At 65.1% G+C, this 56,936-nt stretch carries 54 protein-coding genes (1 of these 54 cut by a window edge); 33 read left to right on the forward strand and 21 right to left on the reverse strand.

Features of this window, described 5'->3' with window-relative positions; genetic code table 11:
- Both carB and greA read left to right on the forward strand, forming a co-directional pair.
- On the forward strand, positions 1–3,161 hold the 3' portion of the coding sequence (carB, locus tag V3328_RS11605) for a carbamoyl-phosphate synthase large subunit (protein ID WP_340329819.1). Its footprint begins 193 nt before the window's first position; 3,161 of the gene's 3,354 nt are visible here — the last part of the coding sequence; its start codon lies beyond the left edge, outside the window; it ends in the stop codon at positions 3,159–3,161.
- Positions 3,162–3,287: 126 nt separating this feature from the next.
- The gene (greA, locus tag V3328_RS11610; protein WP_340329820.1) at positions 3,288–3,758 is read left to right on the forward strand and encodes a transcription elongation factor GreA; all 471 of its coding nucleotides are present in this window, start codon (positions 3,288–3,290) and stop codon (positions 3,756–3,758) included.
- A 21-nt stretch (positions 3,759–3,779) separates the two neighbouring features.
- On the opposite strand, the gene murA is transcribed toward greA, so the two are convergent.
- Both murA and V3328_RS11620 read right to left on the reverse strand, forming a co-directional pair.
- The gene (murA, locus tag V3328_RS11615; protein WP_340329821.1) at positions 3,780–5,066 is read right to left on the reverse strand and encodes a UDP-N-acetylglucosamine 1-carboxyvinyltransferase; all 1,287 of its coding nucleotides are present in this window, start codon (positions 5,064–5,066) and stop codon (positions 3,780–3,782) included.
- 55 nt (positions 5,067–5,121) lie between these two features.
- Entirely contained in the window at positions 5,122–5,592 is a 471-nt protein-coding gene (locus V3328_RS11620) for an Lrp/AsnC family transcriptional regulator (protein ID WP_340329822.1), read from the reverse strand.
- A 167-nt stretch (positions 5,593–5,759) separates the two neighbouring features.
- Here V3328_RS11620 and V3328_RS11625 point away from each other — a divergent pair, with 167 nt between their 5' ends.
- The 5 genes from V3328_RS11625 to V3328_RS11645 all read left to right on the forward strand — a co-directional run bounded on the left by V3328_RS11625 (position 5,760) and on the right by V3328_RS11645 (position 10,373).
- Entirely contained in the window at positions 5,760–6,683 is a 924-nt protein-coding gene (locus V3328_RS11625) for a bifunctional helix-turn-helix transcriptional regulator/GNAT family N-acetyltransferase (protein WP_340329823.1), read from the forward strand.
- 88 nt (positions 6,684–6,771) lie between these two features.
- A complete protein-coding gene (locus V3328_RS11630) occupies positions 6,772–7,755 on the forward strand; it encodes a mitochondrial fission ELM1 family protein (RefSeq protein ID WP_340329824.1) in 984 nt (327 codons plus the stop codon).
- Positions 7,756–7,778: 23 nt separating this feature from the next.
- A complete protein-coding gene (locus tag V3328_RS11635) occupies positions 7,779–8,417 on the forward strand; it encodes a 2OG-Fe(II) oxygenase (protein ID WP_340329825.1) in 639 nt (212 codons plus the stop codon).
- Between the two features lie 49 nt (positions 8,418–8,466).
- Entirely contained in the window at positions 8,467–9,426 is a 960-nt protein-coding gene (gene trxB, locus V3328_RS11640) for a thioredoxin-disulfide reductase (protein ID WP_340329826.1), read from the forward strand.
- A 56-nt stretch (positions 9,427–9,482) separates the two neighbouring features.
- Entirely contained in the window at positions 9,483–10,373 is an 891-nt protein-coding gene (locus V3328_RS11645; RefSeq protein WP_340329827.1) for a LysR family transcriptional regulator, read from the forward strand.
- 298 nt (positions 10,374–10,671) lie between these two features.
- On the opposite strand, the gene V3328_RS11650 is transcribed toward V3328_RS11645, so the two are convergent.
- Positions 10,672–11,559, reverse strand: a complete 888-nt coding sequence (locus tag V3328_RS11650; RefSeq protein ID WP_340329828.1) for a LysR substrate-binding domain-containing protein — start codon at positions 11,557–11,559, stop codon at positions 10,672–10,674.
- 109 nt (positions 11,560–11,668) lie between these two features.
- Here V3328_RS11650 and V3328_RS11655 point away from each other — a divergent pair, with 109 nt between their 5' ends.
- Positions 11,669–12,640, forward strand: a complete 972-nt coding sequence (locus tag V3328_RS11655) for a permease (RefSeq protein ID WP_340329829.1) — start codon at positions 11,669–11,671, stop codon at positions 12,638–12,640.
- Positions 12,641–12,649: 9 nt separating this feature from the next.
- Here V3328_RS11655 and msrP read toward each other — a convergent pair whose 3' ends face one another.
- The 3 genes from msrP to V3328_RS11670 form a co-directional block, all read right to left on the reverse strand.
- Complete coding sequence (gene msrP, locus V3328_RS11660; protein WP_340329830.1) at positions 12,650–13,609, reverse strand: protein-methionine-sulfoxide reductase catalytic subunit MsrP; 960 nt, start codon at positions 13,607–13,609, stop codon at positions 12,650–12,652.
- Between the two features lie 125 nt (positions 13,610–13,734).
- Positions 13,735–15,801: an elongation factor G gene (locus V3328_RS11665; RefSeq protein WP_340329831.1), complete on the reverse strand. Its 2,067-nt coding sequence runs from the start codon at positions 15,799–15,801 to the stop codon at positions 13,735–13,737.
- A 395-nt stretch (positions 15,802–16,196) separates the two neighbouring features.
- Entirely contained in the window at positions 16,197–17,069 is an 873-nt protein-coding gene (locus tag V3328_RS11670; protein ID WP_340329832.1) for a DMT family transporter, read from the reverse strand.
- A gap of 91 nt (positions 17,070–17,160) precedes the next feature.
- On the opposite strand from V3328_RS11670, the gene V3328_RS11675 reads away from it, so the two are divergent.
- Positions 17,161–18,036, forward strand: coding sequence for a class I SAM-dependent methyltransferase (locus tag V3328_RS11675; protein WP_340329833.1), 876 nt, complete (start codon positions 17,161–17,163; stop codon positions 18,034–18,036).
- A 116-nt stretch (positions 18,037–18,152) separates the two neighbouring features.
- A complete protein-coding gene (locus tag V3328_RS11680) occupies positions 18,153–18,713 on the forward strand; it encodes a tetratricopeptide repeat protein (RefSeq protein ID WP_340329834.1) in 561 nt (186 codons plus the stop codon).
- A gap of 138 nt (positions 18,714–18,851) precedes the next feature.
- Here the strand turns inward: V3328_RS11680 and V3328_RS11685 are convergent, their stop codons facing one another.
- Both V3328_RS11685 and V3328_RS11690 read right to left on the reverse strand, forming a co-directional pair.
- The gene (locus V3328_RS11685; RefSeq protein ID WP_340329835.1) at positions 18,852–19,292 is read right to left on the reverse strand and encodes a hypothetical protein; all 441 of its coding nucleotides are present in this window, start codon (positions 19,290–19,292) and stop codon (positions 18,852–18,854) included.
- A 5-nt stretch (positions 19,293–19,297) separates the two neighbouring features.
- A complete protein-coding gene (locus V3328_RS11690) occupies positions 19,298–20,914 on the reverse strand; it encodes a GMC family oxidoreductase (RefSeq protein WP_340329836.1) in 1,617 nt (538 codons plus the stop codon).
- 236 nt (positions 20,915–21,150) lie between these two features.
- Here V3328_RS11690 and V3328_RS11695 point away from each other — a divergent pair, with 236 nt between their 5' ends.
- The 3 genes from V3328_RS11695 to V3328_RS11705 all read left to right on the forward strand — a co-directional run bounded on the left by V3328_RS11695 (position 21,151) and on the right by V3328_RS11705 (position 24,643).
- A complete protein-coding gene (locus V3328_RS11695) occupies positions 21,151–22,620 on the forward strand; it encodes an MATE family efflux transporter (protein ID WP_340329837.1) in 1,470 nt (489 codons plus the stop codon).
- A 120-nt stretch (positions 22,621–22,740) separates the two neighbouring features.
- Positions 22,741–23,346 (forward strand): glutathione S-transferase family protein, encoded by a 606-nt coding sequence (locus V3328_RS11700; RefSeq protein ID WP_340329838.1) that lies wholly within the window; start codon positions 22,741–22,743, stop codon positions 23,344–23,346.
- Between the two features lie 58 nt (positions 23,347–23,404).
- Entirely contained in the window at positions 23,405–24,643 is a 1,239-nt protein-coding gene (locus tag V3328_RS11705) for an MFS transporter (protein ID WP_340329839.1), read from the forward strand.
- Between the two features lie 310 nt (positions 24,644–24,953).
- On the opposite strand, the gene V3328_RS11710 is transcribed toward V3328_RS11705, so the two are convergent.
- Positions 24,954–26,429, reverse strand: a complete 1,476-nt coding sequence (locus tag V3328_RS11710; RefSeq protein ID WP_340329840.1) for a porin — start codon at positions 26,427–26,429, stop codon at positions 24,954–24,956.
- 341 nt (positions 26,430–26,770) lie between these two features.
- Between V3328_RS11710 and V3328_RS11715 the strand changes: the two genes are divergently transcribed.
- Positions 26,771–27,307, forward strand: a complete 537-nt coding sequence (locus tag V3328_RS11715; protein ID WP_340329841.1) for a helix-turn-helix domain-containing protein — start codon at positions 26,771–26,773, stop codon at positions 27,305–27,307.
- 138 nt (positions 27,308–27,445) lie between these two features.
- The gene (locus tag V3328_RS11720) at positions 27,446–28,120 is read left to right on the forward strand and encodes a potassium channel family protein (RefSeq protein WP_340329842.1); all 675 of its coding nucleotides are present in this window, start codon (positions 27,446–27,448) and stop codon (positions 28,118–28,120) included.
- Positions 28,121–28,136: 16 nt separating this feature from the next.
- On the opposite strand, the gene V3328_RS11725 is transcribed toward V3328_RS11720, so the two are convergent.
- Positions 28,137–29,279, reverse strand: a complete 1,143-nt coding sequence (locus V3328_RS11725; protein WP_340329843.1) for a PQQ-dependent sugar dehydrogenase — start codon at positions 29,277–29,279, stop codon at positions 28,137–28,139.
- 130 nt (positions 29,280–29,409) lie between these two features.
- Between V3328_RS11725 and V3328_RS11730 the strand changes: the two genes are divergently transcribed.
- A complete protein-coding gene (locus V3328_RS11730; RefSeq protein WP_340329844.1) occupies positions 29,410–29,964 on the forward strand; it encodes an SRPBCC family protein in 555 nt (184 codons plus the stop codon).
- Here the strand turns inward: V3328_RS11730 and V3328_RS11735 are convergent.
- The 6 genes from V3328_RS11735 to V3328_RS11760 form a co-directional block, all read right to left on the reverse strand.
- Complete coding sequence (locus V3328_RS11735) at positions 29,958–30,527, reverse strand: hypothetical protein (RefSeq protein ID WP_340329845.1); 570 nt, start codon at positions 30,525–30,527, stop codon at positions 29,958–29,960. The two genes, V3328_RS11730 and V3328_RS11735, sit on opposite strands and share 7 nt — an antisense overlap.
- A gap of 129 nt (positions 30,528–30,656) precedes the next feature.
- Positions 30,657–30,869 carry a hypothetical protein gene (locus V3328_RS11740; protein WP_340329846.1) on the reverse strand — a complete coding sequence of 71 codons (213 nt, stop codon included), beginning with the start codon at positions 30,867–30,869 and terminating at the stop codon, positions 30,657–30,659.
- A complete protein-coding gene (locus V3328_RS11745; protein WP_340329847.1) occupies positions 30,869–31,111 on the reverse strand; it encodes a hypothetical protein in 243 nt (80 codons plus the stop codon). The genes V3328_RS11740 and V3328_RS11745 overlap by 1 nt, the downstream gene beginning before the upstream one ends.
- A gap of 318 nt (positions 31,112–31,429) precedes the next feature.
- Positions 31,430–32,728: an NAD(P)H-dependent oxidoreductase gene (locus tag V3328_RS11750; protein WP_340329848.1), complete on the reverse strand. Its 1,299-nt coding sequence runs from the start codon at positions 32,726–32,728 to the stop codon at positions 31,430–31,432.
- 177 nt (positions 32,729–32,905) lie between these two features.
- Positions 32,906–33,214, reverse strand: a complete 309-nt coding sequence (locus tag V3328_RS11755; RefSeq protein ID WP_340329849.1) for a hypothetical protein — start codon at positions 33,212–33,214, stop codon at positions 32,906–32,908.
- A 65-nt stretch (positions 33,215–33,279) separates the two neighbouring features.
- Positions 33,280–33,696: a BA14K family protein gene (locus V3328_RS11760; protein ID WP_340329850.1), complete on the reverse strand. Its 417-nt coding sequence runs from the start codon at positions 33,694–33,696 to the stop codon at positions 33,280–33,282.
- Between the two features lie 246 nt (positions 33,697–33,942).
- Between V3328_RS11760 and V3328_RS11765 the strand changes: the two genes are divergently transcribed.
- The 3 genes from V3328_RS11765 (at position 33,943) to V3328_RS11775 (ending at position 37,762) form a co-directional block, all read left to right on the forward strand.
- On the forward strand, positions 33,943–35,145 hold the full coding sequence (locus V3328_RS11765; RefSeq protein ID WP_340329851.1) for a pyridoxal phosphate-dependent aminotransferase: 1,203 nt from the start codon (positions 33,943–33,945) through the stop codon (positions 35,143–35,145).
- A gap of 209 nt (positions 35,146–35,354) precedes the next feature.
- Positions 35,355–36,560: a trypsin-like serine peptidase gene (locus V3328_RS11770; protein WP_340329852.1), complete on the forward strand. Its 1,206-nt coding sequence runs from the start codon at positions 35,355–35,357 to the stop codon at positions 36,558–36,560.
- A 185-nt stretch (positions 36,561–36,745) separates the two neighbouring features.
- On the forward strand, positions 36,746–37,762 hold the full coding sequence (locus V3328_RS11775; protein WP_340329853.1) for an LLM class flavin-dependent oxidoreductase: 1,017 nt from the start codon (positions 36,746–36,748) through the stop codon (positions 37,760–37,762).
- A 27-nt stretch (positions 37,763–37,789) separates the two neighbouring features.
- On the opposite strand, the gene V3328_RS11780 is transcribed toward V3328_RS11775, so the two are convergent.
- Entirely contained in the window at positions 37,790–38,083 is a 294-nt protein-coding gene (locus tag V3328_RS11780; protein ID WP_340329854.1) for a DUF2218 domain-containing protein, read from the reverse strand.
- Between the two features lie 243 nt (positions 38,084–38,326).
- On the opposite strand from V3328_RS11780, the gene speB reads away from it, so the two are divergent.
- Complete coding sequence (speB, locus tag V3328_RS11785) at positions 38,327–39,289, forward strand: agmatinase (RefSeq protein WP_340329855.1); 963 nt, start codon at positions 38,327–38,329, stop codon at positions 39,287–39,289.
- Here speB and V3328_RS11790 read toward each other — a convergent pair.
- The gene (locus tag V3328_RS11790; RefSeq protein WP_378759340.1) at positions 39,286–39,870 is read right to left on the reverse strand and encodes an LOG family protein; all 585 of its coding nucleotides are present in this window, start codon (positions 39,868–39,870) and stop codon (positions 39,286–39,288) included. The genes speB and V3328_RS11790 overlap by 4 nt on opposite strands.
- A 131-nt stretch (positions 39,871–40,001) precedes the next feature.
- Between V3328_RS11790 and V3328_RS11795 the strand changes: the two genes are divergently transcribed.
- The 5 genes from V3328_RS11795 (at position 40,002) to V3328_RS11815 (ending at position 45,866) form a co-directional block, all read left to right on the forward strand.
- The gene (locus tag V3328_RS11795) at positions 40,002–40,892 is read left to right on the forward strand and encodes a crotonase/enoyl-CoA hydratase family protein (RefSeq protein ID WP_340329856.1); all 891 of its coding nucleotides are present in this window, start codon (positions 40,002–40,004) and stop codon (positions 40,890–40,892) included.
- 200 nt (positions 40,893–41,092) lie between these two features.
- Positions 41,093–41,563 (forward strand): DUF992 domain-containing protein, encoded by a 471-nt coding sequence (locus tag V3328_RS11800; RefSeq protein WP_340329857.1) that lies wholly within the window; start codon positions 41,093–41,095, stop codon positions 41,561–41,563.
- A gap of 206 nt (positions 41,564–41,769) precedes the next feature.
- Positions 41,770–43,101: a M12 family metallo-peptidase gene (locus tag V3328_RS11805; RefSeq protein ID WP_340329858.1), complete on the forward strand. Its 1,332-nt coding sequence runs from the start codon at positions 41,770–41,772 to the stop codon at positions 43,099–43,101.
- Positions 43,102–43,287: 186 nt separating this feature from the next.
- Positions 43,288–45,156, forward strand: coding sequence for an ABC transporter ATP-binding protein (locus tag V3328_RS11810; protein WP_340329859.1), 1,869 nt, complete (start codon positions 43,288–43,290; stop codon positions 45,154–45,156).
- A gap of 179 nt (positions 45,157–45,335) precedes the next feature.
- Positions 45,336–45,866 (forward strand): SH3 domain-containing protein, encoded by a 531-nt coding sequence (locus V3328_RS11815; protein ID WP_340329860.1) that lies wholly within the window; start codon positions 45,336–45,338, stop codon positions 45,864–45,866.
- A gap of 162 nt (positions 45,867–46,028) precedes the next feature.
- Here the strand turns inward: V3328_RS11815 and V3328_RS11820 are convergent, their stop codons facing one another.
- Positions 46,029–46,778, reverse strand: coding sequence for an outer membrane protein (locus tag V3328_RS11820; RefSeq protein WP_340329861.1), 750 nt, complete (start codon positions 46,776–46,778; stop codon positions 46,029–46,031).
- Positions 46,779–47,307: 529 nt separating this feature from the next.
- On the opposite strand from V3328_RS11820, the gene V3328_RS11825 reads away from it, so the two are divergent.
- The 6 genes from V3328_RS11825 (at position 47,308) to V3328_RS11850 (ending at position 52,520) form a co-directional block, all read left to right on the forward strand.
- On the forward strand, positions 47,308–48,141 hold the full coding sequence (locus tag V3328_RS11825) for a lytic murein transglycosylase (RefSeq protein WP_378759366.1): 834 nt from the start codon (positions 47,308–47,310) through the stop codon (positions 48,139–48,141).
- A gap of 200 nt (positions 48,142–48,341) precedes the next feature.
- A complete protein-coding gene (locus V3328_RS11830; RefSeq protein WP_340329863.1) occupies positions 48,342–48,518 on the forward strand; it encodes a hypothetical protein in 177 nt (58 codons plus the stop codon).
- 501 nt (positions 48,519–49,019) lie between these two features.
- Positions 49,020–49,349 carry a hypothetical protein gene (locus tag V3328_RS11835; RefSeq protein WP_340329864.1) on the forward strand — a complete coding sequence of 110 codons (330 nt, stop codon included), beginning with the start codon at positions 49,020–49,022 and terminating at the stop codon, positions 49,347–49,349.
- A gap of 13 nt (positions 49,350–49,362) precedes the next feature.
- Positions 49,363–49,788 carry a hypothetical protein gene (locus tag V3328_RS11840; RefSeq protein ID WP_340329865.1) on the forward strand — a complete coding sequence of 142 codons (426 nt, stop codon included), beginning with the start codon at positions 49,363–49,365 and terminating at the stop codon, positions 49,786–49,788.
- Positions 49,785–50,759 carry a DNA/RNA non-specific endonuclease gene (locus V3328_RS11845; protein ID WP_340329866.1) on the forward strand — a complete coding sequence of 325 codons (975 nt, stop codon included), beginning with the start codon at positions 49,785–49,787 and terminating at the stop codon, positions 50,757–50,759. The genes V3328_RS11840 and V3328_RS11845 overlap by 4 nt, the downstream gene beginning before the upstream one ends.
- Positions 50,760–50,948: 189 nt before the next feature.
- Positions 50,949–52,520, forward strand: coding sequence for a choice-of-anchor I family protein (locus V3328_RS11850; RefSeq protein ID WP_340329867.1), 1,572 nt, complete (start codon positions 50,949–50,951; stop codon positions 52,518–52,520).
- Positions 52,521–52,582: 62 nt separating this feature from the next.
- Here the strand turns inward: V3328_RS11850 and V3328_RS11855 are convergent, their stop codons facing one another.
- Both V3328_RS11855 and V3328_RS11860 read right to left on the reverse strand, forming a co-directional pair.
- Positions 52,583–52,915, reverse strand: a complete 333-nt coding sequence (locus V3328_RS11855; RefSeq protein ID WP_340329868.1) for a hypothetical protein — start codon at positions 52,913–52,915, stop codon at positions 52,583–52,585.
- A gap of 11 nt (positions 52,916–52,926) precedes the next feature.
- Positions 52,927–53,379 (reverse strand): hypothetical protein, encoded by a 453-nt coding sequence (locus V3328_RS11860; protein ID WP_340329869.1) that lies wholly within the window; start codon positions 53,377–53,379, stop codon positions 52,927–52,929.
- Between the two features lie 241 nt (positions 53,380–53,620).
- Between V3328_RS11860 and uvrB the strand changes: the two genes are divergently transcribed.
- Positions 53,621–56,479 carry an excinuclease ABC subunit UvrB gene (gene uvrB / locus V3328_RS11865; protein WP_340329870.1) on the forward strand — a complete coding sequence of 953 codons (2,859 nt, stop codon included), beginning with the start codon at positions 53,621–53,623 and terminating at the stop codon, positions 56,477–56,479.
- A 190-nt stretch (positions 56,480–56,669) separates the two neighbouring features.
- Positions 56,670–56,912, forward strand: a complete 243-nt coding sequence (locus V3328_RS11870) for a hypothetical protein (RefSeq protein ID WP_340329871.1) — start codon at positions 56,670–56,672, stop codon at positions 56,910–56,912.
- Positions 56,913–56,936 lie beyond the last annotated feature (24 nt).

A 56,936-nucleotide genomic window follows, 5' to 3' on the forward strand; every position in this document is an offset into this window, starting at 1 on the left:
ACATCGAGCCGATCACGCCGGAAGTCGTGGCCCGGATCATCGAGAAGGAGCGCCCGGACGCCCTGCTGCCCACCATGGGCGGCCAGACAGCGCTCAACACGGCGCTCTCCCTCAACCGCGACGGCGTCCTGGAGAAATACGGTGTGGAGATGATCGGCGCGCGCGCCGACGTGATCGACAAGGCCGAGGACCGCGAACTGTTCCGCGAGGCGATGAAGGGGATCGGCCTGGAGACGCCTCGCTCCCTGCTCGCCCATTCGCTGGTCGAAGCGCTTCCCGCGCTCGACGAGATCGGCCTGCCGCTGATCATCCGCCCCTCCTTCACCCTCGGCGGACAGGGCGGCGGCATCGCCTACAACCGGGAAGAGTTCCTGGAGATCATCGAACGCGGCGTCGATGCCTCGCCGACCAACGAGGTGCTGATCGAGGAATCGGTGCTCGGCTGGAAGGAATACGAGATGGAGGTCGTCCGCGACAGGGACGACAACTGCATCATCATCTGCTCGATCGAGAACATCGATCCGATGGGCATCCACACCGGGGATTCGATCACTGTCGCGCCGGCGCTGACGCTGACCGACAAGGAATACCAGATGATGCGCAACGCCTCGATCGCGGTGTTGCGGGAGATCGGCGTCGAGACGGGCGGGTCGAACGTGCAGTTCGCTCTGAACCCGGAAGACGGGCGGCTGGTCGTCATCGAGATGAACCCGCGGGTGTCGCGCTCATCCGCGCTCGCATCCAAGGCGACCGGCTTCCCGATCGCCAAGGTCGCGGCCAAGCTCGCCGTCGGCTACACGCTCGACGAGCTCGAGAATGACATCACCGGCGGAGCGACGCCGGCCTCCTTCGAGCCGACGATCGACTATGTCGTCACGAAGATCCCCCGGTTCGCCTTCGAGAAGTTCCCCGGCGCCGAGCCCGTGCTGACCACCTCGATGAAGTCGGTGGGCGAAGTGATGGCGATCGGCCGCACGTTCGCCGAATCCCTCCAGAAGGCCCTGCGCGGCCTGGAGACGGGACTGACCGGTCTCAACGACATCGAGATACCGGGACTCGGCGAGGGCGACGACAAGAACGCCCTGCGCGCGGCACTCGGCGCGCCGACCCCGGATCGCATCCTGAAGATCGCCCAGGCGCTGCGGGTCGGCGCCTCCGAGGAGCTGATCCACGGTTCGTGCAAGTACGATCCTTGGTTCATCGCCCGGATCCGCGAGATCGTCGAGATGGAGGAAAAGGTCCGCAGGCTGGGACTGCCGCAGACCACCGGTTCGCTGCGCCGCCTCAAGTCGATGGGCTTTTCCGACGCGCGCCTTGCCGAGCTGGCAGGCACCGACGAACAGAGCGTCGCCTCGCTGCGTGAGCGTCTCGGTGTTCATCCGGTCTACAAGCGCATCGATACCTGCGCGGCGGAGTTCGCCTCGCCGACCGCCTACATGTACTCCACCTACGAGGGTCCCTTCGTAGGCGAGCCGGTCGATGAATCGGACCCCAGCGAGGCCGGCAAGGTCATCATCCTCGGCGGCGGCCCGAACCGGATCGGCCAGGGCATCGAGTTCGACTACTGCTGCTGCCATGCCGCCTTCGCGCTGGAGGAGATCGGCATCGAGTCGATCATGGTCAACTGCAATCCGGAGACCGTGTCGACGGACTACGACACGTCGGACCGGCTCTATTTCGAGCCGTTGACAGCCGAGGACGTCCTCGAGATCGTTCGCATCGAGCAGTCGAAGGGGACGCTGTTGGGCGTCATCGTCCAGTTCGGCGGTCAGACGCCGCTGAAACTCGCCCAGGCACTGCAGGAAGCGGAGGTTCCGATCCTCGGCACCTCCCCCGACATGATCGATCTTGCCGAGGACAGGGACAGGTTCAAGCGGCTCCTCGACAAGCTGCGGCTGCGCCAGCCCAAGAACGGCATCGCCTACTCGATCGAACAGAGCCGTCTCGTTACCGCCGAGCTCGGGTTCCCGCTGGTCGTCCGGCCGTCCTACGTGCTCGGCGGCCGCGCCATGGCGATCATCCACAACGAGGACATGTTCGACGCATATCTGCTCGGCACCCTGCCGGCGCTGGTGCCCGAGGACGTCAAGGCGCGCTACCCCAACGACAAGACCGGACAGATCAACACGGTCCTCGGCAAGAACCCGCTGCTGTTCGACAGCTACCTGTCGTCTGCCATCGAGGTTGATGTCGACGCGCTGAGCGACGGCAGGGACGTCTTCATCTGCGGCGTGATGGAGCACATCGAGGAGGCGGGGATCCATTCGGGCGACTCGGCCTGCGTCCTGCCCCCACATTCCCTGTCGGACGAGACGATCGCCGAACTGGAACGCCAGACCAGGGCGATGGCGCTCGCCCTGGAGGTCGGCGGTCTGATGAACGTCCAGTATGCGATCCAGAACGGCGACATCTACGTGCTCGAGGTCAACCCGCGGGCCAGCCGGACCGTCCCGTTCGTGGCCAAGACCATCGGCGTTCCGATCGCCAAGGTCGCTGCCAAGGTGATGGCCGGCAAGCCGCTGTCGGGCTTCGGCCTGCTCAACAAGCCACTCGGGCACATAGCGGTAAAGGAAGCGGTGTTCCCGTTCGCGCGCTTCCCCGGCGTCGACACGGTGCTCGGCCCGGAGATGCGGTCGACGGGCGAGGTCATGGGACTTGCCCGCAACTATCCGCTTGCATTCGCGAAATCGCAGCTCGGGGGTGGCACGCGGGTGCCGGTTGAGGGAACGGTCTTCGTCTCGGTTCGCGACGACGACAAGCCCGGCATCCTGAAGGCGGTACGAATCCTCGCCGATACCGGTCTGAAGATTGTCGCGACCGGGGGGACCCAGCGATACCTGGAGGCCCAGGGGATTGCCTGCAGCAAGATCAACAAGGTCCTGGAAGGCCGTCCCCACATCGTCGACGCCATCAAGAACGGCGAGGTGCAGCTCGTCTTCAATACCACCGACGGCGCCCGCGCATTGTCGGACTCACGTTCTCTGAGGCGTACGGCGCTGCTTCATCGTGTGCCATACTATACCACCGTCGCCGGCGCCGTGGCGGCGGCCGAAGGCATCCGCGCGATGGCAACCGGCACCCTTGAAGTCGAGCCCCTTCAGGCCTATGTGGGCGCCGGTCCGGGGAAATCCGAACCGGAAGCGGCCGACGCAGCCCGCTAGAGGCACGCGGGTTAGCCCCCGGAAAAGAGGGCATTGCGCTTTCGCCGCGCATATCCGAACATTTCGGGATTGTCTCGGCGCCGGGCGTACCGGTCAGCGGGCGATGATTTGGAGTGACCACGTTCGATGAACAAGATACCGATGACTTCCGAGGGGTATGCGGCTCTCGATGCGGAACTGAAGCGACTGAAGCAGGTCGAGCGCCCGCGAATCATTCAGGCGATCGCGGAAGCGCGCGCCCACGGCGACCTTTCGGAAAATGCGGAATATCATGCCGCCAAGGAAGCCCAGGGCATGAATGAGGCGCGCGTGGCTGAACTCGAGGACAAGCTCGGCCGCGCCGACGTGATCGACATTTCCAAGCTTGCCGGCGACACCATCACCTTCGGGGCGACGGTCAAGATCGTCGACGAGGACACCGATGAAGAGAAGGTCTACCGGATCGTCGGCGATATGGAAGCCGACGTGAAATCGGGAAAGATCTCGATTTCCTCCCCGATCGCGCGCGCCCTGATCGGCAAGAAGGCCGGCGATTCCGTGGAAGTCGCCGCTCCGGGCGGAGCCCGCGGTTACGAGATTCTCGAAATCCGCTTCTGACCCCAGTTCCCTTCGAGGTGTCTAGACGCCCTCGCGCCGGATCGACGCGCCGAGGGCGTTCAGGCGTTCGTCGATCCGCTCGTAACCGCGCTCGATCTGGTCGGCGTTGTGGATGACGCTGGTGCCGTCGGCGCACATGGCGGCGATCAGGAGGGCCATGCCGGCGCGGATGTCCGGCGAGGTCAGATTGGCGGCACGGAGCTTGCTCGGGCCGGAGACCAGGACCCGGTGCGGATCGCACAGGACGATCCGGGCGCCCATGCTGATCAGCTTGTCCACGAAGAACAGGCGCGACTCGAACATCTTCTCGAAGATCAGGATGACGCCTTCGCACCGCGTCGCGGTCACCACGGCGATCGACATCAGGTCCGCCGGGAACGCCGGCCACGGCTGATCCTCGATCTTGGGGATATGGCCGCCGAGGTCGGACTGTATGCGCATTTCCTGGGCCGCGCCGACCAGAACATCATCGCCGTCGAACTCGCAGCGGACGCCGAGCCGCTCGAAGTTCATTCGGATCGCCCGGAGGTGCGCGACACCGGCGTCCTTGATCCGCAGTTGGGAGCCTGTCACCGCCGCGAGTCCGATCAGCGACCCGACCTCGATGTGGTCGGGCCCAATCGCGTGCTCGGCACCCGACAGGCTGGACGCGCCGTGAACCGTCATCGTGTTGGTGCCGATACCCTCGATCCGCGCGCCCAGGGCGGAGAGGAACTCCGCGAGATCCTGGACGTGCGGCTCTGAAGCCGCGTTGCGGAGCACCGTGGTTCCCTCCGCATGAACGGCCGCCATCAGGGCGTTCTCCGTTCCGGTGACGCTCGGCTCGTCCAGGAACACGTCCGTTCCCTTGAGCCGCGAGGCGCGGAAGCGGTAGTTCCGCGAACTGTCGACCTCGGCCCCAAGCTGCTGGAGGGCGAGGAAGTGCGTATCGACGCGCCGCCGGCCGATCACGTCGCCGCCAGGCGGCGGCAGCGTCACCTCGCCGCAGCGCGCCAGCAGGGGCCCGGCCAGCAGGATGGAGGCCCTGATACGGGCGCACGCTTCCGCGTCGAGATCGACCGACCGCACCTCCCGCGCGTGTATGCGCAGCGACTGGCGGCCACTCCACTCCGCCTCCGCGCCCAGCGAGCGGATCAGCTCCACAAGCGTCTCCACGTCGCGAATGCGGGGCACATTCGTCAGCGTCACCGGCTGGTCGGTCAGCAGCGTCGCGGCGATGATCGGCAGGGCGGCATTCTTGTTGCCGGCCGGCGTGATCGTGCCGGACAGGCTCCTACCGCCTTCGACCACATATCGGATGCCACTCATGCTTGGTTCCCGTCGGTTGGGGTTGTTCTCGCCGGGGCGGGCAGCTCTGCCTGCCTCAGAGCGCGTCGAGGGGCACGGCAGGCTCGTACTTGGATTGCCGGATCGTCAGGGTCGTCTTGACGCTTCTCACGTTGGTCGCCCCGGTCAGCTCGATGATGAAGGTCTGAAAGGCGCGCAGATCCTTCGCCGCGCATTTCAGCAGGAAGTCCACTTCGCCCGACAGCATGTAGCATTCGCGAACGATCGGCCAATCCGCCGCTCGTTCCTCGAAGGCGATGAGGTCGGCTTCGGCCTGACTGGCAAGGCTCACGTAAGCAAAGGCGGAAACGTCGAACCCGAGGCTCTTTTCGTCGAGCAGGGTGCGGTATCCCCTGATGATTCCCGCCTCCTCCAGCGCCCGCACCCGTCTCAGGCACGGCGGGGCGGAAATGCCGACGCGCTTGGCCAGTTCGACATTGGTGATGCGCCCGTCGACCTGCAGTTCCCGCAGGATCTTCCAGTCGATCTGATCCAGACGTGCCTTCAAGTGGGTTCTCGGGTGTGCGGCGGTTCAGAAGATAGCGCCACTGGAATAATCATTGCGCGCTCGCGACACAATATGTCGCGGATTCCTTCGATTCGGTGACGCAACCGAATTTATTTGACTCTGGCAATTAATTATTTGACTATATCAATCAAATGAGGTTCGCCAGCATGCCCGCTTCCGATCACGACATATCCGCCCTGCGCCGGTTCACCCGCTTCTATACGCGACAGATCGGCCTGCTGGACGATTTCCTGCTGAAGACGCAGTTCTCCGTTTCGGAGTCGCGGGTGGTCTACGAAATCGCCAACGGGGCCAGTCTGACCGCCAGCGACCTTACCCGGGATCTCGGCATCGATCCCGGCTATCTGAGCCGCATGCTGCGCGGCCTGGAAGAGAGGGGCCTGCTGGTGCGCCAGCCGTCGGAAACGGACGGCCGCCGGCAGATCCTGACCCTTACCGAAGCCGGCCGCCAGGCCTTTGCCGGGCTCGACGAGGCTTCCGCGAAACAGGTCGGAAACCTGTTGGACGCCATGTCCGAGCCGGACCGCAAACGCCTCCTGCAGGCGATGGCGACGGTGCAGGAACTGCTCGGCGGCGAACCGCAATCCGCCGCGCCGATCGTCCTGCGGCCGCACCGACCCGGCGACATGGGCTGGGTCGTTCACCGCCATGGTGTTCTCTATGCGCAGGAATACGGATGGGACGAGACCTTCGAGCCGATGGTCGCCGACATCGTCGCATCCTTCATCCGCAACCTCGATCCCGGACGCGAACGGTGCTGGATCGCCGAGCGCGACGGGCGCATCCTGGGCTCGGTCTTCCTGGTTCGCGAAAGCGACGAAGTCGCCAGGCTGCGATTGCTCTATGTCGAGCCGGAGGCACGCGGCACCGGCCTCGGCCGGCGCCTCGTCTCCGAATGCCTCCGGTTCGCCCGGGCCAGCGGATACCGGTCCGTCACCCTGTGGACCAATGACATCCTCCACGCCGCCCGGAAGATCTACGAAAGCGAGGGGTTCCGCCTCGTGGAAGAGGAAAGGCATCGCAGTTTCGGCCACGACCTGGTCGGCCAGAACTGGGTACTCGAACTCTAGCCCCTGTCGGCATCGACGACGCCGCGCAGATGACAGCCACGCGGTAAAGGTCTATGTCCGCCGCGACACGACATCAGGCCGGACATACATGTTGACCCGCACAGACGACCCCCTCGACTACCTGACCGGCTGGGCGCTGACCGCCGGAGGGTCGGGCCACGAGGTGCAGTGCGTGGGAATCCTCGAGGCGCTCGGCATCTCACCCGAGATCAAGCGGGTGGCGCCGGGCAGGATCTTCCGCAGCCTCGCGCCGTGGGGTCCGGCTGCGCCGGACGGCTCGATCGCCCCGCCGTGGCCGGACGTGCTGGTGGTGTCGGGACGCCAGTCGATCCCCTATGCCCGGATGATCCGCCGCCGGTCGGGCGGCAGGACGGTCGTCGTCGCGCTGCAGAGCCCGGGCGCACCGGCGAACTGGTTCGACCTCGTCTGGGTGCCGGAGCACGACCGGCTTCGCGGCGACAATGTCATCGCCACCCTCACCTCGCCGCACCGCCTGACCCGGCAACGGCTCGCAGCCGAAGCCGCGGCCCACGCAGACGGGGTCGCCCACCTGCCCCGCCCGCTGGTCACCGTCCTCGTCGGCGGCGCGAGCGGCGCCTACACGTTTCACAGCAAAGAAGCGCGAAGGCTTGCCGATGACCTTGCGACGTATGCGCGAAGACACGGTTGCGGCATGCTGGTGACACCGTCACGACGCACCGGGCACGGCAAGGTCGCCATCCTGAAGGAGCGCCTGGCCGGAACTCCGGCCGTGGTGTGGGACCTGGCTGGCGAAAATCCGTACTTCGCCTATATGGGATTGGCCGACGCATTCATCGTGACATGCGATTCGGTGAACATGCTCGGCGAGGCCGCGTTCACGGGAAAGCCCATCTATGCGTACCGGCTTCCCGGCGGTACCTCGAAATTCGCGCAATTCCAGGAGGACTTGGTCGAATATGGTGCGGTACGCTGGTTCGACGGCGGGTTTGATCGCTGGACCTATGCACCATTAGATGCCACAACACGGGTCGCCGACGCGGTCCGCCAGTTGTTAGCCAGTCGCCTTCGGCACCCCCAGATTGCAGAGTAGACTTCCAGATACGGTGTGATCCGATGTCCCTGCTCGACTACGAAGCGCTCAAGCGCACAGATCTTCAGACCGAGCCCTACGAATGGCTGATCGTGCCTGATTTCGTCCGCGCGGAGGTCTTCGACGAGATCCTTGCCGACTATCCGGATGTGCCCGGGCCCGGCTCCCATCCGCCGAGCGAACTTACCATCGCGGGGCGCTTCGCCGACCTGATGAAGGAACTCGACGGACCAGTATTCCAGGGGCTCGTCGAGGAGAAGTTCGCCGTCGACCTTTCAGACAAGCCTACGATGTACACCGTGCGCGGTTTCTGCCGGAAGTCCGACGGCAAGATCCATACCGATTCCGAGACCAAGATCATCACCGTACTTCTCTACATGAACCAGCGCTGGGATGCCGACGGCGGCCGCCTGCGCATCCTGAAGAACGGCACCGACCTGAACGACTACGTCGCGGAAGTGCCGCCGCACGGCGGGACCCTGTTGATCTTCAAGCGGTCGCAGAATTCGTGGCACGGTCACGAGCCGTTCGAGGGCCAGCGGCGCGCCGTCCAGATGAACTGGGTGACGACCGCCGGTGTGGTTGCCTACGAACAACGCCGGCACCGTCTTTCCTCGACGCTGAAGAAGCTGAATCCAAAGAACTGGGTCGCCTCCGCCTGAGGCGCCCCCTCACTCCGTACGGAACGAGACAGTACGCAACGGACGCGCCATGCCTCATCACAGCTCCAAAGTCATCATCATCGGCTCGGGACCGGCCGGATATACCGCTGCGATCTATGCGGCGCGCGCCATGCTCGAGCCGATCCTGATCCAGGGTCTCGAGCCCGGCGGGCAGCTCACGATCACGACAGACGTGGAGAACTACCCGGGATTTGCCGACGTCATACAGGGACCGTGGCTGATGGAGCAGATGGAGAGGCAGGCCTCTCACGTCGGCACCACGCTGATCCGCGACCATATCGTCGATGTCGACTTTACCCGCCGGCCGTTCCGGCTCACAGGCGATTCCGGTGACGAGTACGTGGCGGGCGCGATCATCATAGCGACCGGTGCCCAGGCCAAGTGGCTTGGCCTGCCGTCCGAGCAGAAGTTCAAGGGGTTCGGCGTCTCCGCCTGCGCCACCTGCGACGGTTTCTTTTACCGAGGCAAGGAAGTGCTCGTGGTCGGCGGCGGCAACACCGCAGTCGAAGAGGCGCTCTTCCTGACAAATTTCGCCTCCAAGGTCACCATTGCACATCGCCGCGACAGTTTCCGCGCCGAGAAGATCCTGCAGGATCGACTGTTCAAGCACGAAAAGGTCGAGGTGATCTGGGACACCGTGGTGGAGGAGATCGTCGGTACCGATACTCCCCCGGGCGTCACGGGCGTGCGGTTGAAGAACGTCCACACCGGTTCGACCAGTGACCGCAACTTCGATGGTGTCTTCGTCGCGATCGGCCATGCCCCGGCCACGGAAGTGTTCAGGGGCAAGGTCGATATGCGGGCGAACGGCTATATCATCACCGAGCCCGGCACGACGAATACGAGCATACCGGGCGTGTTCGCCGCCGGCGACGTGACAGACGAAACCTACCGGCAGGCCGTAACCGCGGCGGGCATGGGCTGCATGGCGGCGCTCGACGCGGAGCGCTACCTTGCGGAAGTGCAGGAACGCGCTGCCGCGGAATAAGACGAATCCGTGTAGCTTGTAGTAGAATTCCTGCCTGATGGGGGGAGTGCCTTGAGATGGACTGGGACAAGCTGCGCATTTTCCATGCCGCGGCGGACGCTGGCAGCTTCACGCATGCCGGCGAAGCGCTTGGATTGAGTCAGTCGGCGGTCAGCCGCCAGGTCAGCGCGCTCGAGCACGAGTTGAAGGCGCCGCTGTTTCACCGCCACGCGCGTGGCCTGATCCTCACCGAACAGGGCGAGCTCCTCTACCGCACGGCGCACGACGTGTTCATGCAGCTCGAATCGGTGCGCACGCGGCTGACCGACTCCCGCGAGAAGCCGCGCGGCGACCTGAAGGTGACGACCACGCTGGCCCTGGGTACGACGTGGCTGACGCCGCGTCTGCGCGAATTCGTCGAGCTCTACCCCGATATTCATCTGCAGATGATCCTCGACGACAGCGAGCTCGACCTGTCGATGCGTCAGGCCGACGTGGCGATTCGGCTGCGCCAGCCCGTGCAGCCCGACCTGATCATGCGTCGCCTGTTCACGGTCCACTTCCACGTCTACGCCTCACCCGAGTATCTCAAGCGCTACGGCACGCCCCGCACGGTCGCCGACCTGGACAAGCACCGGATCATCACCTTCGGCGACCCCTCGCCCTCTTACTTCAGGGATATCAATTGGCTGGAGACGATCGGACGTCCGGAAGGCGAGCCGCGTACGCCGGCACTACGGGTAAACACCACCCACGGGATTCGGCGCGCGGTCGACGCGGGAATCGGCATTGCCGTGTTGCCGGACTACCTCATCGACCAGGGTTCGAGCCTCGTCCTGTTGCTGCCGGAGGAGGAGATCCCCTGCTTCGACACCTATCTCGTCTATCCGGAGGAACTGAAGGATACGGCGCGGATCAACGTGTTCAGGGATTTTCTGCTGGCCAAGGCGCGCGGCTGGAAGTTCTGATCGCTTGCAGCAAAGCCATGAGCATCGATCATGGCTGACATGCGCCGCGCCCCGTTGTGCGATGCCGAATATCACGCCATATGTCTGATCAAGCTGTAGGCAGCAAGGTGCGGCGCTACCTCCTCCCGGCGCCAAACCTCGATGCGGTCAGCTGTTCCCCTCTGGAAGGCGATTTTCTCGCGAATCCCCCCTTGCGAGATAATCGACTAAATAGCCGGATCGCTTCTGCGATCCGGCTTTTTTTTCGCTGCGATGAAATATCGTGCAGCGCAATAGCCAGCGGTCGGGCATCGCCTCCTCAGCCCTTCAAGCCGACGAAGCCGTCCCGTATGGCCGTTTCCATCGCCGTCACCGCATCGCTGTCGGCGCCGCTGCTGCGGCCGAGCACGAGCGACGAGGAGGGAAGCCCGGGGAAGCTCATCCTTCCGTCCAGGACGCGCATTCCGGGCTCCAGCGCCGTCTCCGCGATCATTGCGACGGCAAGCCCGGTGCGGATGGCCGCCTTGACGCCTGCGACGCTCTCGCTCGTCACGGCAACCCGGTAGCTGATGCCCGCCTCCGACAGCGCCGTCATCGCTGCATCCCGCCACCAGCAGGCCTGATCGAAGAGGGCGAGAGGCACCGGGTGGCCCCGTGGCAGTGTCCAGTCGTCCCGGGCCGCCCATACCGTCTGCTCGAGGAACAGGCGATTTCGGTCGTCGGCCCTCCCTTCCGCCGCGTAGACGGCGAGATCCAAGTCTCCGCGAGCCAGGGCGTCGGGATACGCGCTGCTGTTACCAAATCGCATCGAGACTTCGACCCGCTCGTGGCGGGTCGTAAAGCCTGCCAGGATCCGTTCCAGCACGTCGGTACCGTAGTCATCCGGAATGCCGATCCTGATCCGACCCGCCAACGGCTCGGCGAACAGGTCGCGGATACCGTCGATTTCTGCGATCGCCCGCCGCGCCGCCGGCAGCAGGAGCGTGCCGGAATCGGTCAGCGCAACGCCTCGCGCCTGCCTTTCGAACAGGCGGACCTGCAGGGCCTCTTCGAGCTTGCGCACCTGTACGCTGACCGCCGACTGGGTTCTGCCGATCTGCCGGCTTGCCCTGGACACGCTCTGTTGGTCCGCGACGGCGAGGAACGTGCGCAGAAGGTCGCTGTCGACTCCACCGATCGAGCGTTCGCTTTTCTTCATATGTGTCATGATAACTATTCGTTTGATCGATCGCCACACCTGCTCGATCTTACCGGTGATGGCAAATCAACCCGTCCTTTCATCGCTGCCGAGACCGCGAGCCGGATTGAGACCTTTGGTGCTCTCGATCGCCGGCCTCCTTGTCGGTCTGGGAGTGCTGCAGTCCCCGCGGACATGGCTGGATGCGGCCGCGTTCGCCGCAACGAACCTCGTGGCGATTTCCCCGGTCATCCTCATCGGAGCCGTGCTCGTCGCATATGCCAACGCCACCGGCGCCGCCAACCTGATCGCGACCGCGTTTGCCGGGCGGCCGGTTCGGATGATCGTGCTCGCATCGGGGATCGGGGCTCTCACGCCTGTCTGCGGCATCACCGTGCTGCCGCTGGTCGCGGGACTACTCGGTGCCGGCGTGCCGCTGGCGCCGATCATGGCCTTCTGGCTGTCCTCTCCCATTACGGACCCGGGCATGCTGGCCATTACCGCGGCTACGCTCGGCATTCCGTTTGCGATTGCGAAAACCGTGGCGGCTTTCGCCATTGGACTCTTTGGCGGAGGGATCACTTACGGTGTCGTCGCAGCCGGCGGACTGCGCAATCCCGTCAAACCGAACGCGGTCACGTCCGGCGCCTGCGGCGCCGGCGCTGGTACGGACGTGCATTGGCGGTTCTGGACAATGGCGGCCCGACGGACCGAATTCCGCACCAGTGCGATCGGCGCGGTGAAACTGATGCTGCCGTGGCTTGCCGCAGCCTTCGTCGCGGAATTCTTCATGAAGGCCTGGCTGCCGGACGACGTCGTGGCGGGACTCGTCGGATCTGGAGAGCGCTGGGCCGTGCCGCTGGCGACGATCGTCGGCGCCCCGATCTATCTCGACGGATACGCTGCGCTGCCCCTCGTGCGCGGCCTGATCGACTCCGGCATGGATCCGGCGGCCGCCCTGTCCTTCCTCATCGCCGGCGGAATCACCAGCGCCTGGGCGATCGTGCCGGTCTTTGCTCTGGTGCGCCTGCCGGTGGTCTGCCTTTACGCAACCCTGGCGGTGCTGGGCGCCATGCTGGCAGGATGGGCGGCAACTCCCCTCCTGGGCTAGGCTCGCCCATCACATGTATAGCTTCTCGCCTTCATAGCCGGTGTAGAGGCCCGCGACGTAGTCGCCGTATCCGTTGAAGAGCATGGTCGGCACCCGTTCTCCGGTGCCGAGCACTTCTTCGGTGGCCTGGCTCCAGCGCGGGTGCGGCACGTCCGGATTGACGTTCGCCCAGAAGCCGTACTCGCTCTCCTGAAGCGCTTCCCACATGCCCCTTGGCCGGTCTTCGGTGAAGGTGAACCGGACGATCGACTTGATCGACTTGAAGCCGTACTTCCACGGCGTCGCCAGTCTCAGCGGCGCTCCCATCTGCTTTGCGACGGGCTTGCCGTAGGCTCCCGTGACGAGGAAGGTCAGGTCGTTGGTGGCCTCCTCGATGGTCAGCCCTTCGACATAGGGCCACGGATACCACGCCTGCCGCTGCCCGGGCGCCATCTGCGGATCCATGAAAGTTTCCATCCGCACGTATCTGCCCCTGGATAGCGGCTTCGCGAAGTCGACGAGACTGCGCATGGGAAAACCCGTCCAGGGCACGGCCATCGACCATGCCTCGACGCAGCGGTGCCGGTAGAGGCGCTCTTCGAGCGGCATCCTGCGGATCAGATCATCGATCCCCACCGTCAACTCGGATTCCACATCCCCGTCGATTCTCACCTCCCAGGGACGGATTTCGAGCTTCTGGGCAGCGCCGGCGATTTGCTTGTGGGATCCGAACTCGTAGAAATTGTTGAAGTTGAGGTTGTACTTCTCCGGCGTAACCTCCCGCTCGAGCTCGAAGCTCTCGTTGTGCGGGGCCGGATAGAGATCCGCTGTCGGGTCCGCATCGTCCGCGCGTGCGATACCCGCCGGCACCAGCGCGCCGGCGATGCTGACGCCGCTGGCGGCCATGAAGGCGCGCCGGTTCAGGAACACGTCCTCAGGCGTCGCCGCCGCCTCAGGCATCCACCAGCCGGGCTTGCTCTTGGTAAGCATGTACATCGTCCTCCGAATTCTTTGCCCATTCGGGACTACGCCGCACCTGCCACGACGGCAAGTCACGCCTGCGCGACGGACGTGTGACACGCCGGCATGCGACAGACCTGGCGGATGGCGGCTGCCTATGCCGCTTCCTGCCGATGGCTCTCGATGACCTGATCGGCGAGCTTGCCGGTCAGCTCGGCCAGGTGATCGAACCGGCACACGTAGCTGCCGACGCCGGCCGTCGCCGACCTCAGTTCGACGATCAGGTCGCGCATCTCCGCTTCCGGCATCTGCGCCTGCACCACGTCCCATCCGGGCCAGCCCGGCCGCGCGTCGAAGCCCAGGATCTGGCCGCGCCGCTGCGAGACGATGGTGTTCACCTTCGCGGTCGCCTCCGACGGCACCATCACCTCGACATGCATGATCGGCTCCAGCAGCACCGGCGAGCATTGCGGCATCCCCTCGTTCATGCCGATGCGGCCTGCCGTGCGGAAGGCCATGTCGGAGGAATCCACGGTGTGATAGGAGCCGTCCGACAGGTTGACGGCGACGTCGACGACCGGAAAGCCGAGCGGCCCCGACCCGAGGTAGTCGCGCACGCCCGACTCCACGGATGGTATGTACTGCTTCGGCACGACCCCGCCGGTGATCGTGTCGGTGAACTCGAATCCGGCTCCGCGCGGCAGCGGCCGGATCTCGAGCACCACGTCGCCGAACTGGCCGTGACCGCCGGACTGCTTCTTGTGCCGGCCGCGCTGCGTCGCCGGCTTGCGGATCGTCTCCTTGTAGCCGATCCGCGGCTCGTGCGTCTGGACGTCGATGGCGAACTTGCCCGTCAGCCGCTCCAGCGCGACGCGCAGGTGCATCTCCCCCTGCCCGAGCAGCACCATCTCGCCGGCATCCTGGTTGTGCCGCAGTGACAGGGAGGGATCCTCGTCGATGATCTTGTGGATCGCCGAGGTCAGCTTGACCTCGTCCTTGCGCTCCTTTGCCTCGACCGCCTTGCCGAGCACGGGCTGGGGCGGCTCGACGGCAACGAGCTGCTCGACCCCCTTGTCCGTAGAGACGGTTTCGCCGGTGGCGATGCCCTCCAGCCGGCCCAGGCCGACCGTATCGCCGGCGACGGCCCTGGCCGCCTTGGTCGTGTCCTGTCCCTTCAGCGTGAACACCCCTCCGATCCGCTCCTCCCCGCCCCTGGCGCCGAAGACCGTATCGCCGTCGGCCAGCGCGCCGCGCAGGAGCCGCGCCACGGACAGCTTGCCACCATGGGTGGTGTGGAAGGTCTTGAGGATCTGGGCGACGGCGCCGGATCCGGCGGCGAGGCCAAGCCGCTCGGCGGTCTCGACCACCGACGGCGCCTCGTGGCGGAGCGCCTTCATCAGCCGCAGGATCCCGTTGGCGCGTTCTGCGGACCCCATCAGAACCGGGACGATCAGTCCCTGCCGCAGTTCGCTCGTCAGGTCGTCGAACACCCTGTCGCGCGGCGGTTCGACGTCGCTGAGCAGTTGCTCCATCAGGTCGTCGTCGTAGTCGGCGAGCTTCTCCAGCATCGAGAAGCGCGCATCGACCTCTTCGGCCCTGGCGTCGTCGCTCATCTCCACGACCTTGCTTTCGGCGTGCTCGCGATAGACGAAGGCGCGCTCCAGGGCCAGGTCGATGAAGCCGGTGACGATATCGTTCTCCCACAGCGGCAGCTGGCGCATGACCAGCGGCCGGGTGGAGGCGGGCTGCAGCCATTCCAGCGCGTCGCGGGGATTGCCCTCCGCCCTGTCGACCTTGTTGAGGAAGATCAGTCGCGGGATGCCGGCGTCCTCGAGCTCCTTGAGGATGAGTTGCAGCGCCGGCGCCTTCTTCTCGTCAAGCTCGGCGACGACCACGGCCATGTCGACGGCCGGAATGACGTTGCGGGCCTCGTGCAGGAATTCGATCGAGCCGGGGCAGTCGACGAACGTGTAGCTGTCGCCCATGAACTCGGTGGTGGCGACGTTGACCTCGACGCTCATCCCGTGAGCCCGGGCCTCCGGCGAGGCGTCGCCCACGGTGTTGCCGTCGCCGACCTTGCCCTGTCGGGTGATCGCCCCGGTTCGCGCCAGGATGCTTTCCAGAAGTGTCGTCTTGCCGCTCAGATACGGGCCCACCAGCGCGATACACCGGGCGGCCCCGCCTGATCTGCCGCCGCCTGCGCTTCCGTTGGTATCGGACATACAGCAACCCTCCCTTCGCCGGGCGGACCGCCGTTATGTTTGCTGGAAGGGCCAGGCCCGCCCATGACCTCGCCTGAGGATATGGTCCCAGCGAAACGCGGGAGGCGTCAAGTGGGGAGATATTAAGGAAGGCGTGATCGACAGATTGCGTGGTACAGTAATGATCGATATCCGCGGCGCGTCATTCAAAAATGGCTCTGACTGCACCGCATATAATATTTATCAGTCAATTTTCCTCAAACGAAATAACTTCTTTAGAAAAGCATATATTTAAATATTGTCTTATTTTATAAATCTTTCCAAGAAAAAATAACTATACATTCCGTCGTAATAAAATTATTCACTCAGGATAACAGACAAGATTCATCTTCTTTCATTTTAATCTCTAACCATCTTTATGACCTTCCTCGCCCCGGCCACAGCTGCACCAGCAGGATCGCCGCCAGGATCAGGCCTGCACCGACCAGTCCCGCCGCCGTCAGCCGGTCGCCCATGATCAGCGCCCCGGCGACGGCGGCGAAGACGGCTTCTGAGGACAGGATCACCGCGGCGTCGGCGGGGGGCGTCCAGCGCTGGCCGATCGCCTGCAGCGTGTAGGCGATCCCTCCCGACAGCAGTCCCGCATAGAGGATCTCGACGCCGGCGGCCGCGATCCGGTCTATCGCTATCGGCTCGACCAGCGGCGCGATCGCCAGCGACAGGACCGCCCCGATCGCGAACTGGGCGACGGCGACGGTCACCGGGCGACCGGTCCGCGCCATCAACAGGCCCAGCAGGGCCACTTGCGCTGCCCAGAACAGCGAACCGGCCAGGATCAGCACGTCGCCCAGCCCCAGCGGCACGAGGCCGCCGCCGCTCAGCAGGAACGTTCCCACGAGCGAAATCGCCGCGGCCGGCCACACGATCCTGTGCGGCATCGACCGGAACAGCGCCCATGCCGCGAACGGCACGAGAACCACGTAGATCCCCGTCAGGAATCCGGCATTGGTGACGCTGGTAAACTGGATGCCGATCTGCTGAAGGATCGTGCCCAGGAAGAAGGCTGCTCCGTTGAGGACGATCAGCCTGCGGTTGCGGCGTTCTATCGGCGGATTGCGCCGCGCCTCCCTGATCGCGAACGGCAGGATCGCCGGCACGGCGAGCATGAACCGCAGGCCGGTGAACAGGAACGGGCCGATATCCTGCATCGCCGTGGCTTGCGCGACGAAGGCGGTGCCCCAGATAAAGGCAGCGAATAGCAGCGTCAGGTTGGCGAGGGATCTGGTCACGCGCCCGGATAGTCCGTGGCACCCCGCAAAGCAATATGCGTGACAATCGATGCGGTTGACGGACGGGGCGCAATAGCGCAAGCGAAAGGCCATGTTGGATACAGCGACCGGCAAATCAGCCGACGGGGCCGCCCCGGAGACCGTCGACACACCCCTCGGCCCCGTGCCCGTGTCACGCCGCTCCTGCCCCTCGTGCGGTGCGGCGAATGACGACGTGGCCGGCGGCCGCTACTCCCGGCCGCCCTGGTCGATCAAGGAATGCCCCGCCTGCGGCTTCGTCTATCTGGACCCGGTGCCGCGCTATGAAGCGCTGATCGATACGCTGTCCTGGGAGAAGAGCCGGGAATCCGAAAATCGCCGCCGCGCGGACGAGCGCCCTGTCAGCTACCGGGTCAGCGCGTCGCTCAGGAAGCGCAACCGCCTGTTCCCGCGCAAGGACATCGCACGCCTTGCGGAGCGTTACGCCCCGCCGGGCAACGTCGTCGACATCGGCTGCGCGGAAGGCGGCCGGGCGATGACGCTCGCTGCCGACTATACGCCCTTCGGGGTCGAGATCTCGGCCGAACTTGCCGCCCAGGCGGACGGGCATTTCTCCACGCGGGGCGGCCGCTGCGTGCTCGCTCCGGCGCTGCAGGGTCTCCGGACGTTCGAGGACGGCTTCTTCACCGCCGCGATGCTGCGCTCCTTCCTCGAACACGAGACGCAGCCGCGCGAGGTTCTCGCCGAGCTCGCCCGCACGCTGACACCTGGCGGCGTGGCGATCGTCAAGGTTCCGAACTACGGGTCGCTGAACCGCCGCCTCACGGGCCGCAAGTGGTGCGGCTTCCGGTTCCCCGACCACGTCAACTACTTTACGCCGGAGAGCCTCCGGGCCATGGCCGGCCGCCAGGGCTTCGACGTCAGCTATGGTGCAACGGGCGCCATGCCGACCAGCGACAACATGTGGGCGCTGCTGCGCAGGCGCTGATCGCAGGTCCGCTGCCGGTACGGAGATTCTTGCGCGGGGACGGCCTTTCCGATGGTCCCCCCGTGCGTTGGTATGCGTAGTGAATACCGCTACAGCCGAACGGAGGAGGTTCCGCAATGCCCAGATCGCCGCATCGAAGGTTCGTCGCAGTCGCCCTGGCCGCCCTGATATCTGCCTCGGCCGGAGCCGGCGGCGCTCTGGCCGCGGGAGGAAACGATACCGGTACGCCGGTCAAGTCCTGCCCGCGCGGACAGGTGCTCGATGAAAAGACGGGGAAGTGCGTCAGCCAGTCCAGCGACAGTCTCGACGACCAGAGCCGGTACGCCTATGGCGCCTGGCTGGCCCGGAGCGGCCGGTACGGAGAAGCCATCGAGGTGCTCAGCCTCGTCGAAGACAAGGACGATCCGCGGGTCCTGACCTATCTGGGCTACGCCCACCGCCAGTTGAGCCGGTTCGAGGTCGGACTCGGATACTACCGCCAGGCGCTGGCCGCCGATCCCGATCATGTGCAGGCTCGCGAGTATCTCGGCGAGGCATACCTGATCCTGAACAAGCCCGACCTTGCCAGGGAACAGCTCAGGGAGATCGAATTGCGCTGCGGGTCCGACTGCGAGGAGTATCGGTTGCTGGCAAGTGCAATCGCAGACCACGAGAAGGCGCTGGAGCGGCGATCCTAGTCGCTCGCCCCCGGGATCCGACCCGGTTGAGGCTGCGCGGTCGCACCAACTGATCGGCCGGCGAGGCAGCTCGCCGGCATCCTCATGCGCGAGGACATCAGATTATTCCCAGTATGGGCCGGCGCCAGACCGTACGCGTCAGTCCGGCGTCGGACGGTAGATCGGTCCCCGGTCGATCACCGGCTGCAGCAGATCGTTTTCGCGGAAGTCGTCTTCCTCCTCGGGGCGCACCGGTCTGTGCGTCTGCCCCGGATAGCCGAGCAGCTTCCAAACCTGCGGCTGCATGTAGTAGGCGGCCGAGGCCACCAGGCCGATTGCACCCATGGCCGCGGGATCCTCGCGATTGAGCCGTTCGGCCGCGGCCGCACCATCAGGCGCGCCGGCTGCCGCCCGAAGCCCGCGCAGCAGATCGTTTGCCAGTTCGGGCCGCAGAGCCAGCACATGGTCCATCGGCTCGCCTTCGATTCCCAGGGCAGTGGCGGAAGGCATGCCCTCAGCCGCCGGGATCAGGACATCGGCGATCGCTGCGAAGACCTCGCGGTCTCGTTTCAACAACAGTGATGCAGGCTCATCGCTCATCGCCGCTATTCCCCTCGCGCTTCGATCAGATGCATCGCCGACCGCAATGCGATCGCACAGATCGTAGCCGTCGGATTGAAGCCGGAAGAGGTGACGAAAACCGATCCGTCGTAGATATGGAGATTGGGGATGTCGTGGCAGCGGCCGAACTCGTCGACGACGGATGACTGCGGGTCGTCGCCCATCCGGCAGGTGCCCATCAGATGCCAGCCGCAGTCGCGCATCAGCTCGGTCGTAGTCATCTCGTAGGCGCCCGCTGCCTCCATCGCCTCCTTTGCGCGGGCGAGGTGGAAGTCGATGAGCCGGCGGGTGTTCTCGGAGTTCCGGTAGACGATCTTCGGCGCGGCAATACCGTCCCCATCCCTCAGCGTCTCATGCAGCACTACACGGTTTTCCGGGTCGGGCAGGTCTTCAGCAATAATTCCCCATTCGAACGACCGACCGAAGCGCTTCGCCGTCGTCCTGTGCAGGTTGATGCCCCAGGAGTCTTCCAGCGGCTTGCCGCCATAGGCCGAGCGCATGCCGAACGGCCCGCCGGAGGGCATCGCATTCCACTTGGCACCGCGGATGAATCCGCGATCCGTGTCGGTCTCGTAGAACTCGAGCGAGTGGATCGCCTCGCCTGTAGGGCCGAGCCAGCTTTCGAGGTCCTCCTCGAAATACCCGACGACGGCTGCATAGGGATGCATCATCAGGTTGCGCCCGACCATGCCCGAACGGTTGGCAAGACCGTCCGGGAACCGTGCGCTGTGCGAATTGAGCAGGAGGCGCGGCGTGCCGACGCCGTTGCAGCAGACGACGACGGTGCGACCTGCCTGGAAATGCTCGTTGCCGCTCCGGTCGGTGTAGACCGCGCCCGTCGCCCGGCCGGACCGATCCGTCTCGATACGGCTGACGTGAGCGCCGGTGACCAGCCTTGCCCCCGCCTTCAGCGCGCCCGGCCAGTGCGTCAGATCGACGGACGCCTTTGCTTCCTCCGGGCACCCTTGCGTGCAGGTGCCGCGACGCGCGCATTGGCTCCGGCCCCGGTACGGCCGGCTGGGAATGGCCAAGGGCGCCGGCCACCAGTGCCAGCCAAGCGCGTTCATTCCCGCCGCCGCCTTGCGACCGACCTTGCCGATCGGAAAGGGGGGCAGGGGCGGCGGCGGCGTTTCCGGATAAGCGGGATCGCCTGCCAGCCCCGAAATTCCCATCTCGACGTCCATGAAGTCGTAGTAGGGCGCGAGGTCCTCGTACGTGAACGGCCAGTCGTCGGCGACGCCGTCGAGGGTCCGCACCCGGAAATCCGACGGCATGAAGCGATGCCAGTGCGCCGTATAGATGACCGTACTGCCGCCGACGGCCGCCAGCATCAGCGGGTTGACGTCGGACTCGGTCGTGTCGATCGGATAGTCGTCGGCGCGGCCGCGCACGTTGGGATTGGGATGCCAGATCTTCTGGGACGTCACCTCCCAGTCGGGCGTACCTCCGAAGAACTCCCGGGCCGAAACCCAGTCTCCCTGCTCCAGACAAACGACGTCCAATCCGGCCTCGGCGAACGTCTTGGTGGCGACGGCGCCCGACGCGCCGGCACCGATCACCACGACATCGGCCGTCTCACGCGATCCGTTTGCAGATGCCATCGTGATTCATCGTTCCCCTCCACGCCGGACCGGCGCGCTCCATTCCCGTTCGCAATCTGACAGGGGCCGGGGAAACGGGTCAATGCATCGTCGATTGCGAGCCTGGACGCTCACGCGCGCATGGGGTTCGGCATCCGCTCGGCCGGTTTGGCTTTCGAAGATGGCACCCGTGGTCAATCCCGATCGCTGCTGGACCTGCCGGTGGCGACCATCGCCGGGACAGATGACGGGGCGAAATGCACGGCCGTGCACTGGCAAATGCCGAGGGATTCGGCCATTGTCCGGCCGCCATGACCGAGACCCCCGACCACACGACGGCAAGCGCCGCCGCGCCGCGTGCATTCGACGGCCGGGGCGAATTGCGCGCCACGCTGTCGGTCGGCATCCCGCTGGTACTGTCGAACCTCGGTGCGATCGCCATCAACACGACCGACGTCGTCATGATCGGCTGGTTGGGGGCAGGCCCGCTCGCGGCGGCAACGCTCGGTTTCACGCTGTACTTCCTGCTGTTGCTGTTCGGCACCGGCATCACGGCGGCCGTCGCGCCGCTGGCCGCCCAGGCCTATGGCGCCGACGATGCGGTCGCGGTGCGCCGGACGGTCCGCCAGGGCCTGTGGGCGGTGGGCATTGTCTCGGTGCCGGGGATAGCGATCCTGTTGAACGGCGAGGCGGTTCTGCTGATCGTCGGCCAGGATCCGCAGGCGGCGCGGCTCGCCGGCGCCTATCTCGCCTACGCCGCGTGGAGCCTGCCGTTCGTACTCGGCATCATGGTCCTGCGCGGCCTGCTGGCGACCGTCGACCGGGCGGGCATCGTGTTTCTCGTCACCTGCGTCGGCATCGCCGGCAATGGCGCGATCAACTACGCCCTGATTTTCGGCAACTGGGGCTTCCCCAGGCTGGAGATCGTCGGCGCAGGCGTCGCCACCACCGTGATCAACGCACTGGGGTTCACGATACTTGCCGTCTATGTGGCACTGCACCCGCGGACGCGGCACTACAAGGTCTTTATCCGGCTCTGGCGGCCGGATTTCGAACGTCTGCGGCAGATCGGCCGCCTCGGTCTGCCAATCGCCTTCACGCTGATGTTCGAGGAAGGCTTCTTTGCGGCCTCCACGCTCATGGTCGGCTGGCTCGGGCCCCTGCCTCTCGCCGGCCATGCGATCGCGCTGCAATGCGCCTCCGTCGCCTTCATGGTGCCGCTCGGAATCGGCCAGGCCGCGACGGTACGCGTCGGCATCGCCGCCGGCAGTTCGGACACGGTGAGGATCGGCCGCGCCGGCTGGACGGCACTGCTGCTCGGCATCGCCTTCATGTCGCTGTCCGCGATCCTGTTCTGGGCTGCTCCCGAGTCTCTGGCGAGCCTGTTCCTCGACACCGGCGACCCGGATGCCGCCGCCGTGCTGCCGATCGCGGTATCGCTGCTCGGAGTCGCTGCCATCTTCCAGCTTTTCGACGGCACCCAGGTGGTCGGCCTCGGTGTCCTCCGCGGGCTCAACGACACCCGCGTACCGCTCGGCTTCGCCGTCTTCGGATACTGGATCTGCGGTGCGCCCCTCGCCTACGTCCTTGGTTTCGTCGCCGGCTACGGCGCCGTCGGGATCTGGGTGGGATTCATTCTCGGGCTGGGAATCGTCGCAGGCCTCGCGCTGCACCGTTTCGGTCGGCGGGAGCGGTTCGGCCTGGTGGCAAAGTTTGCCGCCGCCTGACTGCCGGCGCAGCCGCCCGTGGGGCCGGTGGACGCCATTCGCACGGGCCCGATGACAAACCGTACCCTGTGCGGTTAGTGTGTCCGTCGCCCTGCCACCACCAGCTCCCGGAGCCCCGCCATGATGATCCTGCGTTCCGCCGGTCCTTCCCCCTTCGGCCGCAAGGTCAAGATCGCTCTCGGCATTCTCGAGCTGGACGACAGGGTCCAGATGAAGCCGGCCGACAGCAACACCCCGGATGAGGAACTGCTGAGCCAGAATCCGCTCGGCAAGATCCCGACGCTGGTTCTCGAGGACGGGACCACCCTGTTCGATTCCCGCGTGATCATCGAGTACCTCGACGACCTGGCCGGCGGCGGAAAGATCATCCCCACGGGTCCGGCCCGGTTCGCCGCGCTGCGCCTGCAGGCCCTGGCCGATGGCATGATGGATGCCTCCCTGCTCCAGGTCTACGAGCGGCGATTCCGCACCGAGGAGATGGTGTATCAGCCCTGGCTCGATCGACAGGCCGCCAAGGTGACCCGTACCCTGGCGTCCCTCGAGCCGGAACCGCCGATGATGGGCAAGCCGCCGCATGTCGGTCATATCGCGCTTGCCTGCGCACTCGGCTACCTCGACCTCAGGTTCGAGGGACGATGGCGCGACGGGCACCCGAAGCTGGTCGGCTGGCTCGACGCATTCGCCGCGACCGTGCCGGCCTTCGCGGAGACGAACCCCACCGGCTGAGATCGCTACGGGGCGATCCACCGCCGACCCGTATGCCGGCAATCTGATCCGAGAGAGCATGGTCGTGCGCGCGCGTTCGGAGGTCTTCGACGGGCCCTATGCGTGGTTCCGTCTGGCGGTGTCGGTGCTGCTCGCCACCACCGGCAGCGTCGGCATGTGGGCCGTCGTCGTGGTCCTGCCGAAGGTTCAGGCCGAGTTCGACGTCGACCGCGCCACGGCCTCGCTGCCCTACACGGCGACGATGCTGGGCTTTGCGCTCGGCAACGTCCTGATCGGCCGGTATGTCGACCGGCTCGGCATCGTCCTGCCGGTCATCGGTGCATCGGTCGCGCTGTCGGCCGGGTTCGTGCTGGCGGCCCTGTCGACCGGCGTCTGGCAGTTTGCCGTCATACAGGGCGTGCTGATCGGCATCGGCACCTCCGCGACCTTCGGTCCGTTGATTGCGGATATCTCGCACTGGTTTCGCGCCCGCCGCGGCGTCGCCGTCGCCGCGACCGCCAGCGGCAACTACCTGGCCGGCGCGATCTGGCCGACCGCCTTGCAGGGTGTACTCGTGTCCGAGGGATGGCGGACCACCTACATCATCATCGGCATCGTCTGCCTGGCGATCATGTTGCCCCTGTCGCTCTTGCTGCGCCGCCGGATACCGGTCGAAGTGAACGCCGGCGATGCGCTTGCCGGCACGGTCGCAGCGTCGCAACAGGTGCGGACGATCGGCCTGTCTCCACGTGCCCTGCAGATCCTGCTCGTGATTGCCGGACTCGGCTGCTGCGTCGCCATGTCGATGCCGCAGGTTCACATCGTCGCCTATTGCGCCGACCTCGGCTACGGCGTCGCGCGCGGCGCCGAGATGCTGTCGCTGATGCTGGTCGGCGGGGTCGCCAGCCGGCTGGCCTCGGGATTCCTGGCAGACCGGATCGGCGGCGTGCGCACCCTGCTCGTCGGCTCGGTGGGGCAGTGCCTGGCGCTGGTTCTATACATGCCGTTCGACGGACTGGCCTCGCTCTACGTCGTCTCGTTCATCTTCGGCCTGTCGCAGGGCGGCATCGTGCCGAGCTACGCGATCATCGTCCGGGAGTACCTGCCCGCCAGGGAAGCCGGTCAGCGCGTCGGCGTGGTGATCATGGCGACGGTCATCGGCATGGCGCTGGGCGGCTGGCTGTCGGGCTGGATCTACGACCTGACCGGATCCTACCGCGCCGCCTTCCTGAACGGCATCGCCTGGAACCTGCTCAACATCGCGATCATGCTGATGATCCTGGGAAAGACACGCACGATGCGAACGGCGGCGATTTAGTCGTGGTCCGGAACGGACGGTCAGTCCTTCAAGTCCGGGGGCCGAGGTGGCAGTTTCCCCGCCCATGCGTCTGGGCAGGAAAAGAGCCTTCACTGCGCTCAGCCGCGGCACGCAGTTCTGTTCGCTCTTCTATCTCGACCTGGTCGCAACGACGATGCGGCCGACACAGAGAAAAGCGACCAAATCAAGCAGGTCGCCTCTCGTCGTGGCGTCCACCTGTCTCGGCAGTGCAGTTCACAAAGGTGAGGCCCCGGCATCTCGCGCATGCCGGGGCCTCGGGCCCGTTTCCTTCGGAGGTCAGGATGAATGACTAGAAGGAGCGGGTAACCTGGAATGCTGCGGAGAAGGCACCGTCGTCGTCGCTGCCGAGCGGTCCGCACACCGCGACCGGGCCGACGCAGTTGTTTGCGCCATTCCACTGCGGATAGTTGTAATCTGCATTTCCGTAGACAAGGTCGACCTGGAAGGTGGTCCGCGGAACCGGAGTCCAGGCGAAGTCGAGATAGACCTGCCAGAACTTTGTATCCAGATCGGCCGTCCCGGTGGTCCCCAATGCAAACGGGACAGCGGGTCCGTAGGTGGTCAGCACTTTTGGAACATCCACGCTGCCGTAGCCGCCACCGAGGGTCGAATTGAATGTCGGCGTCCAGTTATGCGTGAAGCCGGCGAGGACTGACCAGGTCGTTACCGTGTCGACAATGCAGTTGCCCAATGCAGGCGCCCCGGGGGTGCACTGTCCCCAAATTGTATTCACGACACCGCCACCGCCGATTCCGGCGCCCCCGAAGCTGTCCTGGAAGTACTGGTGCGCGCCGTCCGTGTAGATTGCCTTGAAGGAGAAGAAGTCGCCGTCCCCGATCGATGGCGTGTTGATCACCAGGCCGAACAGGGCAGCCCAGCCGATTTCGGAGTCCGTCTGGTTGCCTTGAACCGGTGCCGCCTGAGGCGGGAAGCCTACAGTGACATTCCGGAACTGGTTGTTGTGGATGGCACCCGACAGTTGGGCGTTACCCCAATCGCCATCGACGCGGATGTTGGCGACGATGTCCGGCATCGAATTGCGGTCGTTGACGGCCGAAAGGCTCGGAATCAACGGGCCAGCGGGGTAAAGGGTCGGGCCCCCAGGAGGCCCGATGTAGAGCAGACCGGCGCCGCCCGCGTTCACCGAGATAGGGGTCGTATACTCCTGATCTTCGACAGCGACCGAAACCGAGAACCCATTGCCGAACGACTGAGTATAGCGGATCTGGTTCCGGCGCATGAAGTTGTCGCCGATGATTACGTACGGGTCGGTGGTGGTTGCCGACGAATCGAGATGCAGGAACGTCGACCACGTCTTGCCGAACGTCCAGTTGCCGAACTGAACGAAAGCGTGACGCAGATTCGCCGCACCGCCGGTGCGGGTGTCATCGTCCGTGGCCTGAAGTTCGACGAAGGCACGCACCGTGCCGTACTCAGTCGACGTGCGGGCGTCGAAGTTCACACGACCCTGCCCATACATTTGCAAACGGTCTATCAGAGTATGCCCGTCCGGAATGATGTGATCGGGCCGGTAGAACGCATCGCCGAACCAGTTGTCTTGGGCGCCGACCACCACCAGTCGCGCGAACCCGCCGACCTTGAAGCAGATGTCGGTGCCAGGCAGTTCGATGAAACCGGTTATGTCGCACCGGTACACCGGCTCCCGCGGCGCCTTCACTTCCATCATCATGTCGGCGGCCTGAGCCCCGGTGGCTGCCACCAGCAGCGCGGCAGATCCGAGGAAGGCATTCCTTATGTAGTTCATGTCTCACCCTTTCCGTGAATCGGTCAGGACATTTAGGTTGCGTTTAAAATGACCTGCAACTTCTAATACGTAACCCTAGGCGATATCGCCGATCGTGTTGCGTCTGTGCAACACTGATCCACGCCCAAATTTTCTCGATTAGAGATATGATTTCCCCTTATTTTTCAGAATGTTATATGATTCCTGCCGGTTTACCTGAAGCGCCTGCACGAGCCACAATCTATTGATGTAGTTGCGCTCGCGTCCCCTCGCGTCTCTTTGGAACGCAGGCTCCACCGGCTTTCAAAAAGGACCTTTCCTTCCTGGATGCCGGACTGATTTGTCACTTTTAATTCCTTGCTATGGACCCCGAGGCCAAAGCTGGTCGGAACATTCGCCGCCTTCGGCTGTCGAGGGCGCTTTCGCAGGAGGCGCTGGCATCGCAAGCCGACATTGCGCCCCGGCATCTCGGCCGCATCGAGCGCGGCAAGACCAGCGCCACGCTCAACGTCCTCTCGCGCATCGCGGCGTCACTGGATTGTGAGATTGCCGACCTGCTTGCCGACAGCGACGACCCGACCCCCAGGAATCTTCCGCGCGGCAGGCACATGGGCGACGAGCCCGCTCCGTACCTGGTCGCCCGCGAGGGTGATGCCGCCTACGAGGCCGGGAAATCGGCGCCTGAAGCAAACATTTCCGGAATGGGGTCCGAAATCCTGCAGAGCATCCTGCATTCCGGGATATCTGGGCCTTATTCAGCCGCAGCCGAAAGGATGATCGAGGCGATCGTCGCCGGTGCCGGCGGCGAAAAGAGGCTGCCGGCCGCCCAGCGACGCCGGATCGAACAGGCCCGCCTCTGGGCTCAGGCGATGGACATCAGGCACCTGCCGGAGGACTAGCGTCATGGGTCCTCGCCGCCGGCAAATGCCGGCGACTGCGCGAACCGCGCATTGGGCCGTTCCACAGGTTGAAGCTCAGCGGGGTGAGCCTTTAGCATCCCATGTGACCAAGCCCCACCCGCACGCTGAACAGGCCTCATGACCGCCTCCTTCAGACCCTTCGTGGCACTCGTCCAAATGATCGAGAAATGGCGGTTCCGCCTGCTGCTGACGATGCTCGTCGCCACACTGTTCCTGGAGACGCTGCTGGACGAGAACCTGTTCGGCGCCCTGTTCCTGACAACCCTTTTCGCCATCGTGCTCGGCGGCGCGGTCTACGTTTCCGCACCGCCGGCGCGGATCAGGTATTTCGCCTACGGGCTGGTGGCGATCTGGATGGTGGTGAGCTGGCTGCGCGACTCACCGGTGCTGGCGACGTTCGACGCACCGCTGCTGGCCATCACCATCGTGCTCGGCGTTACCGTCTTTGGAATCACCCTGCGCGCACTGATCTATTCACCGGAAGCCGATATCGACGCGCTGGCGGGGGCAGTGTTCGGCTATTTCCTGCTCGCCGTGGTCTGGGCGCTGTTCTACATGCAGTTGGAGTACTGGACGCCCGGATCGTTCCGGTTTGCCATCGCAGAACAGGATGTGCGCGGCGAACTCCTGTATTTCTCGCTGGTCACGATCACCACGCTTGGCTACGGCGATATCACGGCAGCCAATCCGTTTGCCCGCATCTGCACCGGCGTCGAAGCCGCCCAGGGAACGCTTTATCTCGCTATTCTGGTCGGCCGGGTGGTCAGTCTTCTGAAATCGGACCCGCGGTAGGACACTGCGGGGATATTCAATCCGTCACTGCCGGTCTGATACGCAGGATACGCCCGTCGTCGGCGTCGGTCAGCACGTACAGATAGCCGTCCGGCCCCTCGCGGACATCGCGGATGCGTTCGCCGAGCCCGGTCAGCAGCTTCTCCTCGCCAACTACCTCCTCGCCCTCCAGGTCCAGCCTGGCCAGATACTGAAGCTTCAGTGCGCCGACGAAGACGTCCCCCTGCCACTCCGGGAACGCATCGCCGGTGTAGAAGGCCATCCCCGAAGGCGCAATCGACGGGTCCCAATAGTGAACGGGCTGCTCCATCCCTTCCTTGGAAGTGCCGACGCCGATCCTCGCTCCGGAATAATGAGTGCCGTAGGAAATTTCGGGCCAGCCGTAGTTGCGCCCGGCCTTCGGGATGTTGATCTCGTCGCCGCCGCGGGCGCCATGCGCCACGGTCCACAACTCGCCCGTCTCCGGGTTGAGCGCCGCCCCCTGCGGGTTGCGATGACCGATGGACCAGATTTCCGGCAGGCCCCCACCCTGAACGAAGGGATTGTCCGCGGGCACCGAACCGTCGGGATTGATCCGGATCACCGACCCCGCGTGGTCGTTTGGATCCTGGGCGCGGTCCATGGCGCCGCGCTCGCCGACGGTAACGAACAGCGTGCCGTCCGGTGCGAACACCAGGCGCGAGCCGAAGTGCCGTGTGGTACTGGTTTTCCGGTTCATCCGGAAGATGACCTGGGTGTTGTCCAACCGAGCGGCCGCGCCGTCGCGAACGAGCTGCGCCCGCGCGACGGCCGTGCCGGCAACACCGCCGTCTATCTCCGCAAAGGACATGTAGACGGTTCCGTTGGACTCGAAGTCTGGGTCGAGCACGACGTCCAGCATTCCGCCCTGCCCCCACTCGCGTGTCCGCGGCGCCCCGGCGAGGGGTTCCGACAACTCGCCATCCGCCGACACCAGACGGACCGGGCCCGGCCGTTCTGTCACCAGCATCGCGCCATCGGGAAGAAAGGCCAACGACCAGGGATGGTCGAGGCCTTCCGCGACCGTCTCTACGTGCAGAGGTCCGGCCGAGGACTCGACGGTCACCTCATCGGCTGCGGCCAGCTGGACCGTAGAAGCCGCAAGGCCGAGACCCGCGAGCGCCGCAATCACCCTGTTCATCGCCATCCTCCGGTCATGCCCCTCATCTAGAGCGTGGCCGGCAGGGAAAAACCGGGTCCGGATAACAGAACCGTGACCGACGGCAATCCCGGCCGAGGAGTACGTTTCCCGCAGCCAACAAGGAATCCTCATGCGGTGGATCGTCCGCTTCGTCGTCGCACTGGTGATCATGGCCGCATTGCTGGCAGCGGTCGGATTGATATTCCTGCCTCGCTACGTCTCGGTCAGCCGATCGGTTGTGATCAGCGCGCCGGCGAGCGCAGTATGGCCCTATGTCTCGGATCTGCGGCGGTTCAACGAGTGGTCGCCATGGGCGGGCATCGATCCGCAGGGAACCACCTACGCCTATGAAGGCGCCGACTCCGGCGTCGGCCAGACGATGCACTGGTCGAGCGCACACGAACAGGTGGGCTCGGGAACCCAGGAAGTGATCGCCATTGATCCTGGCCGGTCCGTCGAGACCAGGCTCGACTTCGGCGAGATGGGAACCGCTCAGGCGGGCCTTACCCTGACGCCGAACGAGGGAGCCACGGAGGTGACCTGGGATTTCCGGACGGATCTCGGCGTCAACCCGGTCGCGCGATGGTTCGGCCTGATGTTCGACCGATGGGTGGGCAACGACTACGAGAAGGGTCTGGCGCGGCTGAAGGAACGGGTGGAGAGCGGGCCGTCCGCGTCTCAATAGTTCCGCGTGCGATGACTGTCGCCGCCACCAGTCAGGGCCAGCAAGGCACCGAGCGCAAACGCCACGATCAGCGCCGCGAACACGATCTCGCGCCAGGAAAACACCGCAACACCGGTTTGCCCTTGCACGAACACCGGAGCCATCGGGCGAGCCTCTGATCTGCCCACATCCGCGTTGATCGTCCGGACGGGGACCGAGTCGCGCAAGGTCCAGTGTCGGACCATAGGGGCGTTCTCGAAGGCAGCCGGTGCGGGAGCGGCGGACGGCGTGACGTAGCTGACCACCGCGGTACCATCCATCTCGACCGGAGGCAGGCCGGTTCCTCCGGCATCGACCGACAACACCTGCACACCAGCGTCGGAGCCGTCCGGGAAGGCCGGATCAGCGGCCGCTCCGGACACCTGGCCGGCCAGGGCCATCATGGCGGTCACCATGAACATGATCGCAAGGTCGAAATGAAAACGGTCGGCTACTGACCGTACTCTGCCTGTCAACGCGGCAGCCGATGCGGAGCCACTGCCAGTGCTCCGGTCGAGCTGCCCGACGGCGGAACGGGGCGACATCGAACTCTCCAGGTGGATGCAGACGAGCACCCATATGCGCTTACCTTTCCGGCGCGCTTTGGTCGGCTTCTTGTCGGAGCCGGACAGATTCCAAGGCGCGAATGTGGCGCAAGGCCGCAGGCCGGTCCGCTACTGCTGTCGCAACTCGTCCGGCGCTGCCGCGGTGAGCCGGTCCGGAGCCGCAGAGACGCTGCTCTGGACGATCTGCTCCTGCGACAAAAGTCCTTCCGCTATGAGGATCACTCCCACCACGAATATCGCGGCCAGCGTGGCGACTACGACGCGCTCGACCGGTCCGGCGCTCCGCAGCCACCACCCGAGGCCGTGCCTCTCCTCCGGCATCAGCGCACACCGACCCGGCGACCGAGATCGCGCCACATAGTGAAGGTCAATGCGGCCAGGCCCGCAAACAGGACGAGAATGAGTCCGGCGGCAACCGACCGGGTACTCATCACCGTGCCCTCTCCGGAGGGCTGGCCGACGAGTTGAGGCGGCGGCAGGCCGGGAGTCAGCGCCGGTGACGACATGCCCAGGAACGCGACCTGATAGGTAGCATCGGATTGGATGGTTCCGTCGGGTTCCATGGCGGGTGCCGCCGCCGGCAGGGCGCAGACCAACGCGAGCCCCAGCAGAGCTGCACGAAAGACCCCGCCTCCGGTGGTCCGGCCGGATGCGGCGTCTGTGCCAGTTGCCTGATGCGTTCTGGTGGTTGTCATCGTTCGACCCTCCGGTCCGGCTGCTCACGAACACTGGACGCGAAGAGAGCGGACCATTCCGGCTTCGGTTGGCCGGGATATGGGCATGAACGGACAGAAACAGCGGCGCTTTTGCGGCTTTTCCGTTACCAAATCGTAACTGTCTGTTTCACAACTGTATCGGCGATCGCGGGGGGACGCGTAAGGTCAAGCCATAGCCTCGGTTTCGCGCCGCATCATCACTGCAAGGTTGTCGGCCAGCGAAACATCCGCAAACGTGACCATGCCGCCGGCCGGAATATCGGTCGACAGTTTCACGCCGTGCGCCAGTCCGATCGGAAGCGCCCCAAGATCGACGCTCCTTGCGGCCGGTACCAGCTTGCCCCAGACCGTGTACCCGCCTTCCCCGTCGAGGATCTCGCCAGCCTTGAGGTCGCGTTTCGCGATCGCCGCGACGTCTCCCTGGAAGATGCGCGTCGCACCGGTGGCCTCGCCGCGGAGCGCTGCGTTGAGCACCGAGATCGAAAGCTCCAGGCCGATCAGGTGATATGGCTTGTACATAGCCGCATAGCGGCCGCTGGCATCCGTCCGCAATCCGTACTGGCGAAAGCAGGCCGCCGCGTAGTCGTTCGGCGCCTCGAGCACGACATAGACACCCCACCTGAGATCGCGGAACACTGGCCGGACGTCCCGCTCCAGGCTCGACACCACCTCGACCATGCCATTCGCTTCCAGCACCCCGCCCTCTTCGCGGGACCTGAGCACATGCGCCAGATCGTCGACGCCGCAGGGCGGGAACTGCAATCCGTCCGAAGGAACCGCGAGACCGGTCGCATTGGCAATGGCGGCCATCTCAATTGCGGATTTCGTGCCGTCCAGGAAGGAGTTGAACATCTGCGCATTCATGCCGGCCGCGGCGGCCTGCTCCGACGTCAGCCCATAATGGACCCACACGTCGTCCGGCGTCACCTCGTGAAACCACGGCAGGTACTTCGTGCCCTTGCCCGCCGCAACCACGCGGAAGCCGCAAGCTCGAGCCCAGTCGACCATTTCGCAGGTCAGTGCCGGCTGGTCGCCGTAGGCCATGGAATACACCACCCCCGCCTGACGTGCGCGCCTGCCAAGCGCCGGTCCGGCAAGAACATCCGCCTCCACGTTGACCATGACGATGTGCTTGCCGGCCTCGAAGGCGGCCAGAGCATGGGCAATTCCCGCCCGTGGATTTCCGGTAGCCTCGATCACCACTTCGACGTCGTCGCGGTCGCAGAGAGCCAAACCGTCTTCGCCGAACGCCGTCGCCTCTAACCGCTCCTCGCTCCATCCGACCGTCCGGCACGCAGCCTTTGCCTTTTCGATGTCCAGATCGGCTATCGCGGAGACATCGAGACCAACTATCGTCGGCACCTGGGCGAGGAACATCGACCCGAACTTTCCCGCGCCGATAAGCCCCACGCGGACCGGGGCGCCGGCCTCCCGTCGCGCCGCAAGCAATGCCATCAGGTTCATGAGCGTCCCTCTCCGCGCTTATCAAGGGAACGCCTTAGCGGATGGAGTGTGACGACGCCAGAATTGGCGGCCATTAATCCGATTTTTGGAAATGTTCCGGACTTGCCGGAACGCCAGGGCCACTTTCCATGGACCCAACGCGCCGGCGCTCTCAGTCGGCGCCGGCGCGGCCCGGGATCAGTACCCGGGAGGGTAAGGCTGGTATGTATAGGCGCCCTGCGGCACGTAAACGACCTGCGGGGGCCGCATGTAGTACGGTGCGGGAGTGCCTCCATAGACATCGCCGGGGGCGCTGTAGGCCTGCCCGGGCACACGGCCGCCTGGATAGAGGTAGCGCGACCGCTGCTGGTTGTAGACCTCGTTGTGCCAGGCCTTCCAGCTCGTGCCGGTGTCTTCCGTGTGCGGGAGGAACGATTCCGCCAGGGCCGGAGCGCCGGAAGCCATTCCGAGGGCGATCGCAGCTCCAAGGATCAGTGACTTACGCATGATCGGTTCCTTTCCGATTGTCGCTGCAGCGGAGGCCGTGGCCCCGCCGCAGCATGTTCGGGGGACTACTGGCAGAAGTGTCTCTGGCCGTCGTACCCGAGATACGTCCCGCTGTTCCGGTCGAAGGAGCGATACTTGCTTTCGCAATACTGGTACCAGGCCGGGGACCAGGGCTGCATCGATGTCGACTGCCGATAGACCGGAGCCGGGGCAGACGCCGCGCTTCCGATCATTGCGCCGACCGCGAGCCCGGCGATGCCGGCTGCGACCGCCGCCCCGTTGTCGTCACGGTCGTATCGCCACCCGTAGCCGTAGTAGTTGGGATTGGGATGGTGGTTGTATCCCGGACGATAGGGGCCGTAGCTCTTGCCGGGGCCGCTCCAGTTCGGGCTGCGGTTGAAGGATTCCGCCGAGGCGGCCAGCGGGGCCGCTGCGATCGCCAAGGCGGCGCCTAAAGTGAGCAAGCGTGTACGCAAATTCATGGCGCTCTCCTGTGTCAGGCGCATCTTGTCCGGCCGGCAGACCACCGATACCCCTCGGGCCGCGACGCGCATCATCTGAGTAAACAAACGCTTAACGGGCCTCCCCGTTGCATGGCCATTTCGCGGCAATCCTGCGGCCGAACAGCGTTGCCGGAAGGCCTTTCCACTTGCGCCTCAAGCCGGTCGCCACTACGGTCCGCGCCGTTTCCATCGCAGCCCTCACGCAAGCCCCGGGAGAAACGGGTCATGGCCTTCCTTGCCGACGCACTTGGCCGCATAAAGCCGTCCGCCACCATCGCCGTTACCAACAAGGCTCAGGAACTGAAAGCCGCCGGTCGCGACGTCATCGGGCTCGGCGCCGGCGAGCCGGATTTCGATACCCCGGCGAACATCAAGGACGCCGCGATCCGGGCGATCGCCGAAGGCAAGACCAAGTACACGATCGTCGACGGCATCCCCGAACTGAAGGGCGCGATCGCCCGGAAGCTTCAGCGCGAGAACGGCCTGACCTACGAACCCTCCCAGATCAGCGTCGGCACCGGCGGCAAGCAGGTACTGTTCAATGCCCTCATGGCGACGCTCAATCCGGGCGACGAGGTCATCGTGCCGGCGCCGTACTGGGTGAGCTACCCCGAGATGGCAGCCCTGTGCGGCGGTGTCTCGGTCCCCGTCGAGACGTCGGTGGAAGCAGGCTTCAAGGTGACACCGGAGGCGCTCGAGGCCGCGATCTCGCCGAAGACAAAGTGGCTCATCTTCAACTCGCCATCCAATCCATCCGGTGCGGCCTATACGCGCGACGAGATCAGGGCGCTGACCGACGTTCTGATGAAGCATCCGCACGTCTGGATCATGACCGACGACATGTACGAGCACCTCGTCTACGACGAGTTCGAGTTTACCACCATCGCTCAGGTCGAGCCCGGCCTCTACGAGCGAACGCTGACGGTCAACGGCGTGTCGAAGGCCTACGCGATGACGGGCTGGCGCATCGGCTACGGAGCGGCGCCGGCGAACCTGATCAAGGCGATGCGTACCATCCAGTCGCAGTCGACCTCCAATCCGTGCTCGATTTCGCAGTATGCCGCCATAGAGGCGCTCGACGGCCCGCAGGACTTCATCGCGAAGAACAATGCGGTCTTCAAGGAGCGCCGCGATCTGGTCGTCTCGATGCTGAACCAGGCGAACGGGATCGCCTGCCCTACTCCGGAAGGCGCATTCTACGTCTATCCGAGCTGCGCTGGCACGATCGGCCGAACGTCAGCCGCCGGCAAGCTCATCGCGAACGACGAGGACTTCGTGACCGCACTGCTGGAAGAGGAAGGCGTCGCGGTCGTCCAGGGTTCGGCCTTTGGCCTCGCGCCGTTCTTCCGCGTGTCCTACGCCACCTCGACTGACGCGCTTGAAGAGGCCTGCACGCGTATCCAGCGCTTCTGCGGCGGCTTGCGATAGGTTCCCTGCCTCGCGGCGCAGGCAGGCTGGTCCTGCTGCCGGAGCGAGGCCGTTGGCCGCGCTGGGCCGGCAGCAGGTCGCCCGACCAAAAGTCGCGGCCCTCGAAAGTGTTTGTTGTACGGCTGAATCGCGTCGCGTAAGGTGCCGCCGCGGCCGCTGGACGCCGCCTGTCTGTATTGCCCATTACATCTTCATATTGAGGACTCACGATGAGCCGTTTCCTGCGAACACTCGCCTACACTTGCCTGCTCGCCTCGGGGGGCGCGCTGCTTGGCAGCCATTCCGCAGACGCGCAGTCTGCGGGGTTCAAGTCCGCCGTCGGTGCCCCGGGCCACAAACTCGAAAGCACGGCTGCCGGCGAACCCTCCGACACCGTCAGGAGCCCGATGCCGTTGGTCGATCCCAGCGTCTTCGAGGGCACCGCCGCCAAAGCCCCCGGTCTTCCGATGGATGGCGCCGCCGGCGCCTCCAACGCACCCGACGCGTCGTCGCCTGAAGCCTATGGCGGCTCGTCGGCTGTCTACACGACTGCCCGGGTCGCGGTGACGAGCCTGGGCAACTCGAAGAACGTCAAGATGACCCCGGTCACGAGCGCTCCGTACCGCGCCACCGGGAAGATCTACGCGCGCTGGGGCAATGACTGGTATGTCTGCACGGCCTCCTTGGTCGGCAAGAGCGTGCTGATCACCGCCGCGCACTGTGTGTTCTTCTACGGTGAAGGCGCCAACGGCTGGGCCGACGAAGTCCAGTGGATCCCCGCGAACTACAGCGCCAACAGGAACAAGGGACCGTATGGCCTGTACAAGGCCAAGGACCTGATAGTGCCGACGCCTTATGTCGAAGGAACGGACACCTGCCATCCCAGCGCGCCCGGCGTGGTCTGCAACAACGATATCGCCGCGATCGTCCTCAACAAGAGGAAGAAGAAGTTCGCGGGCAACATCGTCGGCTGGTACGGCTACGGCTGGAACGGCTACAGCTACAACAACTCCGAATTCCTCAACAACATGAACGTCGTCCAGGTGACGCAGCTCGGATATCCGCTCGCCTTTGACGGCGGCTACCAGATGCAGCGCACCGACTCCGTCGGCTGGTTCATCAAGGACGGGCAGCTCAAGGGCACGCAGATCGGCTCCGCACAGACCGGCGGCTCCAGCGGTGGCCCGTGGATGGCGAACTTCGGCACCGTTCCGGACGTCAACCCCAACGGCGCATCGCTGGGCAACCAGGCTGCTCCCAATACCGTCATCGGCGTCACCAGCTACGGTTCCACCCAGGTCGGCTACAACTATCAGGGCGCCTCGTACTTCGGCACCAACAAGGAGTATCCGAAGAACAATTACGGGGGTTACGGAGCCGGCAATATCGGCGCCGTGATGGAGTTCACCTGCAAGAAGTACAAGAAGTACTGCTGAGCGAGACGTGACGGGGCGCGGCTCCGGTCGGCACCTCGCGAACACGCAACGCCCGCGCCGCCGGCAGCCATGTCGGCGGCGTTATTTTTCCCGCCCCCTTGCCAGGTTTTTCGAAGCGCGAGGTGGTCGAAAGTAGGCAGGCGCGTTAAGTGGCTAAGGCCTGCCCGACGCCGGAAACCTCCATCATGGCCCCTGCCCTCTCCGTACTGGACCTGTCCCCCGTCACGACCGCCACGCCTCCATCGCAGGCGCTGCGCAATTCGATCGATCTGGCGCGCCATGTCGACGGGCTCGGCTTCCTGCGCTACTGGCTCGCCGAGCATCACAATCTGGCCAACGTCGCCACTACCTCGCCGGCGATCATGATCGGCCAGGTGGCCCAGGCGACCAGCCGGATCCGCGTCGGCTCCGGCGGCGTGATGCTGCCCAACCACGCACCGCTTACCGTCGCCGAGAATTTCCGTACGCTGGAGGCCCTGTTCCCCGGCCGCATCGATCTCGGCCTGGGTCGTGCGCCGGGCACCGACCAGCCGGCCATGGTCGCATTGCGCCGCCGGATGGAAGGCGCTCAGGCGGATGACTTCGTCGAGCGGCTGCAGGAGCTGATCGCCTTCGGCACCGGTTCCTTTCCCGAGCGCCACCCGTTCAGCCAGGTGATGGCGATGCCGACGGATGTGTCCCTGCCGCCGGTCTATATCCTCGGCTCGTCGAATTACGGCGCCCACCTGGCGGCCGCCATGGGCCTCGGCTACGCCTTTGCGCACCACTTCGCTTCATACCCGGCCGACCAGGCGATGCGCGACTATCGCGACAACTTCCGCCCCTCGATCTGGCTCGACGAGCCATATCCCATGCTCGGGGTCTCCGCGGTCTGCGCGCCGAGTGACGAGGAGGCCGAATTCATCGCCGCAACCGTCGACCTTGCCTGGTTCCGCATCCAGCGCGGCGAACGGGCGCCGCTGGCCAGCCCGGAGGCCGCGCTGGCTCTTGATCTCAGTCCGGCGGAACGCGACGTCATGCGCCGAAACCGCGCCCGTCATGCCGTCGGCAGCCCGGTCACCGTAAGGGCACGCCTTGAGGAACTTGCGGCCGAGTGCCAGGTCGAGGAACTGATCGTCACGTCGAACATCTTCGACCACGAGCAACGCAAACGGTCCTACCGGCTTCTGGCTGAGGCGTTCGGCCTGCCGGATCGCGCCTGAGCCGGCAACTGGACAGACCGGCAGCGGCTAGGTTTCTTGGCGCGTCCACTCGATGTCGAGCTGCTCGCGGAAGGCGAACCGCTTGAGATGGTCCGCCACCACGTTCTCCATCCGCTCGGCGCCCTCCGCCGTCTCCGTCTCGAGCGTCATTTCGAGAACGCCGTCGCCGGCCTCGAGGGTGCATGGCCCCGCCGGCAGCGGGATCTCGGCGTGGCCGGCGTCGAAGGTCAGCTCGGGAAACCTGTGCTTCCAGTGCTTGCTGAGCTGCATCAGATACTTGCTTGCATGGTCGGTCCGCACGTTCGAACGAGAGACAATCATTTCCGATGCTCCAGATGAATTGCCGATCGGACGCCGGACCGGGGGCATCCAGGCGCGTGGGTTGCCGCGATATGGGGCGCTCGGCGTCTCCGGGCAACCGGGCAAATTCGACCAAGGCAGGCCGACCGGCGGGAGGCAAGCCTCCAAACGACCACCCTCTCAATGGCGCAGGTCATTCCGTACATCGCCGCGCTGTGACAACATCGCGGGGCTCCCTTGCCCTTTGACAGAAAGCAAGCGCCGATGACTGACCATCCCACCGACCTCTCCGCCTTTTCCCAGCCGCGCTACACTGAAGTGCCGACGTTCATGCGGCTGCCGCTGGCGACCGACTGGTCGGCCGTCGACATCGGACTGATCGGCGTGCCCTACGATGGCCGGGTCACGAACCGTCCCGGCGCCCGTCACGGTCCGCGCGAACTGCGCAGCCAGTCAAGCCTGACGCGCGCCATCCATCACGTGACGAAGTTCAATCCCTTCGACGCGGCCCGCATCGCCGATCTCGGCGACGTACGGTTCGAGCGCCTGTTCGACGGCGACGGCGCCCTCGACGAAATCGCCGACTTCTATGCCAGGGTGAGGCAGGCCGGCATCGTTCCGCTGTCAGCCGGCGGGGACCATACGATCTCGCTGCCGATCCTGCGCGGCCTCGTCGGCGAGGCCGGACCGGTCGGTCTCGTTCATGTCGATGCCCACACCGACACCTGGGATACTTTCCAGGGCTCGAAATACATGCACGGGACGCCGTTTCGCCGCGCCGTCGAGGAAGGACTGATCGACCCCCGGCGAACGGTCCAGATCGGCATCCGCGGCCCCCAGAACTTCCCGGAGGGCTGGGACTACTCGCAGGCATCCGGGATGCGTGTGATGTTCATGGAGGAGGTGGTCGAGAGGGGCATCGCCGCCACGGTCGCCGAGGCAAGGCGTGTGGCAGGCGAGGGACCGACCTACCTCACCTTCGACATAGACAGCCTCGATCCGGCCTTCGCGCCGGGCACCGGCACGCCGGAAATCGGGGGCTTCACCACCCGCGAGGCGCAGGAACTGCTGCGCGGGCTGGCCGGGCTCGACCTGATCGGCGCGGATCTTGTGGAAGTGTCGCCGCCCTTCGATTCCGCCGCCATCACATCCACCGTCGGAGCCGGCCTGATGTACGAGATTCTCTGCCTGCTCGCGGGATCGCTGCTGCGCCGCCGGACCGGCTAGGCCTTCACCTTCCCGGCGTCGGGCAGCCATTTGCGCGGCGGCGGGACGTAGGCGCGGAACGCTGCAAGGAGCGCCGCCGGATCGGTTTCGAAACGCAGCATCGCGGCGTACTCGGGCTTCAGGAACCCGTTCTCGACCATCCGGGCGACCATCTCGCCGATTGGCCGATAGTAGCCGTCTACATCGAGGAACCCGCAGGGCTTTGTGTGGATGCCGAGCTGGCCCCACGTCCATTGTTCGAAAATCTCCTCGAGCGTCCCCGCCCCGCCCGGCAGCGCGATGAAGCCGTCCGAGAGGTCGGCCATCATCGTCTTGCGGTCGTGCATCGAGGTCACGACGTGAAGGTCCGTCAGGCCCGCATGGGCAAGTTCGCTGTCGACGAGCGATTGCGGGATGATGCCGGTCACGCTGCCGCCGGCCGCCAGGGCCGCATCGGCGACGATGCCCATGAGGCCCACCTTGCCGCCGCCATAGACGATCCCGACACCTTCGCGTGCGAGCAGCCGGCCGGTGGCGACCGCCGCCTCGGCGAACTTCGGGTCGTTACCGGCGGAGGAGCCGCAGAATATGCAGATGCGCATGATCCTCATATGCGCACGATTCGCTGCAAGTCGAGTAGCCTTCAGGTCTGAAGGCCATCGTATTCCGTTGACGTAAACGGAAATTTGCCATCGGTTTCAACCGACAGGAACAGCGACAAGGGAGGCCGTCAATGACCGACACACAGATCGACTTCAAATCCGTCCGCTACGAGACCGCCGGCCGGATCGCCACGATCACGCTCGACCGGCCAGACCGGCTCAATGCCATCGACCGCTACATGCCGCAGGAGATCGAAGCCGCGGTGAAACTGGCCAATGGCGACGACGCCGTCCATGTGATCATCCTGACCGGCGCCGGCCGTGCCTTTTGCGCCGGATATGACCTGCAGGAGTTTGCCGAAGGGGCCGGCACGAACCCTGGCATCCAGGACATGCCCTGGGATCCGATGCTCGACTTCAAGTTCATGTACGGCAACACCCAGGCCTTCATGAGCCTGCATCGCTCCTACAAGCCGACGATCGCAAAGATCCGCGGCTTCGCGGTCGCCGGAGGGTCCGACATCGCCACCTGCTGCGACCTGATCGTCATGGCCGAGGACGCCCGGATCGGCTACCCGCCGGCGCGGATCTGGGGCTGCCCGTCGGTGGGCCTGTGGGCATTCCGTGTCGGTGCGCAGCGGGCCAAGCGCATGTTGTTCACCGGCGACCTGATCGACGGCCGCACCGCCGTGGACTACGGCCTGGCGATCGAGGCCGTGCCGGCCGTCGGGCTGGATGACGCGGTGCAGGCGCTTGCCGGGCGTATCGCCGGCGTGCCGAAGAATCAGCTCATGATGTCGAAGCTCATGGTAAACTCGGCGCTCGAGAACCAGGGTCTGACCACCACCCAGCAGTTCGCCACTTTGTTCGACGGTATCACCCGACATTCGCCCGAGGGCGTGTGGTGGAAGGAGCGGGCCGAAACGGTCGGGTTCAAGCAGGCGGTGCAAGAGCGTGATTCCGGTGACCCGATCGCCGCGGACGCGGAGAAGACGCTGCCTGACTGGCCCTCGCACGAATGAGTTGCGCACTCGAATGGTCCAACGGCATCGCCGTGCCGATAACCGATTGTTGACGCACCGCAATGCATATCAGCCTATGGATATGGCAATATCTGGCGGAGCGCTGGAACAGCCGTCAGGTATTCGACGTTGACAGAGTCATGCGTGGCGGACCGGCCGAGGCCGGCCGAACCGAAACACCTACAAACAAGGAGTTAGAAATGCGCGGATTTGCTGCTCTTGCCGTCGCCACGGCCCTCGCCGCCTGGACGGCGCCCGCCGCCGCTCAGGATCACGTCGAAGCCGGTCTTCTCAATTGCACGGTCGCTGGTGGCATGGGCTTTGTGGTGGGGTCGACCAAGGACCTCACCTGCAACTTCGAGCGGGCCGACGGCACCATCGGGCGGTACGCCGGTGTCATTCGCCGCTTTGGCCTCGACATTGGCGAGACCAAGGAAACGGTCATCGTGTGGGGCGTTCTGGGCCCCAGCAAGCAGGTGGCCCCCGGATCGCTTGCAGGCTCCTACAGCGGCCTGTCGGCCGAGGCGACGGTCGGCGTCGGCGTCGGCGCAAACGCACTCATCGGCGGCTCCAACCGGTCAATCGTCCTGCAGCCGCTCAGCGTCCAGGCCCAGGAAGGCCTCAACATTGCGGCAGGCGTCTCTGCACTCGAGCTGAACTACCTGCCGTAAGCACGCGAGTTTCTGTCTCTCGGAAGGGCGCCTCCCCGCGGGGCGCCCTTCGCTTATTTGCCGATTAAAATTTTCGATGCCCTCTTTGCCCCGATGCGGTAGGCTCCGGTCATATTGACGACGAAGCCGGGGCTGCGGGCCGCTGTTGTGCCGCCTCCCCTCCAGTTCTGCCCAGCCCGCCTGGGGCCAAATTGATGGGAACCACAATGGCTATTGAAGCAGGAGCAAAAGCCCTTCGCAATGCCGACCGGATGTCCCGGCCGCGCCTGTTCGCGGTTGTGGCGGTGACGTTTGCGGCCATCGCGTTCGGCACTCCGGCATCGGCCGCGGGCCTGCTGGAGCCCATCCCGCGCGCGGAAAGCGAGGCGGTCGTGACGCAGGCCTCCCCGCAGACGGTACGCCGGCAACTGGTGCGCATCGATGCCGGATACATGGAGGCGACCGTTGCGCCGCGGGGTGCCGACAAGACACCGGATCGGCTAGAAATGGCACCCGAGGCAGGCGCGGTACGCCTCGAGCTCTTCCCTGAGGTCTCCCTCACGGTCGACCGGAACAGCCTGAAGAAGGCCTCTGGTGGGGGCTACATCTGGTCGGGCAGCATCCGTGGCGGCGACGGCGGATATGCGGTTCTGGTCATCAAGAACGGCCGGGTCACGGCGCAGATCCAGACCGGCAGCAAGCTCTACCGGATTGCTCCAGTCGCCGGCGACATCCACGGCGTCGACGAACTCGATCCCGGAGCCTTCCCGCCCGACACCGCCGTATCGCCGCCGGCACCCCCCGATCAGGGGATGACGGTACCGGAACTGACCAACCCTGAAGCTTTGACACGCGTCCGCGTCCTGTTTCCCTACACAAAGGCGGCGCAGCAGCAGAGCGGCGGCATCGCCGCCGACATCGACCTCGCCGTATCGCTGATGAACCTCGCCGCCAGGAACGGCGGAGCCAGGGTGCGCTACAAGCTCGCCGGCAAGCTGAAGGTGCGGCGATATTCGGAAGGGTCGTTTTCCGAGGATCTCGCGGCCGTGTCCGCCGGCAAGGGGAAATTCAGGTCGACGCGCAAGAAGCGCAATGCGGCGAAGGCCGACATCGTCGTACTGCTCCGCTCCAGCGGTTCCTTCTGCGGCCTCGGCTGGTACATCGAGAATCCCAATGCCTCGACCGCCGACTACGGCTTCAACGTCACCGCGATCAACTGCATTTCCAACCATTCCGTAGCGCACGAGACCGGGCACAACAGCGGGCTGGAACACGACCGCTATCAGCTCGTGACTTACGAAGGCCAGCCCGAACCGCCGAATACGAAGTACAATTTCGGCTATACGAACCTGAAGGCTGACGTACGTTCGGTGATGGCCTACAACGCCGAATGTGGAGACAAGCAGCCTGACCGGTCCTGCCCCCGCGTTCCGATGTTCAGTTCGTCCAAGAAGAAGTATGAGGGAGCCAAGCTGGGACAGCGGCGGGGCCGCAAGGGCGCGGCCGACGCCAGCAGGCGTCTCAACGAGACACGGGCAGGCGTGGCGAGCTACCGCTGACACGCAGCAAGAGACGCATCGCAAATTCCCGACGGCTCGCCGGATAGGCGGGTCGCCAAACAGAATCGGGTCCGACCGGTGCAAGCCGGGCATTGCATCCTATATGCCCCTTGACCGACCGTCGCTGAGCCGGCGGCGCCTTTCGCGCTGCCGGCGAATGGCGGGCCGTCTGACGTGGCGCTGCAAATGATCCGATTCTTCGAAACACTCATCAATCCGACTGAGGTGCCCGAAAGGCCGGAGCCGCCCACAGGCCTGGCTGCCTTCTACTGGCACTTCGCCCGGCAGGCGAAGGGGCTGTTCGCGCTTCTGCTGGTGGTCGAGATCGCGCTTGCCCTCTCGGATGCGGCCGTCCCGTGGATCATCGGACGGCTTGTCACCCTGGTGACGAGCACGCCGCCCGACCGGTTCCTGGCAGACACATGGCCGATGCTGCTCGGCATGGCCGCGGTCATACTGCTGGTCCGGCCCGCGGCCACGGTCGCGCGCTCGATCGTTTCCAATCAGGCGCTGTCCGGTCCGTTCTCGAGCCTCGTGCGGTGGCAGAGCCACTGGCACGTGGTTCGCCAGAACTGGGCATTCTTCCAGAACGATTTCGCCGGCCGCATCTCCAACCGGGTGATGCAGACGGGCTTTGCGCTTCGCGAAAGCCTCACGTCCTCCATTACGGCGGTCTGGTACATCGTGGTGTATGGCGTCACGGCGATCGTGCTGCTCGCCGCGGCGGATCTCTGGCTGGCCGCGCCGGTGGTGCTCTGGTTCGCCGGATACGTGGCGGTGCTGTGGTACTTCGTGCCGCGCATGCGGGTGCGCTCGCGGCGCATGTCGGAGGCGCGGTCGAGCCTCATGGGCCGCATCGTCGACAGCTACACCAATATCCTGACGGTCAAGCTGTTTGCGCGGGCGCGGGAAGAAGACGACTTCGTTCGCGACGGGGTAGATCGCCACACCGCCCGCGTCGCCGAGCAGCTCCGCCTGTTCACCGCCTTCGCCGGAACCCTTTCGTTTCTCAATGCCGGGCTGATCGCGGGCTCGGGCGCGCTTGCCGTCGGGCTGTGGACGAGCGGCCGCGTCGAGGTCGGCGCGATCGCCATGACACTGCCGCTGACCTTCCAGCTTACCAACATGTCGCGCTGGATCGCCTTCCAGATCACCTCGATCTTCGAACAGATCGGCGTCGTGCAGGAAGGCATGCAGACGATCGCCAGGCCGATCGGGCTGACCGACAAGCCCGGCGCGCCCGATCTCGTGGTGACCGACGGCGAAATCCGCTTCGAGGACGTCAGTTTCGGCTACGGGCAGCAGGCCGGCGTGATCGAGGACCTTTCGCTGACCGTGCGACCCGGGGAGAAGATTGGTCTCGTCGGGCGTTCCGGGGCCGGCAAGTCGACGATGGTCAATCTGCTGTTGCGCTTCTTCGATGTGGAGAAGGGCCGCATCGTGATCGACGGGCAGGACATATCGGAAGTCACCCAGGAGTCGCTTCGATCAGCCATATCCGTCGTCACGCAGGACACCTCGCTGCTGCACCGTTCGATCAGCGAGAACATTTCCTACGGCCGGCCGGGTGCCACCAGCGAGGACATACGGCGAGCCGCCCGCCTTGCCCATGCCGAGGAATTCATCGATGCGGTGGTCGACTGGAAAAACCGGCGCGGCTTCGAGGCCCATGTCGGAGAGCGCGGCGTCAAGCTCTCCGGCGGCCAGCGCCAGCGCATAGCGATCGCGCGGGTGATCCTGCGCGATGCGCCGATTCTCGTGCTCGACGAGGCGACCTCCGCGCTCGACTCCGAGATCGAGGCGGCGATCCAGTCGAGCCTCGACACGCTGATGCGCGACAAGACCGTCATCGCAATCGCACACAGGCTGTCGACCATCCACCGGATGGACCGGCTCGTGGTGATCGACCGCGGCCGCATTGTCGAATCGGGAAGTCACGAGGAATTGCTTGCCCTGGACGGCCACTACGCCCGCCTCTGGCACAGGCAATCGGGCGGATTTCTCGGCCAGGCCGAGGACGGCGAGGCCGACGATGCCTCTCAGGCCGCCGAGTGAATGGGGCGGAGTTCGCGGAATTCCGGCCCGTTCATGTCGGGTTCAGCAAGGGCGGGCTTGTATGGCGCGATGAAGATGGTGGCACGCCCACATGCCCCGGATCGGAGCGAACGCAATGACCGGAGAAGCGTTGCCACCTATATAACCGTTCAGACCCGTTTGAGTGAAAGGACGTCCCCATGCTTTCGCTTTCCCGCTCGCTAGTGGCGGCCGCGGCGCTCGGTACGTTTGCCGCGCTGCCCGCTACGGCAAACGCGTCGGTCAGTGCATTCGCCACAGGCAACGTCAACATGCGTACCTGCGGCAGCACCAGCTGCCCTCGCGTCACCACGGTTCCCGTCGGCGCTCCGGTCGTCATCTACCAGTGCACTTCCGGGTACGGCTGGTGCGACACGCAGTATGGCGGCTATCGCGGCTGGGTGTCGGGCCGCTATCTCCAGGCCAATGCGCCCGGCTATTCCTCGCCGAGCCCGCTGCCGGCGATCGGTGCCCTGCTCGGCATCGGCATCATCGGAGCCGCGATCGCCAACAACAACTACTACAACTACAATCCGTATCCCTACTACTACCCGGGATGGCGGCCGCCCTATAACTATCGGCCGTATCCCTATCGCCCCTATCCGGTGAAGCCGTGGACGCCGCCGCGCGGCGGCTACTCGCCGAGCTTCCCCGGCGGCGGCAGCGGCAGCTTCGGCCGCGGCGGTCGCTGATCGGCCCGCAAGCCAGAGGCAGGAAGAACAGGCGGCGGCTTGGCAGGGTCGCCGCCTTTTTTCGTTTTGCTGCTCCGACAAAAAATGGCGGCCCCCCGAGGGGAGCCGCCATCCTGTCAGGCAGCGGCGGGCGGCGTGGCCGCCCGCCGGTATCGCGTATGCTCAGAACTTGTAGCTGGCGCGCGCGCGGGCGATCACACCGTCGTGGTCGTAGTTGGCGGTGATCGAGGTGCCCGCCGGCGGAATGAAGCCGGCGACCGGCACACCCGGAACCGACGTGCTGCCCAGGTCGAAGTACAGGACTTCGGCGCCGAGGATGAAGTTGTCGGTCATCGCGTACTCGAGACCGGCACCAACGACCCAACCCCACTCGGTGTCGGAACCGTCACCCACGTAGACCTGGTTGATGGTCGGATAGCCCCAGCGGAAGTTGTCGTCGACGCCGCCAGCGGCGAGACCGCCGGTTGCGTAGATCAGGGTGCGATCGACGGCGACACCCAGACGGCCACGCAGGGTGGCGAGCCAGTTGATCTCGCTGGTGGAGGTGAACGATCCGGCAGCGAACGGCGGCACGAAGCTGGCGAACCCGGCGCCGCCATTCATGTCGCTGTATTCGATGTCGGCTTCGATACCCAGCACGAACTGGTTGATCTGCCAGTTGTAGCCGGCCTGCGCACCGCCGACGAAGCCGTCAGTGTCGTAGGACAGGCCCCCGACGCACGATCCGGCCACAAGGCACGGACCGAAGAAGGCCGCGCCCGGATCCGTGAAGCTCATGTTGGCGCCGCCGTTCTGACCCCAGCCGTACCCGGCGTTGAGGCCGAGGTAGAAGCCGGACCAATCCCAGAGCGGGACGGCCGTCACGACCGGCGGCGGGGTGTACTGCGGCATGTCGGCTGCTTTTGCGGCCATGGGAGCAAGTGCTGCCATCGAAACGGCACCTGCAACGAAAAGAATACGCTGGTTCAACATCTGTAACTTTCCTTCTTAAGTCGGCCCTCGGGACACCCTCGGTTCCCTACGAGCGGAAAACGCGTTCCGTTTTCTCGTGGTACCTCGACGTGGCCTTACACGCAGGCGAAATTTGGGCAGAACACGGTAAAGCGGAAGTGAATCTGTGGCCCCTGGCATTGATTCATTTTCGCCGTTGCGAAGTTGCAACAGATTTCCGTGTGAAGCCTCCGCCCCGATCCCGCTTGAACCGGTCTTGCGCCGCGAACCCAAACGCCTTGGCCCCAAGTCTCCCGGAACCTTATCATAGTTGGCTGAAAATTGTCAGGGCGGAGCTGGATTTTCGAATCCCTGGCCCGGATGGTGTCGGGCGACCGGGTCGCGGCATCGAGACTGTCCGATCTCCAGCGGCCAGTGCGTCAGGCGATAGGCGGGTGATCGGCAAGATGATAGAAACGTTCGGACCCGTTTCAGGCAGGAGGATTGTATGATGCGTCGCCGCTTCCCGGGGGTCTCCACACTCGGAACACTGGCATTGGTGCTGACCGCGGCGTTGATGGCCGAGGTCCCCGCTGCCGAGGCAGCGAGGTGCCAGCCGCCGGAAGGGTTCAACTCGTTCATAGCGCAGTTCAAGGCCGAGGCAGCGGACATGGGCGTGTCCCCGGCCGCACTGGCTACGCTCGACGGGGTGACCGAGGACAAGCGCGTCCTCTCGCTCGACCGCAATCAGAAAGCCTTCAACATGAGCTTCGAGCAATTCGCCGCCCAGCGGATTACCTCGGGGCGACTCAACAAGGGCAAGGCCCTCCTGAAGCAGTACAGCAGCCTGCTCGCCTCGCTCGAGCAGCGCTACGGCGTGCCCGGGCCGGTGATCGTGGCGATCTGGGGCCTGGAGACAGACTATGGCGGCAACATCGGCAACATGTCGTCCATCCGCTCGCTCGCCACGCTGGCCCACGATTGCCGCCGGACGCAGATGTTCCAGCTCGAGTTGCTCTCCGCACTGCAGATCATCCAGCGGGGCGACATGACGCCGGCGGAGATGCGGGGCGCATGGGCGGGCGAACTCGGCCAGACACAGTTTCTCGCCTCCAACTATGTGAAATTCGCGGTCGACTACGACGGCAACGGCCGGCGCGATCTGATCCGCAGCGTGCCGGACGCCCTCGCCTCCACTGCGAACTACCTGAAGGCGCACGGTTGGCGCCGTGGCCAGCCCTGGCAGGAGGGCACGGCCAATTTCGCGGTGATCCAGAAGTGGAACAAGTCCTCGGTCTATTCCCGCACCATAGCCCTCTTCGCCACCAGGCTGGCCGAGGGATGAGCCGCGCGGCGCAAGGGTCGGCCCGCCGGCGAGGATAGCGGCGCAAATCCGTCGATTGAGATCGTTTGCGGCGCGGCGGCGGTTGAACGAAGGTCTTTTCGAGACCGCGCAACCCCGTGCCCGCGGCCGGCGTTCATTGGTGCCGGTCCCGAGAGGATCCGGTCAGTGCAGATCCTGCATTGAACCAATGGAGACGTGTCATGCCTTCGAACCAGCCCAACCCCGGCAAGGAAACGAAGCAGGCGCCCGGCAAGAACCGGACCGGGCAGGAAGACAACCACGGCGAAAGGAATCGCGACGCCGGCCATTCCGGCGATCGCGACAAGGCCCACTCCGCCGATCGCGACCGCAAGTCGGGTCGTGACGAACGGCGGTAGCGCCCCAACCTGCCCGCACGCCCGAAGGCGTGCGGGCACACGTTCCGTACACCCCGGTCTTGCTCTTATCCTTCATTTCTGCAGCACAGAGGCTTCCGATGCCCAAACTTGGCGCAAGCAGGGTTCGGCCCGACATCCGTTTGGCGTCGATCGGCGGCGGGAAACGCATCGGACCGCACGAAACGCGCCGAAGTCGGTCCAAGATGAAAATTCCATCAGGAACTGGCGTCAAATTGGGCTTGTGATCTGCTGGTCGTCGACCTATATGTTGCATCGCAGCATCGTTCGCGGTGCTGCTGCCCTCCTTGGGCGTTTCCTCCCTAGACTTGGGCCGTCCGGTACCCCCGGGCGGTCTTTTTTTTTGCCCGTGGACGCACTTGGTCGCCGTCCCCGGCCGAGGTCGTCCCTGCCCGCAATCAACCAAGACCCTCACTGCGTTAATCGAATCGATTTGACAACTTATGCGTGCTGCCCAATAGTTCTCTTCGATCAGAGGGCGAAATGGTTTGGCAGCTGGGTGAATTGATACAGGCCTGCCTGATTGCCTGGATGGCCGCATTGGCTGCGGTCGTCGCTATGAAACTTTTCTCCGGTCGCATCTCGCTGAACGGCATTCTCGCGGCCACCCCGAATGGCGGCTTCGATCCCACCCGGGTGCAAAGCGCACTGATCTTTTTATTCATTATCGGCGGCTATGCGCTTCAGGGGCTCGACGCGGTCGCGACACGCGGTCCGATGCCGGAGATTCCCGAAACGCTGCTGGTGCTGCTGACCGGCAGCAACGGAGTCTATCTGACCGGCAAGATCGTTCGGCACCGAATGGCGGGTTGAGGAGCACCGTCCCATGCAACAGACGACCATCGCGCTAATAGGGTTCTATGTGATCATCGCGATCATGCTCGGCTTCGCCGCGATGGTCCTGTTGAAGATCATCAACGGGACCATCGACCTCGACGGGCTCGTTTCGGAGCCCATCAATCCCCAGCATCCCCAATTCACCGGGAAGGCCAGCCTCTCCCGGTTCCAGTTCCTGATCTTCACTTTCGTCATAGCCGGCCTGTACCTGTTGCTGCGCATCGAGCACGGCACCTTCGTCGACATTCCGGAGACCGTGCTGGGACTTCTCGGTATCAGCGGCGGCAGTTTCGTCGTCTCCAAGGCGGTCGGAAACATGGAGGGGGCGTCCCCCAAGACGCCGGCGAATACCCCCGTCGCACCTCCCTCCCCGACCGCCGGAGGAACCGGCAGCCCCGCCGGTGGTCCCCAATGACCGTGCCGCCGCGAGACTGGCGCGGAAGAGCCCTGTGGCTGGTTGCCGGTCTGGGTGCCGCTCTCGCGTCCACGCCAGGCGGCGCCGCAACCGATTCCTGTCCCAAGGCGCCCGCCTCCGTCGGCGACCACGGTCCGCAGACCTGCCGCCAGATATGGGCGGAGATCGGCATGCCCGAATACGAGGACGGCATCGACCAGTGCATCACGCCGATCTGCCATCTCGGGTTTCTCACCGGCCACGATGATCGTCGCAGGTCCCCGGCATGGGTCATCGAGCGCCTGACCCGCGAGATGGTCACCGGCCCGAACAAGCGTCCCGATATCCGTTTCATCCCCGAACAGCACGCCCCCGAAGAAGCCCGGGCACAGGACCGCGACTATACCGGCAGCGGCTTCGACCGCGGACATCAGGCGGCGTCGGCGGATTTCACCGTTTCCCCGGAGATGATGGAGGACACGTTCGTCCTGTCCAACGCGGTGCCGCAACAGGGTATCGGCTTCAATCGCAGCGTCTGGAGGGAACTGGAAAGCCTCACGCAGCAACTCGCGGCCAATCGGGGCACGATCTACGTCATCACCGGCACGGTCCCGCGCGAGAAGGACGCGGTCGTCACCATGGAAGCCGACGCCTGCGGCGCGGAGATCGCGTTCCCGTACCCGGCGAAGGCGGCGATCTGCGAAGCCAACGCCGAGGACATCGAGGCAGAATGCACCGGCGGCGTCGCCGTGCCGATCGCCCTCTACAAGATCATCTACGACCCCGCCCTCAACAGGGTGAACGCCTATCTGATGCCCAACATCAACCACACCCCTCTCAAGAAGCGTGTCAGGACCATCGATTACATTCAGGATTACCGCACCAGCATCGCGACCATCGAAAATCTGACGGGCCTGAAGTTCTTTCCCGACATGACGCGGCGCCAGCGCAGCATCCTCGTCGAAGGCTGCGGCACGACGATGCTGCACTGATCGGCCTGGTGACGGCCCTCTCGGCGACTTCCCCCGTCACACCTCCACGATTGTCGCGGCAGGTCCGGCCGCCCCATCGGGCTCCTTACCCACCCCCTGAAGCGGACCCGCTGACAACGGACTGTCATACTACTCGGCTACGGGGTCCCCGTCGCAGTCGCGATCTGATCACACAGAGGGGATTTCGGAATGTCTGCACGTTCAGCTTTGGCGCTGACCTTGTCACTGGCGATACTGGGGGCTCCGCTCGGCGGCGCCGCGCACGCGAAGCCGAAAACGGTCGGCAAATCGAAGCGTTTCGAAATGGTGCTGCAGGGCGCCGTCGATCTCAGCGAAGGCGTCGCGGAGATTTCGGCATTCGACCCGGCCAGCCAGCGGCTGTTCATGGTCGACGGGTCGGCCATTCTCAAGGTCGTCGACCTGAGCGACCCCGCAAATCCTGTCGAACTGCCCGGTGCGGCGATCGACGTTGACGCCGACCTGTTCGCCCATACCGGGATCCCGGCCGCAGAAGCCAACTCGATCGCGATCCGCAACGGCCTCATGGCGGTGGCGGTCGCCGCCGATCCCGCCACCGACAACGGCTTCGTCGCCTTCTACGACACCGACGGCACCTACCTGTACAACTGCCGGGTCGGCGCGCTGCCGGACATGCTCACCTTCGCGCCGAACGGAACCGCTCTCCTGGTCGCCAACGAAGGCGAGCCCGGCGACGCCGCGGACCCGGAAGGCAGCATCTCGATCATCGACATGCAGTCGGTGCTGCGGCGGAGGAACTGCGACGACGCCCGCGACGTGCACACTGCCGATTTCCGGGCCTTCAATCCGGCCCGCGCCGCGCTGATCGAAAAGGGCGTGCGGCTGTTCCCGGGCAAGAGCGTGGCCGAGGACCTGGAGCCGGAATACATCGCCGTCTCCGCCGACAGCCGTTACGCCTGGGCGACGCTGCAGGAAGCCAACTCGCTGGCGCTGGTGGACATTCCCGCCGCCGAGATCGTCGACATCCTGCCGCTGGGCCTGAAGAATCACCGCCGGCCGGACATGGGCCTTGACGCCAGCGACGAGGACGGACGGATCCGGATCCGCCGCTGGCCCGTGTACGGCATGTACATGCCGGACGCCATTGCCAGCTTCGGCCGCGACTACCTGATCACCGCCAACGAGGGCGACGACCGTGGCGAGGACGAGCGCATCGGCGACATCGAACTCGACCCGGCTGCATTCCGCAATCCCGCCAGGCTTCAGAAGGAGAAGAATCTCGGCCGCCTCGGCATCAGCTCCATCGACGGCGATCCAGACGGCGACGGTGAGTACGAATGGCTGCAGAGCTACGGCGCCCGGTCATTCACGATCTGGGACGGCAGGGGCAGGAAGGTGTTCGACAGCGGCGACTTCATCGCCCGTCTGACTGCCAGGAAGGCCCCCGACCTGTTCAACGCCGACAACGGCGACCCGGCGGAGTTCGACACGCGCTCGGACAACAAGGGTGCCGAGCCGGAAGGCGTCGTGGTCGGCCGCTACAAGGGCCGCACGCTGGCCTTCGTCGGCCTCGAGCGCGGCCCCGGCGGCGCGATCGGGCTCGACGTCACCAACCCCAACAGGCCCCGCTGGTTCGACTACGTCCGCCGCGACAACGACGTCTCCCCGGAAGGGATGCTGTTCATCTCGGACGCCGAAAGCCCCACCGGCAAGCCGCTGCTGGTGCTCTCGCACGAGGTCGGCGGCACCGTGACGGTGTACGAGATCTCGGAGCGGAAGTAGTCGCGTCCAACGACGCCTGCCATCCTGACCGACGGCGCCGGTCCTGCTTTCGGGACCGGCGCTTATCCAGGAATGATCACGTCGAACGCCGTGTCGATGACGATTTCGATGACCTTGTTGCGAAACTTGTCGATCCGGATCTGGGCAATTCCCGCCCGCATCAGCGCCCTCATCTGAAGAAGCGCCACCTGGCTCTTCACCAGAAAGGCGTATTCCTCCGGCGCCAATTTTTCCTCGGCGAGAAGGCCATTCCAGCGCTGCAATTTGTCCGCCGTGCTTCTGACGAATTGCTGCAGATCGCCGACCACGTCATCGACGATGTCATTGCCGAACTCCACTGCGAGGTCGCGAATCTTCGGCAAGGCGATTTCGAGTATGTCGTCCAGCGCGCTCATCTTGCCCCCTTTTATCCGTCGCCCGCAGGAGCCTTGGCTTCGCACCGGCTGAGCGTCTTCTTGTTCGCTTCGAGACAGATCAGGTAGTCGAAGGCTTCGGCCACTTGCGTCTGGTACTCATCGGCCAAGGCAGGAGTGACCTTTCCGCGAGTGCGCCAGAGCGCCAGATATCCGCCCACAAGTGGCTGGTCCGGCGATTTGATCTTCCACCACATCTCGGCCGTGACCTCGTTGTGTGGCAGCCCGTTGGCGTATTCGTACGCCTTGTCCAGATTTTCGGTGAGATCTTTCGCCTGCAGCGAATGCTGCGAATAACTGTCCGTGCTCTCCGAAATCAGTTCAAGCGACTCGACCTTCAGGTCGGTCGCATTCTTGTAGGCTACGGCGCTGTATTCGGGAGCGATCGCACAGGCGCCGACAAGTGCAAATGTGCAAAGCAAAACGGCGAAGAATCGGGCACGCAAGCTCGCCTCCCCGGAAAAATGAAGTTCGGCTCAAAGACACAGTTCACGTAGCGTCAGCAATCATTCTAGATGCATGTTTTAAAGAATACAACTATAGATAGATACCCTCATCCGGCGCAAGCGGGATGACCGGCGGGAGTGACAGCAGGCCCTAACGCTCCTGCCACCCCCTGTCAGCAGTCTGCCTTACCGGCCCGCCGACCCCCTCGTCATGACGCCTGACTCGGCCCATATTGCGGTCATGGCCAGATCCAAACCTTCACGCACCTCGGGTTTCGAGGAATCGCCGCAGGCGTCCTTCGACCCGTCCGACTCCCTGGACGTCGACGACCTGCTGCCGCCGATGCTGCGCACCGGGAAGGCCGGCAAGACCGCGCGCGCCGCGGGAGCCGGATCGACGTCCGAAAAGCCTCGACCCTCGCGCACGCCCAACTCCAAGGCCTCGCGGCCGGCGCGGGCGCCGCGCATCGAGGGCACCGAGGGAATGGACCTGATGGAGCCCGGCTCGGGCATCGCTCCGGCGACCGGATCGCCGTCGGCCGACGAGGCGGAATCCGCGCTGGCGGTGCGCGAGGCACGCGACAACCTGACCGCGCTGCTGGAGCGGGGCAGACCCTTCTACGTCCCCGACGACGCCCCCGAGTGGGTTCCGCACCGGCCCGCGCGTCCCGAGAAGTCGGAGGGCGGCGTCGCCTTCAAGATCGTCTCCGAGTACGAGCCGCGCGGCGACCAGCCGACCGCCATCGCCGAACTCGTGGAGGGCGTGAAGGCCAGCGAGGACACCCAGGTGCTGCTCGGCGTCACCGGCTCCGGCAAGACCTTCACGATGGCCCAGGTGATCGAGGCGACCCAGCGTCCGGCCCTCATCCTCGCCCCCAACAAGACCCTGGCCGCGCAGCTCTACGGCGAATTCAAGAGCTTCTTCCCCGACAACGCGGTCGAGTATTTCGTCTCCTACTACGACTACTACCAGCCGGAGGCCTACGTCCCCCGCTCCGACACCTATATCGAGAAGGAAAGCTCGATAAACGAGCAGATCGACCGGATGCGCCACGCCGCGACGCGGGCGCTCCTGGAGCGCGACGACGTGATCATCGTCGCCTCGGTATCCTGCATCTACGGTATCGGCTCGGTCGAGACCTACACGGCGATGACCTTCACGCTGAAGCTCGGCGAGCGCATCGACCAGCGCCAGCTCCTGGCCGATCTCGTGGCCCTGCACTACCGGCGCAACGACCATGCCTTCCAGCGCGGCACGTTCCGGGTGCGCGGCGACACAGTGGAGATCTTCCCGGCGCATCTGGAGGACCGGGCCTGGCGTGTCTCGCTGTTCGGCGACGAGGTCGAGGAGTTGACCGAGTTCGATCCGCTGACGGGACAGAAGACCGATGCCTTCAAGTCGATCAAGCTGTACGCCAATTCCCACTACGTCACGCCGCGGCCGACGCTGCAGCAGGCGATCAAGGGCATCAAGGCGGAGCTGAGGGCCCGCCTCGAGGAACTTAACCGCGCCGGCCGGCTGCTCGAGGCGCAGCGGCTGGAGCAGCGCACCGTGTTCGACCTGGAGATGATGGAGGCGACCGGCTCCTGCGCCGGCATCGAGAACTACTCCCGCTACCTGACCGGACGCGCGCCCGGCGAGCCGCCGCCCACGCTGTTCGAGTACCTGCCCGACAACGCCATCGTCTTCGCCGACGAAAGCCACGTCACGATTCCGCAGATCGGCGGCATGTATCGCGGCGACTTCCGGCGCAAGGCGACGCTCGCGGAATACGGGTTTCGCCTGCCCTCCTGCATGGACAACCGGCCGCTGCGCTTCGAGGAATGGAACGCCATGCGACCGCAGACCGTCTGCGTCTCGGCGACCCCCGGCCCCTGGGAGATGAACCAGTCCGGCGGCGTATTCGTGGAACAGGTGATCCGCCCCACCGGCCTGGTCGATCCGCCCGTGGAGGTGCGCCCGGCGACCTCGCAGGTCGACGACCTTCTCGACGAGGTGAAGCAGGTTTCCGCCAGGGGCTACCGGTCCCTCGTCACCGTGCTGACAAAGCGCATGGCCGAGGATCTGACCGAATACCTGCACGAGCAGGGCGTTCGCGTCCGCTACATGCATTCCGACATCGACACGCTGGAGCGCATCGAGATCATCCGCGACCTGCGGCTGGGAACGTTCGACGCACTGATCGGCATCAACCTTTTGCGTGAGGGCCTGGACATTCCCGAATGCGCGCTGGTGGCGATCCTCGACGCGGACAAGGAAGGCTTCCTGCGCTCGGAGACGTCGCTGGTCCAGACCATCGGACGCGCCGCCCGCAACGTCGACGGCAAGGTGATCCTCTACGCCGACAGGATCACCGGCTCGATGGAGAGGGCGATGGCGGAGACCACGCGCCGCCGCGAGAAGCAGACCGCCTGGAACCTGGAGAACGGCATCACGCCGGAATCGATCAAGCGCAATATCGCCGACATCCTCGGGTCGGTCTACGAGGCGGACCACGTCACCGTGGATACCGGTCTCGCCGAGACCGGCGCGACCTACGGCCACAATTTGCGCGCCGTCATCGACGATCTGTCGAAGAAGATGCGCGAGGCCGCGGCAGACCTCGAGTTCGAGGAGGCGGCACGCCTGCGCGACGAGATCAAGCGGCTCGAAGAGGCCGAGCTTGCGACCGCCGAGGACCCGATGGCTTATCCGGAGGCCTCGCCGAAGGGCAGGAAGACCCGGAAGATCCAGGAGTCGAGACGGGCGAAAGGATCTTCTTCTGGCGCGCCAGGCGCGCGCCCCCCCTCCCCGACCCTCCCCCACAAGGGGGGAGGGAGCCCGGACGGCGACCCCACGGTTCCCTCTCCCCCCTTGCGGGGGAGAGATGGAGAGAGGGGTACGCCGGGCGACGGCCCGGCAAGCGAAGACACCCCCTCGCCCTCGGAGCGGGTGCGCAAGCACACGCTCGATGAGATGGGCATGAAGGACCGGCCGGAGCCGCTGACGCCGGAAGGCTGGACCCGCAAGCAGGCGCCGGCTCCGCTGGGCACCAACAGCAGGGGCCGTTCGTCCGGCGGCAAGCCGGGGACGCGGACCTACAAGGGCAAGGGTCGGTAGGCACCGGCTCGATCGCGCGCATTGCTGCCGCTTGCCGCTACGTCATATGCGAGTGATAGTGACGGGCACGCTGGAACGGCGCGCAGCGGGGCGGCGCGGGTGCGTGTCCCCGCTGGACCGTGGGAGCGACGGCAAGGAGACGGACAGATGCGACTGATGCTCAAGTTCTCCATCCCGGTCGAGCGCGGCAATGAAGCCGCCGCGGACGGCAGCATCGGACGGGCGATCGAGAAGCTGGTCGAAGCCACCGGTGCCGAAGGCGGCCTATTTCACCATGATCGACGGCGAACGCGGCGGTTACGTCTTCTTCGAAGAGACTGATCAGGCCAACCTGACGAAGTACAACGAGCCGATGTTCGCCGCGCTCGACGCCCACATCGAAATCGCGCCGGTGCTCACCCTCGACGACCTGAAGCGGGGTCTGCCCGACTGACGCTGGGTTCCGGCGCCCGCGCCC

Origin of the sequence: Microbaculum marinum, assembly GCF_037855135.1 — a bacterium.
GTDB lineage: Bacteria > Pseudomonadota > Alphaproteobacteria > Rhizobiales > Tepidamorphaceae > Microbaculum > Microbaculum marinum.

Coding starts and splice junctions, on each gene's coding strand:
- greA (WP_340329820.1), top strand. CDS start 3,288: ATGAACAAGATACCGATGACTTCCGAGGGGTATGCGGCTCTCGATGCG.
- murA (WP_340329821.1), bottom strand. CDS start 5,066: ATGAGTGGCATCCGATATGTGGTCGAAGGCGGTAGGAGCCTGTCCGGC.
- V3328_RS11625 (WP_340329823.1), top strand. CDS start 5,760: ATGCCCGCTTCCGATCACGACATATCCGCCCTGCGCCGGTTCACCCGC.
- V3328_RS11630 (WP_340329824.1), top strand. CDS start 6,772: ATGTTGACCCGCACAGACGACCCCCTCGACTACCTGACCGGCTGGGCG.
- V3328_RS11635 (WP_340329825.1), top strand. CDS start 7,779: ATGTCCCTGCTCGACTACGAAGCGCTCAAGCGCACAGATCTTCAGACC.
- trxB (WP_340329826.1), top strand. CDS start 8,467: ATGCCTCATCACAGCTCCAAAGTCATCATCATCGGCTCGGGACCGGCC.
- V3328_RS11645 (WP_340329827.1), top strand. CDS start 9,483: ATGGACTGGGACAAGCTGCGCATTTTCCATGCCGCGGCGGACGCTGGC.
- V3328_RS11650 (WP_340329828.1), bottom strand. CDS start 11,559: ATGACACATATGAAGAAAAGCGAACGCTCGATCGGTGGAGTCGACAGC.
- msrP (WP_340329830.1), bottom strand. CDS start 13,609: ATGCTTACCAAGAGCAAGCCCGGCTGGTGGATGCCTGAGGCGGCGGCG.
- V3328_RS11665 (WP_340329831.1), bottom strand. CDS start 15,801: ATGTCCGATACCAACGGAAGCGCAGGCGGCGGCAGATCAGGCGGGGCC.
- V3328_RS11675 (WP_340329833.1), top strand. CDS start 17,161: ATGTTGGATACAGCGACCGGCAAATCAGCCGACGGGGCCGCCCCGGAG.
- V3328_RS11680 (WP_340329834.1), top strand. CDS start 18,153: ATGCCCAGATCGCCGCATCGAAGGTTCGTCGCAGTCGCCCTGGCCGCC.
- V3328_RS11685 (WP_340329835.1), bottom strand. CDS start 19,292: ATGAGCGATGAGCCTGCATCACTGTTGTTGAAACGAGACCGCGAGGTC.
- V3328_RS11690 (WP_340329836.1), bottom strand. CDS start 20,914: ATGGCATCTGCAAACGGATCGCGTGAGACGGCCGATGTCGTGGTGATC.
- V3328_RS11695 (WP_340329837.1), top strand. CDS start 21,151: ATGCACGGCCGTGCACTGGCAAATGCCGAGGGATTCGGCCATTGTCCG.
- V3328_RS11700 (WP_340329838.1), top strand. CDS start 22,741: ATGATGATCCTGCGTTCCGCCGGTCCTTCCCCCTTCGGCCGCAAGGTC.
- V3328_RS11705 (WP_340329839.1), top strand. CDS start 23,405: ATGGTCGTGCGCGCGCGTTCGGAGGTCTTCGACGGGCCCTATGCGTGG.
- V3328_RS11710 (WP_340329840.1), bottom strand. CDS start 26,429: ATGAACTACATAAGGAATGCCTTCCTCGGATCTGCCGCGCTGCTGGTG.
- V3328_RS11715 (WP_340329841.1), top strand. CDS start 26,771: ATGGACCCCGAGGCCAAAGCTGGTCGGAACATTCGCCGCCTTCGGCTG.
- V3328_RS11720 (WP_340329842.1), top strand. CDS start 27,446: ATGACCGCCTCCTTCAGACCCTTCGTGGCACTCGTCCAAATGATCGAG.
- V3328_RS11725 (WP_340329843.1), bottom strand. CDS start 29,279: ATGAACAGGGTGATTGCGGCGCTCGCGGGTCTCGGCCTTGCGGCTTCT.
- V3328_RS11730 (WP_340329844.1), top strand. CDS start 29,410: ATGCGGTGGATCGTCCGCTTCGTCGTCGCACTGGTGATCATGGCCGCA.
- V3328_RS11735 (WP_340329845.1), bottom strand. CDS start 30,527: ATGTCGCCCCGTTCCGCCGTCGGGCAGCTCGACCGGAGCACTGGCAGT.
- V3328_RS11740 (WP_340329846.1), bottom strand. CDS start 30,869: ATGCCGGAGGAGAGGCACGGCCTCGGGTGGTGGCTGCGGAGCGCCGGA.
- V3328_RS11745 (WP_340329847.1), bottom strand. CDS start 31,111: ATGGAACCCGACGGAACCATCCAATCCGATGCTACCTATCAGGTCGCG.
- V3328_RS11750 (WP_340329848.1), bottom strand. CDS start 32,728: ATGAACCTGATGGCATTGCTTGCGGCGCGACGGGAGGCCGGCGCCCCG.
- V3328_RS11755 (WP_340329849.1), bottom strand. CDS start 33,214: ATGCGTAAGTCACTGATCCTTGGAGCTGCGATCGCCCTCGGAATGGCT.
- V3328_RS11760 (WP_340329850.1), bottom strand. CDS start 33,696: ATGAATTTGCGTACACGCTTGCTCACTTTAGGCGCCGCCTTGGCGATC.
- V3328_RS11765 (WP_340329851.1), top strand. CDS start 33,943: ATGGCCTTCCTTGCCGACGCACTTGGCCGCATAAAGCCGTCCGCCACC.
- V3328_RS11770 (WP_340329852.1), top strand. CDS start 35,355: ATGAGCCGTTTCCTGCGAACACTCGCCTACACTTGCCTGCTCGCCTCG.
- V3328_RS11775 (WP_340329853.1), top strand. CDS start 36,746: ATGGCCCCTGCCCTCTCCGTACTGGACCTGTCCCCCGTCACGACCGCC.
- V3328_RS11780 (WP_340329854.1), bottom strand. CDS start 38,083: ATGATTGTCTCTCGTTCGAACGTGCGGACCGACCATGCAAGCAAGTAT.
- speB (WP_340329855.1), top strand. CDS start 38,327: ATGACTGACCATCCCACCGACCTCTCCGCCTTTTCCCAGCCGCGCTAC.
- V3328_RS11790 (WP_378759340.1), bottom strand. CDS start 39,870: ATGCGCATCTGCATATTCTGCGGCTCCTCCGCCGGTAACGACCCGAAG.
- V3328_RS11795 (WP_340329856.1), top strand. CDS start 40,002: ATGACCGACACACAGATCGACTTCAAATCCGTCCGCTACGAGACCGCC.
- V3328_RS11800 (WP_340329857.1), top strand. CDS start 41,093: ATGCGCGGATTTGCTGCTCTTGCCGTCGCCACGGCCCTCGCCGCCTGG.
- V3328_RS11805 (WP_340329858.1), top strand. CDS start 41,770: ATGGCTATTGAAGCAGGAGCAAAAGCCCTTCGCAATGCCGACCGGATG.
- V3328_RS11810 (WP_340329859.1), top strand. CDS start 43,288: ATGATCCGATTCTTCGAAACACTCATCAATCCGACTGAGGTGCCCGAA.
- V3328_RS11815 (WP_340329860.1), top strand. CDS start 45,336: ATGCTTTCGCTTTCCCGCTCGCTAGTGGCGGCCGCGGCGCTCGGTACG.
- V3328_RS11820 (WP_340329861.1), bottom strand. CDS start 46,778: ATGGCCGCAAAAGCAGCCGACATGCCGCAGTACACCCCGCCGCCGGTC.
- V3328_RS11825 (WP_378759366.1), top strand. CDS start 47,308: ATGCGTCGCCGCTTCCCGGGGGTCTCCACACTCGGAACACTGGCATTG.
- V3328_RS11830 (WP_340329863.1), top strand. CDS start 48,342: ATGCCTTCGAACCAGCCCAACCCCGGCAAGGAAACGAAGCAGGCGCCC.
- V3328_RS11835 (WP_340329864.1), top strand. CDS start 49,020: ATGGTTTGGCAGCTGGGTGAATTGATACAGGCCTGCCTGATTGCCTGG.
- V3328_RS11840 (WP_340329865.1), top strand. CDS start 49,363: ATGCAACAGACGACCATCGCGCTAATAGGGTTCTATGTGATCATCGCG.
- V3328_RS11845 (WP_340329866.1), top strand. CDS start 49,785: ATGACCGTGCCGCCGCGAGACTGGCGCGGAAGAGCCCTGTGGCTGGTT.
- V3328_RS11850 (WP_340329867.1), top strand. CDS start 50,949: ATGTCTGCACGTTCAGCTTTGGCGCTGACCTTGTCACTGGCGATACTG.
- V3328_RS11855 (WP_340329868.1), bottom strand. CDS start 52,915: ATGAGCGCGCTGGACGACATACTCGAAATCGCCTTGCCGAAGATTCGC.
- uvrB (WP_340329870.1), top strand. CDS start 53,621: ATGGCCAGATCCAAACCTTCACGCACCTCGGGTTTCGAGGAATCGCCG.
- V3328_RS11870 (WP_340329871.1), top strand. CDS start 56,670: ATGAAGCCGCCGCGGACGGCAGCATCGGACGGGCGATCGAGAAGCTGG.